Annotated in this window: 49 protein-coding genes and 1 tRNA gene (1 of these 50 cut by a window edge); 35 read left to right on the top strand and 15 right to left on the bottom strand. The window is 46.8% G+C overall.

Features of this window, described 5'->3' with window-relative positions; translation table 11 throughout:
• The first annotated feature begins 114 nt into the window (after window positions 1-114).
• Complete coding sequence (locus IEY13_RS23020; RefSeq protein ID WP_188956659.1) at window positions 115-465, top strand: winged helix-turn-helix transcriptional regulator; 351 nt, start codon at window positions 115-117, stop codon at window positions 463-465.
• A gap of 90 nt (window positions 466-555) precedes the next feature.
• Window positions 556-629: transfer RNA gene (locus IEY13_RS23015), tRNA-Ile, on the top strand.
• A 204-nt stretch (window positions 630-833) separates the two neighbouring features.
• Here the strand turns inward: IEY13_RS23015 and IEY13_RS23010 are convergent.
• From IEY13_RS23010 to dcm, 5 genes are all read right to left on the bottom strand, one after another.
• Entirely contained in the window at window positions 834-1,268 is a 435-nt protein-coding gene (locus IEY13_RS23010) for a hypothetical protein (protein WP_188956656.1), read from the bottom strand.
• Between the two features lie 226 nt (window positions 1,269-1,494).
• On the bottom strand, window positions 1,495-2,193 hold the full coding sequence (locus IEY13_RS23005; protein WP_229687974.1) for a LytR/AlgR family response regulator transcription factor: 699 nt from the start codon (window positions 2,191-2,193) through the stop codon (window positions 1,495-1,497).
• A 5-nt stretch (window positions 2,194-2,198) separates the two neighbouring features.
• On the bottom strand, window positions 2,199-3,596 hold the full coding sequence (locus tag IEY13_RS23000) for a sensor histidine kinase (protein WP_188956655.1): 1,398 nt from the start codon (window positions 3,594-3,596) through the stop codon (window positions 2,199-2,201).
• A gap of 116 nt (window positions 3,597-3,712) precedes the next feature.
• The gene (locus tag IEY13_RS22995) at window positions 3,713-4,705 is read right to left on the bottom strand and encodes a hypothetical protein (protein ID WP_188956653.1); all 993 of its coding nucleotides are present in this window, start codon (window positions 4,703-4,705) and stop codon (window positions 3,713-3,715) included.
• Window positions 4,706-4,785: 80 nt separating this feature from the next.
• A complete protein-coding gene (gene dcm, locus IEY13_RS22990) occupies window positions 4,786-6,030 on the bottom strand; it encodes a DNA (cytosine-5-)-methyltransferase (protein WP_188956651.1) in 1,245 nt (414 codons plus the stop codon).
• Window positions 6,031-6,285: 255 nt separating this feature from the next.
• On the opposite strand from dcm, the gene IEY13_RS30215 reads away from it, so the two are divergent.
• The 6 genes from IEY13_RS30215 (at window position 6,286) to IEY13_RS22960 (ending at window position 11,155) form a co-directional block, all read left to right on the top strand.
• A complete protein-coding gene (locus IEY13_RS30215; protein WP_229687973.1) occupies window positions 6,286-7,059 on the top strand; it encodes a hypothetical protein in 774 nt (257 codons plus the stop codon).
• 54 nt (window positions 7,060-7,113) lie between these two features.
• A complete protein-coding gene (locus IEY13_RS22980; RefSeq protein ID WP_188956649.1) occupies window positions 7,114-7,761 on the top strand; it encodes a hypothetical protein in 648 nt (215 codons plus the stop codon).
• 115 nt (window positions 7,762-7,876) lie between these two features.
• Window positions 7,877-9,187, top strand: a complete 1,311-nt coding sequence (locus IEY13_RS22975) for a DUF2268 domain-containing putative Zn-dependent protease (protein WP_188956647.1) — start codon at window positions 7,877-7,879, stop codon at window positions 9,185-9,187.
• Between the two features lie 85 nt (window positions 9,188-9,272).
• Window positions 9,273-9,872, top strand: coding sequence for a hypothetical protein (locus tag IEY13_RS22970; RefSeq protein WP_188956645.1), 600 nt, complete (start codon window positions 9,273-9,275; stop codon window positions 9,870-9,872).
• A gap of 89 nt (window positions 9,873-9,961) precedes the next feature.
• Complete coding sequence (locus IEY13_RS22965) at window positions 9,962-10,492, top strand: hypothetical protein (protein ID WP_188956643.1); 531 nt, start codon at window positions 9,962-9,964, stop codon at window positions 10,490-10,492.
• A 57-nt stretch (window positions 10,493-10,549) separates the two neighbouring features.
• Window positions 10,550-11,155 (top strand): hypothetical protein, encoded by a 606-nt coding sequence (locus IEY13_RS22960; RefSeq protein WP_188956641.1) that lies wholly within the window; start codon window positions 10,550-10,552, stop codon window positions 11,153-11,155.
• 55 nt (window positions 11,156-11,210) lie between these two features.
• On the opposite strand, the gene IEY13_RS22955 is transcribed toward IEY13_RS22960, so the two are convergent.
• Window positions 11,211-11,645, bottom strand: a complete 435-nt coding sequence (locus tag IEY13_RS22955; protein ID WP_188956639.1) for a hypothetical protein — start codon at window positions 11,643-11,645, stop codon at window positions 11,211-11,213.
• Window positions 11,646-12,186: 541 nt separating this feature from the next.
• On the opposite strand from IEY13_RS22955, the gene IEY13_RS22950 reads away from it, so the two are divergent.
• Entirely contained in the window at window positions 12,187-13,152 is a 966-nt protein-coding gene (locus IEY13_RS22950) for an SPFH domain-containing protein (RefSeq protein WP_229687972.1), read from the top strand.
• 101 nt (window positions 13,153-13,253) lie between these two features.
• Here IEY13_RS22950 and IEY13_RS22945 read toward each other — a convergent pair whose 3' ends face one another.
• Window positions 13,254-13,688, bottom strand: a complete 435-nt coding sequence (locus tag IEY13_RS22945) for a hypothetical protein (protein ID WP_188956637.1) — start codon at window positions 13,686-13,688, stop codon at window positions 13,254-13,256.
• A gap of 341 nt (window positions 13,689-14,029) precedes the next feature.
• On the opposite strand from IEY13_RS22945, the gene IEY13_RS22940 reads away from it, so the two are divergent.
• Window positions 14,030-14,557: a dihydrofolate reductase family protein gene (locus tag IEY13_RS22940; RefSeq protein WP_188956635.1), complete on the top strand. Its 528-nt coding sequence runs from the start codon at window positions 14,030-14,032 to the stop codon at window positions 14,555-14,557.
• Between the two features lie 74 nt (window positions 14,558-14,631).
• Here the strand turns inward: IEY13_RS22940 and IEY13_RS22935 are convergent, their stop codons facing one another.
• Window positions 14,632-15,066, bottom strand: coding sequence for a hypothetical protein (locus IEY13_RS22935; protein ID WP_188956633.1), 435 nt, complete (start codon window positions 15,064-15,066; stop codon window positions 14,632-14,634).
• Window positions 15,067-15,278: 212 nt separating this feature from the next.
• On the opposite strand from IEY13_RS22935, the gene IEY13_RS22930 reads away from it, so the two are divergent.
• Complete coding sequence (locus IEY13_RS22930) at window positions 15,279-17,231, top strand: C2 family cysteine protease (RefSeq protein ID WP_188956631.1); 1,953 nt, start codon at window positions 15,279-15,281, stop codon at window positions 17,229-17,231.
• A 111-nt stretch (window positions 17,232-17,342) separates the two neighbouring features.
• Here the strand turns inward: IEY13_RS22930 and IEY13_RS22925 are convergent, their stop codons facing one another.
• Window positions 17,343-17,777 (bottom strand): hypothetical protein, encoded by a 435-nt coding sequence (locus IEY13_RS22925; protein ID WP_188956629.1) that lies wholly within the window; start codon window positions 17,775-17,777, stop codon window positions 17,343-17,345.
• Window positions 17,778-18,010: 233 nt separating this feature from the next.
• Here IEY13_RS22925 and IEY13_RS22920 point away from each other — a divergent pair, with 233 nt between their 5' ends.
• Window positions 18,011-18,694, top strand: coding sequence for a hypothetical protein (locus tag IEY13_RS22920; RefSeq protein ID WP_188956627.1), 684 nt, complete (start codon window positions 18,011-18,013; stop codon window positions 18,692-18,694).
• A 108-nt stretch (window positions 18,695-18,802) separates the two neighbouring features.
• Here the strand turns inward: IEY13_RS22920 and IEY13_RS22915 are convergent, their stop codons facing one another.
• Entirely contained in the window at window positions 18,803-19,237 is a 435-nt protein-coding gene (locus tag IEY13_RS22915; RefSeq protein ID WP_188956625.1) for a hypothetical protein, read from the bottom strand.
• Window positions 19,238-19,485: 248 nt separating this feature from the next.
• Here IEY13_RS22915 and IEY13_RS22910 point away from each other — a divergent pair, with 248 nt between their 5' ends.
• Both IEY13_RS22910 and IEY13_RS22905 read left to right on the top strand, forming a co-directional pair.
• Complete coding sequence (locus tag IEY13_RS22910) at window positions 19,486-20,220, top strand: hypothetical protein (protein ID WP_188956623.1); 735 nt, start codon at window positions 19,486-19,488, stop codon at window positions 20,218-20,220.
• 47 nt (window positions 20,221-20,267) lie between these two features.
• The gene (locus IEY13_RS22905) at window positions 20,268-20,843 is read left to right on the top strand and encodes a hypothetical protein (RefSeq protein ID WP_188956621.1); all 576 of its coding nucleotides are present in this window, start codon (window positions 20,268-20,270) and stop codon (window positions 20,841-20,843) included.
• Between the two features lie 108 nt (window positions 20,844-20,951).
• Here the strand turns inward: IEY13_RS22905 and IEY13_RS22900 are convergent, their stop codons facing one another.
• The 3 genes from IEY13_RS22900 to IEY13_RS22890 form a co-directional block, all read right to left on the bottom strand.
• Window positions 20,952-21,323, bottom strand: a complete 372-nt coding sequence (locus tag IEY13_RS22900) for a hypothetical protein (RefSeq protein WP_188956619.1) — start codon at window positions 21,321-21,323, stop codon at window positions 20,952-20,954.
• The gene (locus IEY13_RS22895) at window positions 21,308-22,003 is read right to left on the bottom strand and encodes a hypothetical protein (RefSeq protein ID WP_188956617.1); all 696 of its coding nucleotides are present in this window, start codon (window positions 22,001-22,003) and stop codon (window positions 21,308-21,310) included. The genes IEY13_RS22900 and IEY13_RS22895 overlap by 16 nt, the downstream gene beginning before the upstream one ends.
• Window positions 22,004-22,434: 431 nt before the next feature.
• Window positions 22,435-22,749 (bottom strand): ComEC/Rec2 family competence protein, encoded by a 315-nt coding sequence (locus tag IEY13_RS22890; RefSeq protein WP_188956615.1) that lies wholly within the window; start codon window positions 22,747-22,749, stop codon window positions 22,435-22,437.
• A gap of 259 nt (window positions 22,750-23,008) precedes the next feature.
• Between IEY13_RS22890 and IEY13_RS22885 the strand changes: the two genes are divergently transcribed.
• The 9 genes from IEY13_RS22885 (at window position 23,009) to IEY13_RS22845 (ending at window position 28,491) form a co-directional block, all read left to right on the top strand.
• Complete coding sequence (locus IEY13_RS22885; RefSeq protein ID WP_188956612.1) at window positions 23,009-23,329, top strand: hypothetical protein; 321 nt, start codon at window positions 23,009-23,011, stop codon at window positions 23,327-23,329.
• A 44-nt stretch (window positions 23,330-23,373) separates the two neighbouring features.
• Entirely contained in the window at window positions 23,374-23,694 is a 321-nt protein-coding gene (locus tag IEY13_RS22880) for a hypothetical protein (RefSeq protein ID WP_188956610.1), read from the top strand.
• A 371-nt stretch (window positions 23,695-24,065) separates the two neighbouring features.
• A complete protein-coding gene (locus tag IEY13_RS22875; protein ID WP_188956608.1) occupies window positions 24,066-25,055 on the top strand; it encodes a helix-turn-helix domain-containing protein in 990 nt (329 codons plus the stop codon).
• A 45-nt stretch (window positions 25,056-25,100) separates the two neighbouring features.
• Window positions 25,101-25,418: a LytTR family DNA-binding domain-containing protein gene (locus tag IEY13_RS22870; protein ID WP_262891985.1), complete on the top strand. Its 318-nt coding sequence runs from the start codon at window positions 25,101-25,103 to the stop codon at window positions 25,416-25,418.
• 455 nt (window positions 25,419-25,873) lie between these two features.
• Window positions 25,874-26,443 (top strand): hypothetical protein, encoded by a 570-nt coding sequence (locus IEY13_RS22865; protein WP_188956604.1) that lies wholly within the window; start codon window positions 25,874-25,876, stop codon window positions 26,441-26,443.
• Complete coding sequence (locus IEY13_RS22860; RefSeq protein WP_229687971.1) at window positions 26,440-26,877, top strand: DUF5675 family protein; 438 nt, start codon at window positions 26,440-26,442, stop codon at window positions 26,875-26,877. The genes IEY13_RS22865 and IEY13_RS22860 overlap by 4 nt, the downstream gene beginning before the upstream one ends.
• Before the next feature lie 6 nt (window positions 26,878-26,883).
• Window positions 26,884-27,111, top strand: a complete 228-nt coding sequence (locus IEY13_RS22855) for a hypothetical protein (RefSeq protein WP_229687970.1) — start codon at window positions 26,884-26,886, stop codon at window positions 27,109-27,111.
• Window positions 27,112-27,460: 349 nt separating this feature from the next.
• Window positions 27,461-27,862, top strand: coding sequence for a response regulator (locus IEY13_RS22850; protein WP_188956601.1), 402 nt, complete (start codon window positions 27,461-27,463; stop codon window positions 27,860-27,862).
• Between the two features lie 182 nt (window positions 27,863-28,044).
• Window positions 28,045-28,491: a response regulator gene (locus IEY13_RS22845; RefSeq protein ID WP_188956598.1), complete on the top strand. Its 447-nt coding sequence runs from the start codon at window positions 28,045-28,047 to the stop codon at window positions 28,489-28,491.
• 51 nt (window positions 28,492-28,542) lie between these two features.
• Here IEY13_RS22845 and IEY13_RS22840 read toward each other — a convergent pair whose 3' ends face one another.
• Window positions 28,543-28,980: a very short patch repair endonuclease gene (locus tag IEY13_RS22840; protein WP_188956596.1), complete on the bottom strand. Its 438-nt coding sequence runs from the start codon at window positions 28,978-28,980 to the stop codon at window positions 28,543-28,545.
• Window positions 28,981-29,112: 132 nt separating this feature from the next.
• Here IEY13_RS22840 and IEY13_RS22835 point away from each other — a divergent pair, with 132 nt between their 5' ends.
• Window positions 29,113-29,673 carry a hypothetical protein gene (locus IEY13_RS22835; RefSeq protein ID WP_188956594.1) on the top strand — a complete coding sequence of 187 codons (561 nt, stop codon included), beginning with the start codon at window positions 29,113-29,115 and terminating at the stop codon, window positions 29,671-29,673.
• Between the two features lie 80 nt (window positions 29,674-29,753).
• The gene (locus IEY13_RS22830) at window positions 29,754-30,155 is read left to right on the top strand and encodes a hypothetical protein (RefSeq protein WP_188956592.1); all 402 of its coding nucleotides are present in this window, start codon (window positions 29,754-29,756) and stop codon (window positions 30,153-30,155) included.
• Here IEY13_RS22830 and IEY13_RS22825 read toward each other — a convergent pair.
• The gene (locus tag IEY13_RS22825) at window positions 30,152-30,859 is read right to left on the bottom strand and encodes a hypothetical protein (RefSeq protein WP_188956590.1); all 708 of its coding nucleotides are present in this window, start codon (window positions 30,857-30,859) and stop codon (window positions 30,152-30,154) included. The two genes, IEY13_RS22830 and IEY13_RS22825, sit on opposite strands and share 4 nt — an antisense overlap.
• A gap of 225 nt (window positions 30,860-31,084) precedes the next feature.
• On the opposite strand from IEY13_RS22825, the gene IEY13_RS22820 reads away from it, so the two are divergent.
• The 10 genes from IEY13_RS22820 to IEY13_RS22775 form a co-directional block, all read left to right on the top strand.
• Window positions 31,085-33,961: an endo-acting ulvan lysase-like protein gene (locus tag IEY13_RS22820; RefSeq protein WP_188956588.1), complete on the top strand. Its 2,877-nt coding sequence runs from the start codon at window positions 31,085-31,087 to the stop codon at window positions 33,959-33,961.
• Entirely contained in the window at window positions 33,961-35,148 is a 1,188-nt protein-coding gene (locus tag IEY13_RS22815) for a glycoside hydrolase family 88 protein (protein WP_188956586.1), read from the top strand. Before IEY13_RS22820 ends, IEY13_RS22815 begins: the two co-directional genes overlap by 1 nt.
• 29 nt (window positions 35,149-35,177) lie before the next feature.
• On the top strand, window positions 35,178-36,446 hold the full coding sequence (locus IEY13_RS22810; protein ID WP_188956584.1) for a sugar MFS transporter: 1,269 nt from the start codon (window positions 35,178-35,180) through the stop codon (window positions 36,444-36,446).
• Window positions 36,447-36,554: 108 nt separating this feature from the next.
• Window positions 36,555-40,637: a two-component regulator propeller domain-containing protein gene (locus IEY13_RS22805; protein ID WP_188956582.1), complete on the top strand. Its 4,083-nt coding sequence runs from the start codon at window positions 36,555-36,557 to the stop codon at window positions 40,635-40,637.
• Window positions 40,638-40,769: 132 nt separating this feature from the next.
• Window positions 40,770-43,946, top strand: coding sequence for a SusC/RagA family TonB-linked outer membrane protein (locus IEY13_RS22800; RefSeq protein ID WP_188956580.1), 3,177 nt, complete (start codon window positions 40,770-40,772; stop codon window positions 43,944-43,946).
• 19 nt (window positions 43,947-43,965) lie between these two features.
• On the top strand, window positions 43,966-45,804 hold the full coding sequence (locus tag IEY13_RS22795) for a RagB/SusD family nutrient uptake outer membrane protein (RefSeq protein WP_188956578.1): 1,839 nt from the start codon (window positions 43,966-43,968) through the stop codon (window positions 45,802-45,804).
• A gap of 33 nt (window positions 45,805-45,837) precedes the next feature.
• Window positions 45,838-47,265, top strand: a complete 1,428-nt coding sequence (locus IEY13_RS22790; protein WP_188956576.1) for a glycosyl hydrolase family 28 protein — start codon at window positions 45,838-45,840, stop codon at window positions 47,263-47,265.
• A gap of 53 nt (window positions 47,266-47,318) precedes the next feature.
• Window positions 47,319-49,085: a glycoside hydrolase family 97 protein gene (locus IEY13_RS22785; protein ID WP_188956574.1), complete on the top strand. Its 1,767-nt coding sequence runs from the start codon at window positions 47,319-47,321 to the stop codon at window positions 49,083-49,085.
• A gap of 127 nt (window positions 49,086-49,212) precedes the next feature.
• Window positions 49,213-55,800, top strand: coding sequence for a cellulose binding domain-containing protein (locus IEY13_RS22780; protein ID WP_188956572.1), 6,588 nt, complete (start codon window positions 49,213-49,215; stop codon window positions 55,798-55,800).
• A 37-nt stretch (window positions 55,801-55,837) separates the two neighbouring features.
• A protein-coding gene (locus IEY13_RS22775; protein WP_188956570.1) for an RICIN domain-containing protein crosses the window boundary here: on the top strand, window positions 55,838-57,671 show its 5' portion. It continues 107 nt past the right edge of the window; only the first 1,834 of its 1,941 coding nucleotides appear in the window; the start codon lies at window positions 55,838-55,840; its stop codon lies off the right edge, out of view.

Raw genomic sequence — 57,671 nt, 5'->3', positions numbered from 1 at the left:
AAAGTAAAACAGGTACCTTTACAAAGTGCCGGCCTTCCCGTTAGGGAAGTGCTTCCCCAATGGGAAGCGGGCTGTTTTCACCAATAACATTCCTCTTTTTATAAAGATATACGCATGATATGTAAAGAAGCGCACTTGCGGCAATGCCGCGGTTACCTGCTGGCCATACAGGATACGTTGCAACTACTAAGCGGTAAATGGAAAGTGAGTATTATGGCCTGCCTGGGCTACGGTAAAAAGCGCTTTAGCGATTTGCAGCGCGAGCTGGAAGGCATAGGGCCTAAAATGCTGTCGAAACAGCTGTATGAACTGGAAATAAACGGTCTGGTTGAGCGTACAGAGTGCGATTCGCGGCCACAAACTATGGAGTATCAGATTACCGAATACGGCCAGAGCCTGCAGCCACTGATACATCAGATGGCCGTTTGGGGTGGTCAGCACCGGCGCCGTATTATGCATCAATAATTTTTTTTACGCAATTGCACTTTATTAGCATCTGTTTTATATTTTTGCAATCCCCTACGGGGAAACCAGCAACTGAAAAGAAGTTGGTAAGGGCCTATAGCTCAGTTGGTTAGAGCACCTGACTCATAATCAGGGGGTCCCAGGATCATGCCCTGGTGGGCCCACAAAAGCCGCTACATTGTAGCGGCTTTTCCTTTGCAGGTAACGCGGGCTTTACTGATACTTCCTCTGTGCCTGGTATGCTGCGGGAGAATATACCGGGGCTATTGGTGAATCGTTTTCGTTACCTCATTACGCAGAATAGCCCCTGCTAACACAAAAAGACCCTCCCTGTAGAGAAGGTCTGCCGTTTTTTATTTTAACTGTTATTACTTCACATACTTCTTAAATACACTAACCTCGCCCTGCAGGCTCACCTGTACAATCACTTTCTCATTTTCTTTTTTCAACGATACAAAATAAGAAACACCTTCTGTGTTATGGTCCATTTCAATAACCTCTGTAGCGGTGTAGTCTGTATACTTGTTTTCAATGGCAGTAAGGGAGCGTAAAGGCAGTTTTTTATAGCTGATGATGCGGCTTACAGCTATCTGTTCTCCGTCTGCGCTATAAAAAGCCTGCATGCGTGTGCCGTCCAGCACAAAGCTGATGCTTATCATTTCTCCCAGGGCTTTATAGTGTATGTTTTCTGCGGCAGGGTAGGCGGCTTTAAATACATTCAGTGTTTTGTCGTTTACATCGTTTGCTAAAGCAGAAGTAGCAAGTGTAATAATAGTGATGGCAGCGATGATGAACTTTTTCATAATTGTAGTTTTTTATAATGATGTTGTTTTTGCGTTTACATACCATATAGGGCCAACGCGGTGCCAGTTCAAATTGTTGATGATAATTAGTTGGTAATCAGCTGTGTCTTGATTGTCGGGCAAAGCAGTGCCTGCGCGAAAGCGGACACTTTCTGTACGGATGTGTATCAGCGTAGTGTTTTGCCCCGCCCATTTTAAAAGGCTTCTATAATAACGTGTGCTTACCCTATTGGCTACTGCCCAATTGCTCCAGTACATCGGCATACTTAGCGCCAATAGGTACTACATGCGCACCTACACATACCTGCACTTTGTCAAACCGGCTTATTTTATCGGTTGCTATAATGTAGGTGCGATGGATGCGGATAAACTTCCGGGCGGGCAGCATGGCCTGCATGTCACTGATAGAAACACGGGTACTCAGTAAAGTGTCATTGGTAAGGTGTATGCGGGTGTAGTTGCCTGCCGCTTCTATAAAAAGAATATCAGCCAGCTGCACCTTCACCTGCTCGTAGCCATCTTTCACAAAAATGTAGGCAGATTCTGTTTCTGTTTCCGACCGGTTTCTTAAATGAAACAGTTCATGCGCTTTATTGCACGCTTTTAAAAATCGTGCAAGTGAGAAAGGTTTCAGCAGGTAATCAATGGCATCCAGTTCAAAGCTTTTTACGGCGTGTTCCGAATAGGCGGTGGTAAATATTACCATAGGTGGGTTTGGCAGGCTATGTAAAAAGTCTATTCCGTTAATGTCTGGCATTTTAATATCCAGAAACAACAAGTCTACCTTGTGTTGTTGTATATAATTCAGCGCTTCAAACGCATTGGTAAAAACGGCGCTCAGCTCAATAAAGGGTACTTTGGTTGCCAGGTTTTTAACAATGTCAAGTGCTATCGGCTCGTCGTCAATGGCTATGGCAGTCATCATTTCAATCAGGCGTTTGTGGTTAATTGAAGGGTCAGGTGTACAAAAAACTCCTTGCCGTTTTCTCTTATCATCAATTCGTGCTTACCCGGATACAGTAGCTGCAAACGTTGCTTTACATTCTCCAGCCCAATACCGCTTTGTCCTTTTTCCGGATCGTTATCGGGTTTCAGGTGTATGCTGTTGTGTACATCAAAATACAGCGTTTCTCCTTTCGTTTGCGCGGTTATCTTAATGTGCGAAGGATGCCGCAGACTAATACCATGCTTAAAAGCATTCTCCACAAAAGGAATCAGCAGCATGGGTGTTATCTGTAAATCCTGACTTACTTCTTCTATGCGCGTTTCAATACTAATATCCGGCGAAGTGGCTGTGCGTAGTTCCTGCAGCATAATGTAGTTCTTCAGATATTCCAGGTCGTTGGTAAGCGGAATAATATCCTGAATGTTCTCCTGTAGCATCAGGCGCATCATGTCGCCCAGCTTCTGTATCCCTTCTCCGGTGCGTTCTGCATTCTCCTGTAAAGCAGTGCCATACAGCGTATTCAGTGCGTTGAACAGAAAGTGTGGGTTAATCTGCGATTTCAGAAAATGCAGATGCGCGTCAGATTTGCCCAGCTCTGTTTTCAGTGTGTATATCTCTGCCTGTGTATGCTCGTTCCTTTTTTTATAAACACTCCAGGCGCAGGGTATTACTATCACCAGCTGACTAATAGTATTGCCTACCATGCCTATAGAAATGGTGGCTTCATTTATCTGGTAGGTGTAAGGCAATTGAATGCCAGAATAAAAGTGGTGCTGCTCAAAAAGGTGAAGCATTAGCAGCATCACGGGAATAGATAACGGCACCACTACTACCATTACACCGGCATAGCGCAGCAGTCGGTATTTTTTATTCCATATGCCGGGCAATAGCCCGTGTACTGCGTACAGGTAAACAAGTATCATGGGAAGCGGTACCGCAAATACATAGGTGCGTATAGCATGGTTGGCCGCCAGCATCCAGCAGCACGAAATGGCGAGCATCCATATGGCAAATAGTAATATGGCATCGTACATCAACAGGTTTTCGGGTACCTTTTTGTTGCGGTTAAAGTAAATAAGCAGCAGCTTAACGGAAAGCAATGTTGCCATGTAGGTGGGTACAGCGCCTGTAAGTGTGGCAATAGTAATAAGGGCTAGTATAAGAAAAGCAGGCCCGGCAGAGGTTTTGCCGTTTTTTTCCACAGTAGGGGCCAGGTGAAAGTAAAGCACCAGATACAGCACCAACGTTAGCAGGTGTGAAAATAGTACAGATCTCAGCGGAAAATCATCTATGCAGGTGGCAATAAAAGAAACGACAATGCTGCCGATGGCAATCCAGAATTCGAGGTTTGCAGCCTGTTTACTGTTAATGTGTTTGTCCATTGTTCTATAAGGTGTTGTTTGGTAACACAATGGTACAAAGCAGTAGCATGCCTTAATTTAAAATGGTTTAAAACCGCCGGAAAATGTGACGAAATGGGTTCCTGGGTAAAACACTGCTAATCTGAGAAAGCAGTTTTCAGGGTATCCCATGCGTCTGCCTTTTTCTCTTTATAAGCTTTCAACAGGCTGAAGAGACTCGCGTCTATGGAAGAAAAACTCATTTCAGAATGCCGTGTTAAAGAGGTGCTTGCGGGCGCTTTTTTATCAGCTGCTTTCGATAGGTGTGCGCTTAATGAAATATAAACCCATTCCGATGGTTTAAATTTTTCAGGATAGGTTAACAGGTCTGCGGCGGATAGTTTGATGGTATCGCCTCCGTAATCTGGTTTAACTAATATCACCTGTACGGTGGGAATAGAATACCGGGAGATGTAGCTGAAAAATTTCAATCCTGCCGCGTTAAGGCCATAACCTTTTTCCCGACTGGGAAATTTGTGCTTTATTTCTAATATACCAATATCGCCTGAAGGTGTTTGTATAAAAGCGTCTATATCCAGTGTAACTCCTTTTCCGCTACAGCAATAAGCAAACACCCGGCTAACAGCTGCTTCTTTTAAAAGCCCCCGTTGTTCCAGAAACCTACAAGCTTTACGTCGTCTTTCTGTCAGATCCGCCTCTAGCTGTTGTTTCTCCGATGCCTTCCGTTCGGGTATTATACGTTTTCGCAGCTTTCCGGCGAATGGGGGGCGCATCCCTTTTCTAAAGCTGACCTCATAGAATGACTTTTGTGACTCTTCAAAATAGATTACAGATACAGGTGTGTGCTGGTCGTTTTCACTCAGCCGGTCAAGCACAATAAAATCCAGGGATGTAAGGTCGGATTGTGGGCCGGCAACGAGGCGGTAGATGTGATAGTGGCCAGCGAGCTCTTTTGCCCAGTAACCAGTGGCTATTTTGTCTGGCTCATTCTGGAGAATGTCTTCTTTAAAGGCGGCTTCGGAGCATAGCCCCTCTACCCGTGTATGTTTATCATACTCAAAAATGCTGTATAGCGACTCGCTGTTGTTGAAATCTATCTTGTAGATAGCTTCGCACAGGGTGTTTTCCATACGAAGTGATTTTTATAAATATAACCATTCAAATGGCTTATTGGAAAAATATCCGGCGAAGTCGGGATGAAAGCGGGGCGTTATTTAGCCGTTTTCAGTGTTTTTACCACCTCCGCACCAATAGCACCAATCAGTGGCATCACCACAGAATTGCCAAATTGCTTATACGCCTGATTCATAGATACCTTATCACATATAAAGTTATCGGGGTAGCCCAGTAGCCTGGCCGATTCCCGTATGGTAAGCCTTCTGGGGTTCATTCCTTCCTGTGGAATCAGTATTTCCGATCCGTCTTTATAATAGCGGGCACTCATGGTACGGCTGATGCCGTTCATATCTACCAGGCCAAACCCAAATCCATTGCCCTTCTCCTTATGCTTTTGTGCATATTCTCTCAGGTATTTCCACAGCTGATCGGTAAGAGTGTATTTGGGGTCTATCTCTGTTTCCAGAATGTCCTTTATTTTCCGGTCCGGATCGGGCAGTTCAGGAAATTGAAATTTTTCCTTGTTCTTAAACACTTTCGTGTCAAAGCCCACCATAAAAGTTCTTTCCCGGTGCTGCGGTACAAAGTGTTTGCCGTTGAGTACTTTGGAGTGAAAGGAATAACCCAGGTCCAGCAGTGTTTCTTTAATTACCTTAAAGGTGTTGCCTTTATCGTGCGATACCAGGTTTTTTACATTCTCCAGAAAAAACGCTTTTGGCCGCTTATTTTCAATAATCTCTGCTACATGAAAAAACAGGTTGCCCTGCCGCTCATCTTCAAAACCATGCTTGCGGCCCAGACTGTTTTTCTTGGATACGCCTGCAATGGAAAACGGCTGACAGGGGAAGCCGCCACACAATACATCAAACCCGTCCGGAATCCATTGTTTGGTTTCATCTTTGGTAATATCGCCAAACGGTATCTCACCATAGTTGGCATAATAAGTTTGTTGCGCCATCTTATCCCATTCAGAGGAAAACACACATTCTCCTTTCAGGTTCTGCATGGCCATTCTAAAGCCGCCAATGCCTGCAAACAGGTCTATAAACTGAAAGCGAAACCTGCCAGGCTTCTCAAAAGGTATCTGTGGTTCAAAGCGAACTATTTGCTTTAATACTTCTTCCGTTATGCGTATTTGGTGGTCAGGCTGTCCATAGGCGGCAATCAGTTCCCTGGCATATTCAACAGCAGCCTTTTTAAGTTTTTTATCCTCGTTCCTTAAATAATGGCTTATTACTGCTGCAGGAACATTGTCTGGCCCGAATATGTGCTTGTGTATATTCTTAAACAGCACTGCTGTTTCCGGAGCTGACAACGTGTTTTTCGCTTCACCGATCATTGGGGAACTTGATTTTTCTGACTGATTTTGGTAAAAATACAAAAGGTGATGACTTGTAAAGGCCAATTCTGAGATTTGTGTATATTCAATTACTTCTGCTGATTTTTCCCCGCAGGGGGCAATAACGGCAGAGACGGGCAATCCCCGGCTAAACCTGACCCTATTGCTGATAGAGGGTGCTGTGCCGGTTGCATCAGTTGTGTGCCAGGAGGAATTTTTTTTTCAGGTTAATCATTAAATAGAGGGGGCGCTTGTATGCCGATAGTTAGAAGTTCTCAACAGAGTAATGAAACGCTGGAAGGGTTTTATAAGCAACTTGAAAGTGAAAGTACAACTGCTGCTACTAAAAGTATAGGCGCTGATATGCTTGCTTTTATTGCCATGATAAATAAAACGTTCGTAAGTACAATGATGTATGGAGTTACTTCTCACAACGTGTTGTGTATTCAGGTGGATGACGCAGAAGAGAGTGACTGGCTTATTTTAGTGAACGGTATAGGATATAACAGGTATTTGATTGAGTATAAACTGCCGCCAGGTATAAAGTCCTGCCATAATGTAACTGTTAAAGGAGATGTGCATTCTCTGGAAGAAGCCCGGTCGTTTTTGATTGTTGCCATGAATGAAAGTGAAGGGTGGCTGCTGTGTAAAGAACTGCAAAGGCTTTATAATAAGCTATGGAGCGGCACAAGGGCGAAGCAGGCGTTCTCTCTGTGGCTTGAGTTTGAAGAGGTGGCGCCGGGTAGCTGGAATGTTGAAAACGAGTTCTGTAATATTCAAATAAGGTTGGAAGACGGCCGGCGCTACGGATTAAATGTTTGGACATATAGGTTTCTCGAAACAGCCATTCAGGAGGATGCTTCTTCCGGAAGAAATCTGAATGGGTTATACATTGTTCCACCGGATTTGTTTGTAAAAGAGCTTACGAGAGATTGTGTTGAAAGTGCTGTCCGGGATTTGCTGGATAAAGGGGATTTGGAGAGTGTTTTGAATCCCGGTGTTTACAGCAAATCCAGGGAGCCATTTTAACAAACTGCTAAGGTTACCTGTAAGGTGCAAAGAGGATTAATCATAAATATATTTATGAAAAAAGCTCTAACCACAACTGTGCTGTTTACAGCCCTTTTTCTTTTCGGTTGCGACCCTGCCGCAACCTTTACCAAACCCCAGCCGGAAGGCGGAAGTGAATTGACTTCCTTCCCGGAACGTTTACAGGGTAAGTACATGGCGGCCGACCAGGCATCTGTATTAGCCATTACAGATAAACTGATGATAAGAAACTACGACTACGATTTTAAACAACACAAGGATAGTATTGGTAAAGATTTCCGGCTGGAGGGAGATACGCTTCTTAACCTGGCAGATGGCACAAAAGAGGTAGTGCTGTTAAAAGGTGACTCCATTGTGGAGCATGTTAACTGGGCCGACACTCTGTTTCACATTCAGGAAAATAATGTGTTGAAGAAGTTTAAAGGCCATTATTTTCTGAATAGCCGTTACAGCGATACGGCCTGGACAGTACGGAAAGTATGGCTGCATAAAGGTGAGTTAACCGTGGCGGGTATCACTAATCAGGATGAGGTTCAAAAGCTGAAAGAAATTACAGAAACAACTGCAGATACCATCTCTACCAACTTCAGCCTCACCAGACGGCAGTTTAAGCAGTTTGTAAAACAAGAGGGATTTGGAAGCGGGGAAACGTTCCGTCGCATTGCCGGTGCTGATAAATAGAGGTGCTTTGGCGAATCCATTCCGGGGGTTCGCCTTTTATTTGTGTATCTCATTTTTCCGGATGTTTGAGATAGCGTATTTTCAGGTAATTCAACGCAAACAACCTATCGATAATATGCAAGTTGGGAAACTAAAAACCTGCTTACTGCTTATGTGCCTGCCTTTTTCACTTGTTGCCTTTGGGCAGAAACAGGTGTTTGTTGCAGCCGATATCAACAATTTCTGGAATGCTTACAGTAAAATAAATGCCACTTCAGATAGTGCGCAGCGGCATAACCTGTTAAGGGAGCTATATCTTAATAAGGCTTCTGAGGGATTAAAAAGTTTAATAGAAGTAAGGAATTATACAGCGCAGGAGTTTGTTGCTGCTATCACTGCCTGGCCCGCATTCTGGAAATCTATAAAGCCTGCTACACTTAACGTCAGGGCGCTTTATCCGGCAATTGAGGCAGATATCAATAAGCTCAGGCAGGCTTATCCTGAATTAAAGCCTTCAACAATTTATTTCTCCGTGGGTGCTTTCAGAACAAACGGCACTATTCAGAAGAACAAGGTTTTAATTGGTAGCGAGATGTCTCTGGCTGATAGTACAACAGTGTTAGATGAATTGCCAGAATGGCGTAAGGCCTTTTATAAAGAGTATAACCCCAAAGCCAATCTGGCCTTATTGTGCACGCATGAATATGTGCATACTCAGCAAAAGCCGCTGGTGGAAAATTTACTTTCCAGTTGTTTGTATGAAGGAGTGGCCGAGTTTGTGTCCTGCTTTGCTACAGGAAAAAAGTCTGCAAGCCCCGCCATTGAATATGGAAAGGCAAATCAGCAGCGGGTGGTAAATCTGTATGTGCAGGATTTGTTCACCATGAATAATGATTACAACTGGCTATGGGGCGAGAACAGAAATGAACTAAAAGTGCGCGATCTGGGATACTATATCGGCTATGAAATATGCGAACGCTATTATCAATCTTCTGGCGATGGTAAAAAAGCCATTCGCGAGCTGATAGAACTGGATTACACCAATGAGGCGGAAGTGGAGAGAATAGTAGATGCAGCAGGCTTGTTGCCAAAGAAGCTGGAAGTTTTGTATCGGGATTATGAAAACAGCCGCCCAACGGTTACTGCCATAACGCCCTTTAAAAATGGTGATAAGTCGGTAAAGCCTGGCCTCACTTCAATCACAGTTACTTTTTCGGAGCCACTCAATGGCTATAATACCGGTATTGATTTTGGTCCTCTTGGCGAAAGCTATTGCCCCAAAATCACCAGAAACCGTACATGGTCAGCAGATGGAAAGTCATGGACTTTTGAGGCTGAACTGAAACCCGGTCAGCGGTATCAGTTTGTGTTGTCCAATAATTTCAGAAAGCAGAACGGTGTACGCATGAAGTCATATCTGATTGATTTTACAACGGCTGACAATTAAGTTATCAATAATGAATATCCAGGCTATCCGTACTATTATTGAGTTCTATAGAAACCAGAAGAAGGAAACTGAATTAAAATCGTATATGCCCTTTCCCGATTATTCCCGTTATTACAAATCTGACAATGTTTTTACGAATGAGTTTTATTCGAATCTTATCAGAACAATTAACTGGACGGAAAAAATAATAAAGGGGCTTGATACGGAAGAAAAAATTAATTATTCGCGTGTTCTTCGTTCTGTAAACCCGGATTACGAAGGTGTTCCGTTTTATCGGTATGATGAAGCGCTTAGCAGTTACGCATCAACCCCCGGCCTTTCTTTTGATTATCTTAAAGTGCTGGATAAGGCATTGAAGCCAAGGGAGGATAGCAGTTTTGTTTATCGTGATATAAATCTGCTGGGGCAGATATTGGAGTTTTATATAGATGTGACGACGCATGATGGCGCGCCTGCAGCTGAAACTGATGGCTTTATTGATGAGTCAGATATTCCTCCAATTGACACATGGTTTTATCTGACCAGAACAAAATTGTATTGCTGGATTCCAAAAATGTTTATACGTACAATAGAAAACGCCTGCGAAGTGGAAATACTGGACAGTTATCGATGGGTAAAGGACGAGTATCCTGCTTTGCAGATGCAGGTTGAAGAAGGGTTGAAAGCGATGCACCCAGGCTTCTAAAAAACATCATGTTCGGACTGTTAAAAACTCCCCCTTCCTGCTGTGTATAAAAACGCGCCGGCAGGGAAAGCATAAATTGAGTATATTGAATGATGGCATACGATACCGGCAGGGGGAAGGCCCCTTTATATAGAAAAGAGAATAAAACCGCCTATGGGTTTAAGGGTAACAGAGGCGATGACTATTGCAATTCCCGCCATACCAAACAAACGCGGCAGGATACATTGAATGAGGTGTCCAGGCTTGGTATGAAAGGGAAGGTGGAAAGAGGCAGAGATTATACACCACTTTTCCGCTTCCTGTTATCCAAAGTAGGCAAAGATTGGGATGAGGTACATTCTGAAGCTGTGAGCCGGTTAGATAAGAAGGCGCCTATCTTCTGGATGGTAGCCATACACGAAGCAGAAAAAAGAGAGTTGGTTTGTATGAGCGAATCGGCTTATTGGTCCGGATTATATGTGGATGAAAACAATATTCTGCAAAAGGTGAATCCTGAATTAACAATACACGATATTTATCCGTATTGTGCCTGTTGCACGCACACCTTCAATGGTGAGCTGGTTACCAATAAGTATGATGATGGCAAGGTTAAATTGAGTCGTAGCATTCAGGCTTTGTAATTTTTGAATAACTCACTTTGTCCGATGATCAATCTGTTTTCTTACAACTGATATTCCATGAAAAAAACACTCTTATGGTTATCTGTATTTACAATCTCTTTTGTGCTACATTCCTACGGCCAGCAGAATTACACAAAGGTTACGGTAGATAAACAAATGAAAGATACTTTTTCTTTCGCCAGCCAATGGGATTATGGTGATGAGGTTTTCAAGGATGAAAAAACCGGAAAACTCACACGCTGTTGCGGGGATACACTTAAGCCGGAAGATACCGCACATCTTTTCTATACAGCCCGGTGTTATACCAACGTACAGGGTGGCTATTCTATCAGCTACTGCTATGCAAGCAGAGAGAAAGAGGATTTGGTGCTGAAGCTGGAAGATGGGTTGCCAGCCTATGGAAGCCAGTTCTTTTTTTACGTTCGTGGAGATAGTTTTTATTTTCAACCGAAGATTATTTACCCGTTATATAACCCCGCTCAAAAAGTTTCGTATCAGGTAACCAAACAGGCGCTTACCTTAAATACCAGCAATGCCACACCCGGCGATATTATTATGGGTTATGTAGATGCGGAGTTTGTTGAGAAAATAACAGTACCGGGGCGTACTACCAAAAGGAATACTTACTATTTAAAGGGCTATATCAGAACGGCATTTAAATAAAAAAGAAAAGCCTTCCGCAACCGGAAGGCCTTTACAATATGCATCAAATCACGGCTTACTTAGCTGATTTTTTAAAAGTACTCACTTCTCCACCAGCACTTACTTTAACAATCACTTTCTGGCTATCGTTTACAAAAGAAACATAATAAGCGTTGTCTTCGTTTTTGTACTCCATTTCAATTACCTCAGTAGCAGTATAGCCACAAAATTTGTTTCCCAGTACTTTTATAGCTTTTAAAGGCAGTAGCTTGTATGCTATCACACGGCTAACAGCTACCTGCTCGCCTTCTTCATTATAAAAGGCCTGCATGCTGGTATTGTTCAGTACAAAAGTGATGCTTACCAGTTCACCCACAGTTTTGTAATGTACTTTTTCTGCACCGGGGTAAGCGGCTTTAAACAGGTTCAGTGTTTTATCGTTAACGTCCGCTGCATAGGCAGAAGTAACTAAAGTAATAACGGTAATGGCGGCGATGATGAACTTTTTCATAACAGTAACTTTATAATGTTTTTATTTTTTGCGTTTACGTAATAGATAAGTCCAACGAAGTGCCAAACCAATATTGTACTTGTAACGCATTGATTATTAATGTATACGTGTGCGGCGTGCCATACGTAAAGTGTTCGGAAGTGAACACTTTCTGTACGGTAGCAGTGCAGTAAAGCGTATTTTATTTGTTGAGGCTGTTTTTTCCACTCTTCCACATGCCGCTGCCATTCACCTGTCAAAACAACCACTCATCGTTACTACCATTACCACTTATCCGCCTTTGCGTATCTTTACATCCTCAAATCAAACAGGAGCCAGTCTCCACGTCAAATGAATCTTTTTATTACGCGTTCAGCGTTTTGGGCCAACTGAAGGCCAGCCATCTGCAGTCAACACTGCTTTATTCAGCCGCTTATACAGTTTAAACGCTAGGGTAGCTATCCTGTATACCTATACGTATCGGGTAGTTGCTGTAATCAGTATGCCTGTGCGTATCACTGTTAAGTCTTACCATTTATTCCAACTATAAAACCATGTAACAATGAAAAGATCATTACTTATGATGCTCGCATTTGCTATCGTTAACATTGCGCTGCTGTACGTCCATTTATGGCTGTTCAGAACCAGCATACCCGCTTTATGCCTTATCAGCATTGTAGCGCATCTGGTATTATTGATTATATTTCCTTACCGTAAACTTAAAACTGACAATAAAATGCACACAACAAAAACCCTTTTGGCGGTTGGCCTGCTGGCTACGCTGTACAGCTGTAACCCGGTAAAACCTAACTACGAAGGTGTATTAATGAAAAACTATGGTCGTAACGGTAAAGAAGACTTTACTGCCGTTACCGGTTCGCAAGGTATATTAGGCCCCGGTACAGAGTTGTATCAGGTACCTATGTTTGAACAAAAGGCTGATCCGTCGGAAGTGCTGATTACTGCAAAGGATGCCGGTGTGTTTACTGTAGACCCTTCGCTTACATATCAGGCTGTACGTGGTAAAGGTGTTGATATCATCTTCAACTTTAAACACGTAGGTATTAAAAATGAAGACCAGATAATGGATAACATTGAAGGTGCGGTGTTAAACAACCTGGTAACAAATGCTTACCGCGAAGAAGCCCGCAACTTTGCTACGGATAGCCTTATGAACAACCTGGCCAGCTTTGAAACAGCGGTAGAAAACCGTTTAAAGCTGGAGTTTGAAAAGAAAGGCTTTACCCTGTTATCGTTAACCAGCGGCTTAAAACCACCTGCCTCTATGGCCGAAGCTATTGAGCGTCGTAACAACATGAAGCAGGAGGCAGAACGCGCCAAAAACGAATTGCTGGTTGCGCAGATTGCCCTGGAGAAAGCAAAGCTGGAAGCAGAAGCCAACCGCGTACGTGCAGCCGGTTTGGATAGCAGAATTCTGCAGCAGCAATGGATTGAGGCCATCCGCAACACCACCAATAAAGTGATTATTACAGATGGTAAAACACCAGTGATACTGGGGCAGCAATAAAAGCAATCTCTCAATAGTACTCCCGCAACTAACGGGTAGCCATAAAATACAAAAGCCTTCCACTGCGGAAGGCTTTTGCTATTAAGGTAGTTTGTTTACAACTATTTTGCTGACTTCTTAAATACACTCACTTCTCCATTCATGCTTACCTGCGCAATTACCTTCTGGCTATCATTTACCAGCGATACATAATAAGAAGTGCCTTCTGTGCTATGGTCCATTTCAATTACTTCAGTAGCGGTATAACCGTTGAATTTATTTTCCAGCGTAGTTACTGCACGTAAAGGCAGCTTTTTATAATCTATCACACGGCTAACAGCTACCTGCTCACCTTCTGCATTGTAAAAAGCCTGCATGCTGGTGCCTTCCAGTTGAAAGGTGATACTTACCAGTTCGCCCACAGCTTTGTAATGTACTTTCTCTGCACCGGGATAAGCGGCTTTAAAAAGATTCATGGCTTTGTCGTTGGTATCTGCTGCAATAGCAGAAGTAGCTAAAGTAATAACGGTGATAGCGGCGATGATGAACTTTTTCATAATAGTAATTTTATAATGTTTTTGTTTTTGCGTTTACGTAGTATATAAGTCCAACGGAATGCCAACCCGGTATGCCAGTGGTAACAGGTTGATTATCAGTTTCGCTTAGGTCTGGCTCTTATGTGTCCGCTGTCCGGAAGCGAACACTTTCTGTACGCTATTAATGCAGCGTACACTTTATTAGTAGCAGCACGTTCTGTAATATTACAGCCGTCAAAAAAAAAATATCAGCAGCATATAGTAGCATAAGGCTGTAGGTAAAAGTATTGCTGCGGTAATCAATCTGTAGTTAAATTGGCGGCTCTATTTACGCGTTTGCAATAACCAGTTAACTAAAATGTATGAGCAGAAAATTAGTAGTATACATCGCCACAAGTGTAGATGGCTATATTGCCAAACCTAACGACGACCTTGGCTTTTTATCCATAGTAGAACAGCCTGGTGAAGATTATGGCTATGCGGAGTTCATCAAAACCATCGATACGGTAATAGTGGGCAGAAGAACCTACGACTGGGTTATGGCCCATGTACCTGAATTTTCTCACGCCGATAAAAACACTTACGTTATTACCAGAACTGCCAGGCCCGATGCCGGTAACACTAAATTCTATACAGGTGATATAAAAGAATTGGTTACCCGCCTTAAAAACGAACCCGGCAAAAACATCTTCTGCGATGGCGGAGCGGAAGTGATTCATACGTTGCTACAGGAAAATATGATTGATGAGATGGTCATCTCTCTTATACCCATACTGGTGGGCGATGGCATAAAGCTTTTTAAAGATGGCCGCCCTGAGCAGGTGCTACAGTTTGTTTCGGTAAAGCATTTTGAGAAGGGATTGGTGCAGTTGTATTACAAGCGACCGTAAATAGCGCAGCAGCGCAAAATAAAAAAGCCTTCCACTAACGGAAGGCTTTGGTTTATACGAAGAACTAACTGGTCTTACTTAGCTGACTTTTTAAACACACTCACTTCTCCGCTCACACTTACCTGCGCAATTACTTTCTGGCTGTCGTTCACCAGCGATACGTAATAAGAACTGCCCTCTGTGCTGTGGTCCATTTCAATTACTTCTGTAGCAGCGTATCCTTTAAACTTGTTTTCCAGCGCAACAATAGCGCGTGCAGGCAGGTTTTTATATGCTATAGAGCGGCTAACAGCTATCTGCTCACCCGCTGCGTTATAAAAAGCCTGCATATTGGTGCCATCCAGTACAAAGCTTACGCTAAACAGCTCACCCACTGCTTTGTAGTGTACTTTCTCAGCACCAGGATAAGCTGCTTTAAACAGGTTCATGGTTTTATCGTTGGTATCAGCAGCAAATGCGGTAGTAGCTAAAGTAATAACGGTGATGGCGGCGATGATAAACTTTTTCATAAATAGTAATTTTATAATGTTTTTTGTTTTTGCGTTTACGTAATATATAAGTCCAACAGAATGCCAACCCGCTGTGCCAGTGGTAACAGGTTGATTGTCAGTATTTCAAGGGGTTGGCGGTATTTGCCCGACTGTTCGTAAGCGAACACTTTCTGTACGCTGGTGTATCAGTGAGGCATTTGTTGTAAATTAAAGTGCTTAAACAAACCTGTATGAAATCTGCCAATGCTGCAAAAAATAACCGCCAGACTGCCGATGCGCAAAACGGAGCCAAAACATCCCGGCATCCCGTGCAATTGCTGCAAAGCCGGCATGTGGGTAATCCTTTTCAGTTTTTTACCGGGGTTCTGGTTTCACAACCAGGATACAATCCGCTTCAGCTATTAGCTCATACTGCCCGTAACCGCATTGTGCAGCAGGTTGCAGAAGCGTCCACAACCGCAGTTGCGCCGGTGCAACGTGTGCTGGCTGATGTTGGTGTGTTCCAATCCGATACTGAAATAATAGAAACAGGAAGCGCAGAAGCTTATCTGATAAAATATGCTGCTATCAGAGAAGCCGCAGTTTTTTATAATAGTACCTGTGAGGCCAGGGAGGTGATGGACCGGTTGCATCAGCTGGAAAATCTGCAGACAAAAGTGAACGGGTGTATGCGGGATATTACGGAGGGCGCGTATCCTGAAACGGACCCTGCGCATGAACACCAAAAGCATCTGAACACACTATCTAAAGCCATAAAGCAGGAGAAGACAGATGTTGTGCGGGATAAAACCACAGAGAAAAATATACTTGCCAGAACGGATGGTGTTATAAAGGAAGGCACCAGGTGGGAGGTGTTAAAAGACGAATGGATAGATGCGTCGTCTTTAATAAAAGGTACCAAAACAGTCAGGTACACCATTTTGTCAGAAGATGACACGCATTACTTTATCCGCTTAAAAGGGGTTGACGCAAAGGCGCGGATGCTTAAAGGCGATGTGTTGGATGATCAATATAAAGTCAGCGAAGCGCCACTGTATCCCCGTGGATCACCTGTAAAAGAAGATGTGCTGCAAACCAATCTGGGCGATTGCTATCTGCAGGCTGCATTGGCAGGGCTTGCTGCCAAAGATCCCGTCTTTATCAAAGGGATGTTGTTTGATAATGGGCCAGAGGTAGTTGTGCGTTTGTTCAGGTTGCCCGAAAGGTCGCCACAGTATCTCCGCGTGCCGCGCTCCACGGCTAAAGATAGCGAAGGAAACGACTTGTATAATAACAGTGCGCTGTGGGTAAAAATGATACAGAAGGCGTATGCTGCCGGCAATTTTGCCGGTAATCTGAGTGGTAAACGACAGTTTTTTTCTATTAAAGATATTGAGGGAGATATGATAGGGTATACTATGGGAGTGCTCACCGGCAAAGAGGTGGCGTCGCACAAGGCCAGTGGTGCCAGCCTGCAGGATGTGCCCGATATGGATAATGGTACGCCATGGGCGTTTGATATAGGTGATATGTGGGATGTGATACAGGAGCTTTCCGGTTTTCCTGAAGAGGAGGAGCAGCAGGAGAAATGTGCATCTGCTTTAGGTATACTTACGCCGATATTTGGCGAAACGTTTGCGCTTATTAAAGAATGGGCGGGATTTGTGGAAGAGGGGGATAACAGAGCAAAGCTGGAGGAATGCAAAAAGGTGGAGGATTTTGCCAAGTTTTTTGAAGACAAAGAATTGAATGAAGAGATAAAGCAAAGAATAACCGGCTGGGTAACGGAGTCGGGCTTGTACAGAGGCGCTGTAGGTACCGGTATATACTCTCAGGGACAGATGGCGGTACTTGTTAAGTTAGAAGAGGCGCTGCGTACCGGTAAGCTGGTATCTACCGCTACTGAAAAAGAACTGTCAGACGATTCATCGGAGGGAAGCGGCCATAGCGGAGAGCCCAAATATAAAGGGTTGGTGGGCGGACATGCATATTCTGTTCTGGACCTGAGGATGAATAAGACCCGCGACCCTCAATCGGATGAAGCGGGTAATATACATTGGGTGCAACTGAGAAACCCATGGGGAGAATATGGACGTACTTATAACGAACATTGGGAAGCGCAGGCCATTGAAGAAGGCGGAGGTGTTTTTTGGATAGAGTTGTCTGATATGGCTGATAACTTTCAGGATTTTGAAATTGTGTAAACGCCTCGTGGAGCCGGAATTGATACAGCGCCTTTTTATATAAGGAGCTTCTTCACAACAGAAACGCCTTCCCTTGTGGAAGGCGTTTCTGTTGTGATATACTTCTAAACATTATTTCACTGACTTCTTAAACACACTCACTTCTCCGCTCACACTCACCTGTGCAATTACTTTCTGGCTATCGTTTACCAGCGATACATAATAAGAAGTGCCTTCTGTGCTGTGGTCCATTTCAATTACTTCTGTGGCGGTATAACCTTTGAATTTGTTTTCGATTGTAGTTGTTGCGCGTAAAGGCAGGCGCTTATAATCTGTTACGCGGCTAACAGCTATCTGCTCACCCTCTGCGTTATAGAAGGCCTGCATATTAGTGCCATCCAGCACAAAGCTTACGCTAACCAGTTCGCCTACTGCTTTGTAGCGTACTTTTTCTGCACCAGGATAAGCTGCTTTAAACAGGTTCATGGCTTTGTCGTTGGTGTCAGCTGCAAAAGCAGAAGTAGCTAAAGTGATAACGGTGATGGCGGCGATGATGAACTTTTTCATAATAGTAAGGTTATAATTTTTTTTGTTTTTGCGTTTACGTAGTATATAAGTCCAACGGAATGCCAACCCGGTATGCCAGTGGTAACAGGTTGATTATCAGTTTCGCTTAGGTCTGGCTTTTATGTGCCCGCTGTCCGGAAGCGAACACTTTCTGTACGCTAACAATGCAGCGAACACTTTATTAGTAATTGCTTGTGTTGTATTATTACAGTATCAGAGAAATAAATATTGAAATGCTGTCGAACAGAGCTTACAAATATCTAAGCACCATTAAGAGGGATAAAAATTACATAGTAGACGATCGCAGCAAGGTTGTGAAATACATGGAAGGGCAAGGCATACCTGTTTTTGAGGCGGTGGTGAATTACCAAATGAAGTATTCCGGCCTTAAGCTAGGTGTTTATGGAAAGCCCCGGGAGATGTTTAAGGCATGGCTGTTTTCGGCGAAAGAAATTTTGAAGAACGCACCTATAGATTGTTTTGAAGTAAATGGACGGCATTATTTTGATTTCGGCGATTATGAAGCTGCTCCTGTGAGTTTTGTGCTGGCAGAAGATGGCGAAGTCTGTATATATGATGAATTGCGTGATGCGGTGAATTGTCTGTATTCTTCTTTCGAAAAATTGATAGAGGGTTATGCATTGCATGATTTACTGCGCAGAGATCAGCAATATGAGCATCCTTACTACTATAATCTTATTAATGAGAAGGCGTTTGCAACACAAACGAGCCAGTATTTCCGGTATTCGAGAGCCAGTGATGCATATAATGAATGGGTGTCCATGAATGGTATTTTCATTCAAAAAAGCAAATGGTTGAGCGACTCAGGGTTGAGTTTTTTACATTTTTACGGAGGCAATCAAGTTACCTGCGAAGCCTTGATTCAGAAAATGAAGGACGAGGGTATCGTGGATTGAGCTTTGTTAATAACAACGCTCAATTGTCATAGAGGTCATCAGAACGCTGGACGCAAATAAAAAAGCCTTCCTGAAAGGAAGGCCCGGATTATAAATAATTGATTCCTGTTACTTAGCTGCTTTTTTAAACACGCTCACTTCTCCACTCACACTCACCTGTGCAATTACTTTCTGGCTATCGTTTACCAGCGATACGTAATAAGAAGTGCCTTCTGTGCTGTGGTCCATTTCAATTACTTCTGTGGCGGTATAACCTTTGAATTTGTTTTCGAGTGTAGTTGTTGCGCGTAAAGGCAGGCGCTTATAATCTGTTACGCGGCTAACAGCTATCTGCTCACCCTCTGTGTTATAGAAGGCCTGCATATTAGTGCCGTCCAGCACAAAGCTTACACTAACCAGTTCTCCTACTGCTTTATAATGTACTTTCTCTGCGCCAGGATAAGCTGCTTTAAACAGGTTAATGGTTTTGTCGTTGGTATCAGCTGCAAAAGCAGAAGTAGCTAAAGTGATAACGGTGATGGCGGCGATGATGAACTTTTTCATAATAGTAAGTTTATAATGTTTTTTTGTTTTTGCGTTTACGTAATAGATAAGTCCAATGGAGTGCCAATCCGCTATGCCAGTTGTAATGTTTTGATAATCAATATTTGTTCTGTGGTGGGGCTGTAGCTAAAGTGTGCGGAACCGTACACTTTATGTCCGCTGGTGAAGCAGTGTGCGGCTTCAGACGATAGTTTTATATTTGTTATCGGATTAACCCGATAGTATAACTCTAAAACAGTCCGGCTTTCATGTTAAGTGCCATTTTATACCCCCGCTACAGCGTACTGATAATAGCAGTTGCCCTTTTTGCGGCAACTTCCTGCCAGCAAAACAGCCATATAAATGCTGCTAAAGCTAAAAGTAATACCCCTGCTGTTACAGCACCTGCCAATGCTGAACAAGCGGATACATCTTCGGATGATGCGCCACTTGCACATTTTAAACACGAGGCTTTTAATGAGGATATAGACGACTTGCCACCCGCTATAGCGCAGTTTGTGCCGGGGGGCTATACCGCTATAGATACAGCCACGGGCGATCTGAACCTTGATTCCTGGCCGGATATGATACTGGTATTAAAAAAGAATGGGGAAGACACTACATCCGATGTGTCGGAGCATCCTGAAAAACGTCCGCTGTTAATTCTTACCGGCAAGGCAGACAATACCTGGCAGATAGCTGCCCGCAACGATAATGTGGTTTTATGTATCGACTGCGGTGGCGCCATGGGTGATCCGTTTATGAAGGTGGTAATAAAGAACGGGTATTTTTCTATAGAGCATTACGGTGGCAGCGCCTGGCGCTGGGGGCGGGTAACCACCTTCCGCTATGCTCCGGCTGATGCTTACTGGTATTTATACAAGGAGGGCTCTGAAAGTTTTCATGCAACAACAGACCCCAATAAGGTAACCACTACAATAAAGACCACTAAAGATTTCGGGAAGGTGCGGTTTGATGAGTATGATACCTATAAGGAGGATTAAAAAAGATGTGATTTTTCATTAACTTCAATCTGTTTAAAAATACTCCCTTGAAGAAAACAACCCTGCTCCTTATTGTACTAATGTGGTTTGCGTTGTATCTGGTACAATTCTCGTGGCTGTTTATGCTGCTGGCTCTTTTTATGCTTACAATTGTTGAAATAGTAAAAACAGTAAGAGAACGTAGGCAGCTTTCCAAACAGCGCTTATTGTCTTTATTTTCAATAACTACTCTTTTTTTGCTTACGATGTTCGATTGGAATGTAAGCAGGTGGATTGAACAGGCAGATCGTGCAATATTCAATGCTAAAAGGCAGGAGGTAGTGGAGCAGATAAAAAGCGGGCAATTGAAGCCGGCGTCCAAAGGCTATTTCCGGTTACCCTATTCTTTCCCTTGCCTTTCATCCGGCGGTAATTTAGTTTGGATAACCAGAAGTGAAAATAACCAATATGTTACAGTGCGCTTTGATACTAAGAATATGTTTAGCTCTTACTCAGCAAATATACAATTGGTATATACTAATGATCCGGAGGTTGCAGCAAATCTGGAAGGTCTAACTGAGCTTTATCCCGTTAATAATTGGAAAGTGCGTAGTAATTGGTATAGAACGTATAGTAATTATTAGCGTTGTTACAAGTGGCGGATATTTACGGCTAGTGGGCCTTCTCCAGGTATTTCAACAAAGCATTACCCAGTTGCTTTTCATCAGGTAAGTGCATATAGTTGGTTTTTTCTATTTTAAAGAGGCTTTCACAGCCTGTCTTAATAAAAAGTTCCTGGCTTCAGGGTTTTGAGCAATGTCTGAAGCAACAAAGCTACTCAGCTTGTTAATGGAAAGGTAATCTTTGTCAATTCGTGTTAATTCATATTGTTTGTAAATCTCTTCGCCTTCAGGAGTGTTGTTGTTTGTAAGAAATAAGAAGGTGGTAAGAATAAGCTTGCCGTCAACAATCTCTCCGGTAAAATAGCCTGCACGTTCCTGGTATATAGAAAAGGGGATTAGAAGAGACCCTTTAAAACGGATGGCCTTAACTGACATTTTAAAACTATAATATAAATGAATGTTCAGACTGGCCGCCGGTAGCCCATCTAAACGTTCTGCCAAGCGCTGTAGTGCATGAGATTGTATATATATACGGGAAGCTCTTCTCCCTTTGGTAAAAACAGGTTTTCCGGCGTTATAGAAACAAAGTTAATTGTGTTTCCGCATTTATAATCAGCAAAGCCAATCCGGTAAGCAATGCGGTTGTGGTCGCCGAGAGTAACCCATATGGTTTCCGTTTTAAGGGCGTGCATCAAAATAACATAACCTACGCCACCTTCGCCCTCTTTATGTAATCTTAGTTGCTGGGTTGCGCCGTAAAGGGTGTGCTGCAGGTTGCTGTCAATAACACATATGGTGTGCGTGTTCCTGTATAGTTTATCCAATGCTTCTGTAAAGGAGGGCACTTTAGGATAGTTCTTAAAATGCTCTAATGCACTGCATACCTTGTCTGCGTTGGCAAAGCTATCACACGTCAACTGCCCTGTATAGCTCATAAGAGTAAGGTGAATAAGAAAACATTCCTGTAAATTCAACTCTGTGACATCACCAATGCTAACTGAAACCGGATTGTTTTCCACCAGACTTCTTAGTATAGAACCCCATGATTTTAGCATGGCGGGTGCAATGTTATGCTCCTCCGCTGCTCTTATACGTATGGCTGTGCCCCTGTAGCCGAACATTTTCTGCCACTCCGATTCTGGTATGCAGCTGCAAAGCTCTGCGCCAATTGCATCCTGCAAAAATGTTGTAAGGTTTTGTATAAAAGTATTCCGGTATCTGGCTAGATCTTCTTTTTGCCTCCGGTTATCAATGGCTTTTTTCCTGCTTTAGGCATAGATCGCTAATTTCTATGCAAAAAGTTATACCGCCAAGGCTTGAACAAAATGAACAAAAGTTATTTCTGCTCGATCGCCTTCCGTTATACACGTAAGAATACCTTTTACAAGTTGGTGAAGCGCTTTCTGTTTAATAATATATTGCTGTTTTTACTCTATATTCAGCCTGTTAAAGCTTTTTTAGGTAAGTAATAGCTAAGAAGTTCTATTTTATTTTGTATAGCCTGAGAGCTGTCGTAATCAAAGGTGAATTTTCTTGAATTGGGTGTAGTAAGGTTTGTAAACCTTAAAGGCACTTTTTACTAACTAATTTACTATTAATCTTTTCATGGTTTTTAAGCTTGGAAAACTTTGTCTCCTGGTGTGTAGGAATTTATAAGAGTGCTAAATGTATCTAGCTTGCCACTAATAGCAGCAGTTCTCTTTATATGTTCTAAAAACTCTTGCGAACCATGAGCGATGCTGGTGCAGTGTATGTTATATCCGTTTTCGTGGAAGGTTTTGAGAACTTCAAAATGTGGATGCTTATATTTAGCATTTACGCCTGCTGATGCGATCGCATGCCGTTTATCCGCTTTTAATATTTGCTCCCAGAATGGGGCGTGGTAGTTTTTATAAGAACCATGATGTGGAAGTTGTACAACGGACAATTTTTTATTTGTAAAGTTAAGGACTAGCCCGCGTCTTTTTTATTAAATGCTTTCCTCACTGCGCGCGGTAGTCTTACAATCGGTTTTTATTACAAAATGCCTGTAAAAAGGGGATCTCCTCGACAGGATAAAAACATTCAATTGTATGCATACCATATTAAAACACCTCACCCCATAGCAAAATTTCGATCTGCGATTACTTATCGACAGGCTCGTAGCGTATTTCCCAATCTCCAAAACTGTCTGTTATAACTGGAAAATGGCAAGCATAGCAAGCTATAATAGCGGATGCAGCTGGCAAATTCAGGAGCAGCAAACACTCTCTTTAAGCCTTATTATTGTTCCTGATGAGGGTGCTGACTATCCAGGGGCGGAAATTATCAAAGTAATCCAAAATCTGGCAAAGCCAGATTTCAAAGCCAGGTGCATAATATATAAGCCTGTTTTAGATAATCCGCTAGGCACCAGCGGCGATGCGTTTGTTTTGAAAGCGCTGGAATCTGGTGAAGTAGTCTATCGTAAACACAAGGCACCTGCTGCCAGTGAGGGGGTGAGCAGCCATAATCAGCCCGTTTGCTAACTATGTATCGTTTAAATCCGTTAAATACCGCTTCGTAATCCGCTATGAACATTCAAAACATACCCGATGAATTACTGGAAGAGCTGTGTCTGGAGGTGCGGTTTTTCTTTTTAAACTACCCTTATAAGCAGTGCAGAAAATTGCTGTGGCAGTTCTACACGGCTTCGGTATATCACAGTGCTGATAGTAGTAGCGGACAGGAAAATAGTAACAGGCTTTTTATGTATGAGCGTATAGAAGAGTTTTTGCGACTGCTGAATGCACTGGATAAAAAGATGCAGGGGTTTGAGCCGGTTGAAGGCTCGTGCGAACGTAAAAGAGGCTCTGATAAAACCAGGCGTAAGGCGCAATCAGCAAAAGCATAACACGGCTCAGAAAAAATATTTCTGAATCAACAGTTGATGTGAAGTACGCATTTCCGCCCCCTATAAAAGGTATGCAAAAGCTGTAACAGCACTGGCAGGGCATTTCAGCCTCATCCCTAACGATATTTGCAGTACTGCCTGTTTTAAGACATTAATATTTTCACTTCTGCATATGTGTTGCTTTTTCAGTTAAATGATATTGTTATATAAGAAGCCTGCCAACCCGTTGGTAAATACCTGTGGATATTTTAACGTTTCTTTTCAATAAGAACCGTTGTTTCTCCGTTTTAGGTGGCAAATATTTGACTTCTATCATTGTTATATAATGATATTTGTTTCAGAACAATTGCCCAACCATAAAAACGTACCCAATGACATTTCTGCCTATCGGTAAACCCGAAGAAGATGTTGCTATTGTTAATCAGCTGCCACAACAGTATGCCTATGCAACGCACCAGCTAAAAGGTGCAGCAGTCCGTAGTATTGTATGGAAAGAAGGCGCTGTAATGATCCAGTCTGCATCAATAGGTGCTGTTACCTTTCATCTGTACCAGATTTATGTAAAAGAGCATCAGTTGTTAACAGTGTCGGTGCCGGAAGCTATTACTGCACTGTGGTTGGTGATGAAGGGTAATGCACTGGTATATACAGAAGGGGTAGGGCAGCACAAATTTCACGAGGGGGAGTGTTTGCTGGCGCATAGCCCGGCCACAACGGAACACTACATGCGATTAGCCCCTGGCATGTATCAGTTTGCCTGTATTACTTTAACGCAGCAGCAGGTGCAACACCTGGCTACGGTAAACGCTCAATTGGCTCATTTCAGTGCCTGTGTGTCGTCCGGCGAAAGGCGTTCTGTAATGCAGCTTACAGTTTCGGGCTTGCCGGGGAGAGATGCATTGCTGAGTCGGTTAATTGCTATTGATTACCATAACCCCGGTAGTTGTGTACGGGCACTTTCCCTGGCAGATAGCCTGTTAAATGGATATGTACTACGCTTGCGGCAGTTAATGCGCAGCAGGAAAATGAATAACGGCATGGTGCCACTGGCTACAGAAATACAGACTTATATTCATAAGCACTTTCATAAACACCTTACTACTGGCGTGCTGGCTGAACATTTTGGTGTAAGCGATTTTACTATATATACTGCTTTTTTTAGTATTACTAACCAAACAGTAAAGCAGTATATAATAGAGCAGCAGTTGTTGAAAGCCTGTGACTATCTGAGGCGTAAAGGTGCTTCGGTTAAATGCTGTGCCTGTGAAATAGGGATGAGTGAAACCTGCCTGCTCAGGTATTATAAACGCCGTTTTGGCTGTGCGCCATCTGCATTGAGACGGCGCAAGCTGTTTGCCTGATCCGTCTGCTTAGTTATTCATTATATAAATCTAAAACCTGGAATCATGCCGCGCCTCTACCTACCGCAGTACCCACGCTATGTATGCGTTGAACAAAGTAATATTATGCTAATAGAGGGAGGGAAAATATACTCCACTGTTATAACTACTACCGAAAGTATTCTCATTCGAAAACCGCTTACACAACTGCATCAGACGGTAGGGTATGTTCAGTTTTGCCGCGTGCATACTGCCTATGTAGTTTCTCTTGATCATATTGTATTCTTTACAGCGGAGCTTATAAACCTCGGCAGTCGCGAGGTGCCTATCGGAAGAACATACCGCGAGGCATTTTATAAGCGCATCACCTTCCTGGGTGAGTAAACGTATATTTATTTAATGTATGTCTGCCATTTTGCGGGTCGGTTTTGCCTTCACCATTCCTTCGGTGTGGGTTCGCCACGGGTTCGCTTCCCCTTCGCCTGGGCAGTTGCTATAGAATTTTTTCCGGGGTGACAGCGTGGCGGTATGCGGCAGGTATGCTCTGAAACCCTTGCTGCAGGCCGTAACTGACATAGAACGCAGTCTGCATAAGGGTTTGAGGCCTGTCTCATGTCGTTTGCCTACACGAAACTGTCGTTTGCATACTCCAAACTGTCGTTTGCCTACTTCGCGTTCAAAACACCCTCTCCCCAATAGTATCATTGCTATGTCAACCGCCGGTAACCGGGGCCGACGCTGAAAGCTGAGTTGGGAGAAGCGTCCCCAACAAGGCTTTACCCGGATAGCGGTGGTGGCAAATGGAAACACAAATTGAATAACGTGTAAAAAGAATTACAATGGCAGAGTCAAAAAATAATATAGTCACCTTCGGTTTAAGTGGTCTGGTGGGCGATCTGTTAGTGTTCACCAAAAGGGCGGGTAAAACCATCGTTTCCCGCAAGCCGGATAAATCATCCGTGCCACCTACCCCACTTCAGATATCCGTTCGCGAACGCTTCAGAGAAGCCGTTCAATACGCAAAGTCCATCCTCAGCATACCTGCCGCAAAAGCCATGTATGAGGAAATGACCAAACCCGGCCAGAGTGCGTTTAACCTGGCCATGGCCGATGTGTGGAAGGCGCCACAGATTTTTGATGTGGTGGTAACGCAATACACGGGCCTGGTAGGCAGTACAGTAACGGTAGATACGGTAGATCGCTATAAGGTGGTATCCGTAGAGGTGTCCATTTTTACGGAGCAGGATGTGCTGATTGAAAAAGGCATGGCGGTAATGCAGGAGAATGGGCGCGATTGGGTGTATACGGCAACAGTAGTAAATAACAATCCGGATGGCTGCATAGTAAGGGCGCTGGCTAAAGACCGACCCGGTAACGAAGCCAATCTGGAAAGACTGGTGCAGTTATGATAACACTACAACTACAGCGTATGTATTATCCGCGCGGCACCAATGGTATACTCAGAATGCATGGCGATATTGTTTGCTATACCATTGAACTGCCCTGGCTGGATAACCGCACCAACGCATCGTGCGTGCCCGAAGGTCGCTACCGGCTGCTGCAAAGGCAGAGCCCGAAGTTCAGTAATCACCTGTGGTTACAGGATGTGCCTGGCCGCGAGTTGATTCTGATACACCCTGCCAACAATGCTGCCCGCGAATTAAAAGGCTGTATTGCGCCCGTAAGCGCTTTAACAGGTAAGGGTGAGGGCGAAAGTAGCAGAAGGGCCATGAGTAAGCTGATGCGGTTGCTGCAACCTGCCTTTGAGCTGGAACAGGAAGTGTGGCTGCAGATTGAGTCACTGCCTGTAGGCATCACCCCATTATTTAAAAACTATAATTAACAAACCATGACACAGAAACAAATAGATCAGTTGAGTCTTAAACAAAGAGCAAAACAGGAAACCCCACCCTTCTTTGAAAAGCTGCGCAATATGGGGCTGGCGTTAACCGCTGCCAGTGCTGTAATTATTGCCTCGCCGGTGGTGTTGCCGGCAGGTGTAATAACAGCTGCGGGTTACCTGGCGGTGGCAGGCAGTGTGGCCGCGGCTATTAGTCAGATTACTGTAAAAGGGTAACCAATAATAAAACCGCTGCCCCGTAAGGCGGCGGTTTTCATAAGTTCTTTGACATATTGGAAAAAATTAAGCACCAGTTAATGCAGGCAGCGTGCCCGGGGCGTTTATTATAAACAGAGGGTGCATCATATAATGATGTGCCCTCTTATTTTATAGCCGTTAAAACGAACATTAGGGGGCGCAGCTTTGTTATGCATGTTTTTTTAACAATCCGGGGCAACCGCTAAAGAAATCTTAATAAGTAAGGGATGATTCGTTTTAAGCATCGTATTTGCTAATACCGGGTTGAAAAAGGCCCGCTAACCTCTATTATGCCGGCTGTATTCTTTCATAACAAAAAGGAGGTGTGATGATAAGAATCATGTTAGTGGAGGATGACAAAGACGACCAGTTCTTTTTTAAAACCGCAGTGGATGAAATTCATCCGGAGATTGTGGTGCATGTAGTGGAAAGTGGTCACGCGGCTATTCTGGAAATGCTGGATACTCCGCCGGATATCATTATATCCGATTACAACATGCCCGTTATGAATGCGCATGAGCTGTGGCTGGAAGTATCCAGAACAAAGCCTGATATCCCATTTATTACCATGTCGGCTAATGCCAATCTGAAAGTGGCAGACAACTTTCGCCCTACGTATCTATTTGAAAAGCCCGACTCGTATGATGGCTTAAAGGCTTTACTGGGCAGGCTTATTCTCGGCGATCTGGCTGAGAGTAGTTATCCGCATCTGGTACTCAGATTCCGCTAACGTTTACAACTAACGGCGCACAGTGGTGCCGGGATAATTTGCCGGCATAGCTGTGCAGGTCCGTTAACATTTATTGTGTATTACCTTAAGTTATTTTTTACAATTTTTACAGCTCATCATCTGGTTTTGGCATCCTGTTGGTGTTTAAATTAAATACCTATTGATTTAAACACCGTTAGTGTATGAAAAAAGTGAACGTGATAATATTAGACGATGATGCAGATGACAGGATGTTGTTGCAGGAAGCGCTGGATCCTGGTCATTTTAACATAGTAGCCAGCTGTTCTTCTGGCCTTGATTTACTGTCGTTTCTGGCGGAAAACCCTTGTCCGGATATGATTATTGCCGACTTCTATCTCCCCGGTATGAACTCGCTGGATGTTTTACGTCGCATACGGCTAAGGTGTGCTGAGCCCTCTTTCCTGTATGTGGTGCTGAGTGGCGCAAATGTGGAGCAGGATCCGCTGATTCATGAGAATCTGCACCTGTTTGATGCCGTTATGGAGAAGCCGGACGAGTACAAAAAGCTGATTAGTCTCAATGCTGATCTTATCAGTATTGCACGTAGCAGAGGGAAGATACAGGATGAGGCTTCCGGCGAAATGCAGGGCATGGCAGCTACCGGATAACGAAACTGTTTGAATAAGTGCTTTGCAGCAACCCTCTCTGCATAGTGCCGGTTATTTGTTTTGTAATTGCTTACTGCCTAATATACTCAAAACAAGTCTGGCCAGCGTATCATCCAGTACCGCCTTCTTCAGCTCACATTCCCAGATGGTAATTATTTTCCACCCCATTGCTGCCAGCAGCGTTTCTGCTTTCTGATCGTTGGTAATGTTGGTGTTAATTTTATTCAGCCACCATTCTGTACGTGTTTTGGGTACCACATAGTACTTGCAGTGGGCATGCCCATGCCAGAAGCAGCCATGAATAAAAACAACCGTTTTGTATTTAGGCAGCACCAGATCTGGCTTGCCAGGCAGCGATTTATCGTGCAGCCGGAACCGGAACCCCCGCGCATGCAAAAAACGGCGCACCAGTATTTCGGGTTTGGTATCCTTACCCTTAATCTGGCTCATGTTATAGCTGCGCGTTTCCTTATTGTGTACGTCTGCCATGCTGCCGTTTGGTAGAAAAGTATCTTATTTCATGCCGGAATTGGAATGCACCTCAAATTTATTGGCTTATCAGCATCTGTGTATATTTGATTTGTCAAGGCTATAAATGATCTGCCCCTAAACTCTTTAAGAATGAAGCAGTTAAAAATAAAACCCGTTTTCTGGATAGTGTGTGCTATTGGATTGTTGGCTGCCTGGCTGGAATGGAAGCCGGTGCATGTAGTTGATTTTGGTCTGGAAACCTGGTTGAGATTACTGTCAATGGGATTGCTTTATCTGCTGGCAATAGTGGTACTTTTCCTGAATGTTAGAAGATATGTGAACAAAGAAGGCAAGCGTTCTTTTTTGCCGTTCTGCGCGGCCATTGGATTTATTGGGCTGGTGTGGGGGCATAGGTTGCTGTTGGCAGGGCTGGATGGTTTACCAAACGCCTATGTGGCAGTAAATCTGGAAATTGGTGCGGGTGATGGTGGCCTTTCGCTTGTTTTTAAAGAGGGCAATTGGGTAAAGGTGTTACAGCAAAACACCCCTGCGTTTGCTGAATCATGGGGTACCTATGAACAGCATGGAGATACGTTAATTATACAGGCCGACACGGGATTTCATCTGGGAAGGAGCGCTGTAATGGAAAAAAGCCAACTACGGTTTATTGATTCGGGTGTAGTGTTTTCTCTGGCAGCCGATAAGCCATAAGCTTGAATAGCGCATAAGAGGACCTGTAAACAAAACTGCCGCTTATCCGTTTATATACAATAGTATCCAAAAAACACCTGATGGCTTATACACACTTAGCGTTCCTGCACCCGGAACAAACGATTGCCGCCTTAGACATCAAAAAACGTATTGACGATCGCTTTGCCCGTATGCCCGGTAGTAATAAACCCATAGCGGCACTTACCGGTGACAACCTGATAGTAACTTTCGACGATGGCTATAGCTTTCACATCCACTTTTCGGCTGACTTACATGTAAGCATTGAAGCCAGCGAAATTGCCGATCAGTTTACAACAGATTGGGCTGGGGAAGCACTGGATAAAGAAGCCTTGCGCAAGAGTACTCAGCGTATTGAGTTCTACGGCGATCATGACCCTGAGATGAATTACTTTAACGACAGTCTGTTTCTGTTAGAAGAAATAGATGCAGCAGGGAAGGTAATAATTGTGCAAACGCATTAATCTGTCTGAACACCGTTAAGTAATGTTTCATTTATTGCTTCGCGGAAAGTATTGGAATATACAATACGGTCATCACGCCCAAATACAAGCCGGCAATCGGTGGTAAATGAACCCTGAAGGCGGGAGGATTTGGCTATAATAATTTCTCCCGGCCTCAGATAGATACTGGGTTGTCCTGTTCCGCACCCCTCCATGCGTTGTTGAACAGCAACCCATTCACCCTGTCTGTTCCTGCATTCGAGGCGCATAAAAATTATGTCAAAACTTCTACCTATCCACACTATAGAGTCACAGATGTTCCGGAGGGTTACCAAACGTGCATTGTAGTGCTGGGCGGCAGCATTATTAAAGCTTCCATCTTCGGCAGCGTATTCGGTGGGTAAATCTGTAGTAATGCTGGTGTCTACAAGAATTTGTAGTTTATTAACTGAGTAATTGCGGGTAGCGGGAAGCACTTTTGGCCATTGCGGTATAGGGGTTCTGCCCCGGAGAAATTGCTTTCCAATGGCAATGGTGTCCTTCACTGGTCCAAAATAATAGATAGGGTAACCGGCAGGGGCCGTGCGTGCTTCACGGGGCAGTTCCGTGGTATAGGTGGTGTCTATCAGTACAAAATCACTTTTTTCGTAAATGCATACCTGTTTATTTCTGCCGGAGCAGAAAAGCAGGCAGAAAAGTGGGAAAAGGGATAATAACGTTCGCATACACATTGGATGCAATGCCACCGGGAATTCATAAAGAAACCGGGCTTTCTTTGAGCTCCGGCAGAAATAAGGCCATCATCCGCCCATCTGAACAATAACACCCTCATAATTGGTAAAAAACTCCCTCACCCCTCCATAAACCCCGATCTATTTTTGCCATAGCAGGCGCTTCCAACAGGGGCAGACCAATTCCTCTCCCGTAGCTCCGGCTGATTAAATGCCATTATGAATCAGACTATTCTGCTTTTCCGGCTGCTTGCCTTTTCGGTTAAAACTGTATTGCTGCCGCTGGGTAGCCTGCTGGCAGTTGCCACGGCGCAGCCGATACAATTACCAGCAGACTTTTCGCAGCAACACCCCCGTCTGGAGGTGACCAACACACAACTTCCCCGGCTAAAAGCGTGGACACTGCAAAACGAAACCGCCCGCAAAACGGTAAGCCGCATGCGGGAAAGCATAGATAATTACGTAACTCGCTGCCAGGCAGACAGTAGCTGGATGCTCAGCCGCCTGCAGATGTACTGGAAAACCCGGCATACAGAGGTGTATATAAAAGGGGGTGTTTTTGACCATGCCGAAGGCGAAGCCCCGGTGCCTACTGTACGCTTTCCTGGTGCACGCGACCATATTACCCCGTACGGGGCGCCCAAACCGGAAGATCTGCTGCCGTATGCAGACGACCCGCGGGGTGTTTACCTGGTAAACCGCTCCAAACCCGGTGCGCCCATGGAGTGGGTGGAAGTGGCCAAAACCGGTCGTGCCATTGAATCTGTTAACACCCAGCTGATGGGCTTTGCGCATACCGCTGCCTGGCTGTACCGCCTGACAGACGATGACAAATACGCCCGCTTTGCATTCGGGCTGTTTGATACCTATATGACCGGTATGCACTACCGCGAAACGCCGCATGACCTTACCCACGGCCACCACGAAACTATTGCCGGGCTGGCCACCTTTGAGGTAATACAGGAGGCAGCACTGCTCACCAGCCTCACCGGTATTTACGATCTGCTGTACCAATACCTGCAACAGCGGTCACCCCGGCAAATAGAGGTGTACACCGCTGTGTTTAAAAAGTGGGCAGAGGTGCAGATTAACCACGGTGTAGCCTTTAATAACTGGAACCTGATAGAAGCACGCAACGTGCTGAATATTGCCGCAGTGCTGGAAGATAACCGCGCTTACCCCGATGGTAAGGGCCGCCAGTACTATATCAGCAACATCTTAAATACCGATTCTGAACGCCAGTGGAGCCTGTATAAGCTGCTACAGCAAGGCTACGATTCCACCACCGGTATCTGGAACGAATGCCCCGGCTATTCTCTGAATGTGCTGGCTGATTTTACCGGTGTGGTACAGCGTTTTGATAAACAGTTTCAGCACGATCTGCTGCCGGATATGCCCGTGCTGGAAAAAGCAGTACCTGCCGCAGCGCAGTACCTGTTTCCCAATGGTTTTTTCTCTGCCTTTGGCGATTCGCATTATGGCAGGCTTTCCCTTACCCCGGCCCGGCAGTTGCTAGCCAATGCACAGCTGCACCGCAAGCCGCAACAGATAGCAGCCTTTAGCCGCTACCTCAAAACACTGGAAGCATTTAACCGGCACACAGGCGAAGCAGCAACTCCGGAAAAGAAAGAAGGCATAGCCGCTACACTGTTGGTAGAAGAACCTGTAACTGCCACAACAGATACCACACAACCCGGCAGTATTACAGCCTATGTTACTCCGGTATTCAGCGCGCCCAAAGTAAGCTACCTGGCCTTGCGCAACGGCTTTGATCCGGTAAACGGGTTAATGGCAGCACTATCCGGCTCTAAAGGCAATCACATGCACGCAGGCGGTATTTCTATGGAACTGTTTGGTAAGGGCATGGTGCTGGCACCCGAAGCAGGTATAGGCACCAGTTATTTTCAGCCAGACTATGGCGAGTACTATTCGCAGTTTCCGGCGCATAATACCGTAGCGGTAGATGGTATCTCTGCCTATCCGGTTATGAAAAGCAATCATGGTTTTGAGTTGCTGCACAGTTATCCCGCCTCCGGTGTAAAAGCAGGCTTTTTTCCGCTGGTAAGTTTTGCCAGTGTGGCCTTTCTGGAACCGGAAACACAGGCCCGGCAGAACAGGTTACTCGGCATTGTCAGAACCAGCGATACAACCGGGTATTACATAGATGTGTTCCGCTCTGCCCGGCAGGATGGAAAAGATAAAATGCACGATTATTTCTATCACAGCATGGGCCAGCAGCTAACCGTACTGGATAGTGCAGGTGCACCGCTGAACCTGCAACCCACAGAGCGGCTAACGTTTGCTGGTGGTCACTTATCGGCCTATGATTATTTCTGGGATAAAAAATCGGTAGTTACGGATAAGGATATTCAGGCACAGTTTCAATTGACGATGCCCAATGGCCCGGAATTACAGATGCATATGTGGATGAAGGGAGAACCCAACCGGGAAGTATTTGCCGTAAAAGCGCCGCCCTCTAAAGCCATTGATCGTATGGGGCTTCCGCAGAGCGTAGCTACCCTGCCATTACCCACTATTATAGCCCGGCAAACAGGAGCGGCCTGGAACAAACCTTTTACCGTAGTACTGGAACCTGCTACAGCAGGCATACCTAAAGATATTACCGCCATCCAAAGCTTTACACCGCAAACCAGCAGCGTCGCAGTAACAGGCTTAACTATTAACACCCGCAACGGCAGCACCCAATGGGTGTTCTGCGGGGCAGACAGTACCGCCACCGCCAGTTATCAGCAACGCTGGAGCAATGGCGTATATGGTGTAATAAGCGAGCAGGGTAATCAATTGCAGTACCTGTTTATGGGCAGCGGCAGCAGCATAGGCAGCGGTGCCTACAGCATTACCGCAAAACAAAACAATACCGCCGCCGCCTTATGCAAACAAAGCGATGGCTGGTATTTTGCCGCAGATAAGCCCGTGGTATTAACCCTGCCATTAAACAGCGTAACCGGTAACCGCTTAAAACTAACAGCAGACAATACCACCCGTGAGTACACCGGTAAAACCCTGCGCACCAATGGTGGTATACGCGTGGCTTTTACGCTGCCTGCAGTCACTTATTCTAAAATACAATTCTGATGCGCATAACAACGATTGCTTTGCTGGGTATCCTCTGTTTGCAGGCGTGTACCATGGCAAAAAAGTTTTCTTCTGAACCGGCCTTGAATTATAGTGTGCAGCAGGTTACGGTTGCTGCCGGTCAGCTGCATGGGTACGACAGTATTCCCCGCAGTATTGCTGCCGGTGCCAGCCGCTGGAGCCTGGTGGATTATAAGGATTGGACTTCCGGCTTCTGGTCCGGCCTGCTCTGGTATGTATACGAATACACCAGAGATACCACCTGGCGTAACAAAGCAGATAGTTTCAGCCGTACCCTTACGCCATTGGCTTACAACAAAGCCTTCGATCATGATATTGGTTTTCAGTTGTATTGCAGCATGGGCAATGGCCTGCGCCTTACGGGCGATACCAGCTATAAACGCATACTGCTGGCCGCGGCCGATACATTGGCTACGTTGTACAATCCGCAGGTGGGTACCATTTTATCCTGGCCGCGCAATGTGCAAATGCTGGGCGGGCACAACACTATTATCGATAACATGATTAACCTGGAACTGCTGTTCTGGGCCGCAAAAAATGGAAGCCCTCATTGTTACAATATAGCCGTACAGCACGCCAATACTACTATGCAGCACCATTTCAGGCCAGATTACTCCGCGTATCATGTAGTGGTATACGATACAGTAACCGGTAAGGTGCTGCGCAAACAAACGCATCAGGGTTATGCCGATAGCAGTATGTGGGCGCGCGGCCAATCCTGGGCTATATACGGCTACACACTTTGCTACCGCGAAACCCGCAAGCCGGAATACCTGGCCTTTGCGCAGCAGGTAGCCAATGTGTACTTACAAAGGCTGGGTGATGAACAGATTCCTTACTGGGATTTTGATGACGTTGCTATACCCAATGCTCCGCGCGATGCCTCGGCCGCAGCCGTAACAGCATCTGCCTTGCTGGAGCTGAGTACCCTGGTAACAGATTCGGCCACAGGCCAGCATTACCGGCAGAAAGCCACTGCTATGCTGGCGGAACTATCTACCAAACGCTGGCAGTCTGGTAAACGCAACTGTGCACTTTTATTACACAGTACGGGGAATAAACCGAATGGCAGTGAGATAGATGCTTCGATAGTGTATGCCGACTACTACTACCTGGAAGCGTTGCTGCGTTTACAAAAGTTGCAGCAGGGTAAACCCTTATTCTAACCGGCAAGCGCCTCAGTTAAAAAATTGATATGATAGAAAAGCCTGCTTTTACAGAGAAGAAATTTATTGTCACCTTCCTGTTTGTTACCTCCCTGTTTTTGTTATGGGGTGTGGCGCATTCCATCAGCGATGTGCTGAATAAACACTTTCAGAACGTGCTGCATTTGTCAAAATCGCAATCCGGCCTTATTCAGTTTTCCGTGTTTGGGGCGTACTTTTTTATGAGTATACCAGCCGGGCTGTTTATGAAACGTTTTGGCTATAAAAACGGTGTAATACTGGGCCTGCTGTTGTTTGCGCTGGGTGCGTTTATGTTTGTGCCAGCGGCAGACAGGGTATCCTTTCCGTTTTTCCGCCTGGCTTTGTTTGTGCTGGGCTGCGGCATGGCTACACTGGAAACAGTGGCCCATCCGTTTGTGGCAGCCCTGGGCCACCAGGGTACCAGCGACCGGCGTATCAATTTTTCCCAATCGTTCAACGCCCTGGGTACCATGATTGGTCCCGCACTGGGCAGTAGTCTGTTACTGGCTGGCAGCGGCGCTGCGGGCGATCTGGCTTCCGTTAAAACATTATACACCGGCATTGGCATAGTGCTGCTGGCAGTGGTAGTGGCTTTTGCTTTTGTAAAAGTACCCGCGGTTACCAGCGCACACGGTGCGGAAGAAGCTGGTGATAAAGAGGTGACCGCACAGAAAGCCGCAACCGCTGGCAATGCCGCCGCCGCGCAGGCTGCTGCGCCGGCTAAAAAGCTGTTTCAGTACCGGCATTTTGTATGGGCGGTGATAGCGCAGTTTTTTAACGTAGCCGCACAGGCCGGTACCTGGGGGTTCTTTATCAACTACGGGCATGATGTAATGGGCTTTACCGATGCCAGTGCCGCCAACTATATGATTGTGTTTATGGCTATGATGGCCCTGGGGCGTATAGCAGGTACATCGCTGATGAAGTTTGTGGCGCCCCATAAAATGCTGGCTGCTTTTGCTTTTGGCAGCATGGTTATGTGTTGCATGGTGGCGCAGGGCTGGGGCTGGTTTTCGTTCAGCGCCCTGCTGATGATAAATTTCTTCTTCAGCATTATGTTTCCTACCATCTTCAGCCTGGGTTTAAAAAGCCTGGGTGCACATACGCAACAGGCTTCTTCCTTTATTTCCATGGGCGTGGTAGGTGGCGCCTTTTTCCCGTTTGTAATGGGGCTGGTAGCCAATCACGATGTGGCAAAAGCCTATTACCTGCCGGTGGTATGTTACTTTATTATCTTTTTGTTTGGCGCATGTTTATATAGGGTAAAGGAATTGTAGTAAAACCTGTAATTTACCGCAGCCATACTTCACTATTATTTGCCGGTTACCATGTATCAGCTACTGCCATATCAGCTTTTCCGTTTTCTGCCAAAAGTCGTTGCCGTTATGGCCGCACTGTTATATGCAGTAACAGCCGCTACGGCACCTTTGCCGCCGGTATCGTTTCTGGATAATGAGCAGGGTTTATCTAACAACACGGTGCGCAGTATTTTTCAGGATCATAAGGGGTTTATATGGCTGGGCACGTTTGATGGACTAAACCGGTACGATGGTTATAACTGCCGGGTGTACCGCAATAAGTCGGGCGACACACAATCGCTGGTACATAATATTATTCTTGCTGTTACGGAAGACAGTGCGCATAATATATGGGTTGGCACCCGGCAGGGCGTAAGCCGCCTATCGCCATTATGGAACCGGTTTAACACCGTATACCTGCGCGGTAATAAAACCCAGCCACTGAAAGCCGTGGTAAAAGAAGTGCGGGCCGATAAAAACAACAACATATTCCTGGCCACAGAAGGTATGGGGCTACTGGTATGCGCCCGCTCCGGCCTGGAAGCGCAGCCTGTTACGTTAATGCAGGCAGGTCGGCCGGTTACGGGTTACACAGTAAAATCGGTACGTATAGATGCTGCCGGTAACGTATGGGCACTGATTCACAAATACGGGCTGGCGCGCTATAGCTATGCGGCGCAGCAGCTGGTACTGGTAAACGCCTCGCATACCAATGCCGCCTGTATGGAAATGCAGGGCAGCAACCTGGTAATAGCAGATGGCTATGCCTTGTACGGCTACAACCCCGCTATGCCGGAGCCTTCGGTTATGTTCAGCTTTCAGCAGCAACTGCCCGAGGCCGGAAGCATTGTTTCTTTTTCGATAGATGAAGAAGGGCGTTACTGGATGGGTACGGTGCTGGGCAACCTGCTGGCCTGGAAGCCCGGTGAGCAGCATGCCATGCTGATGAGCAGAAACGAAGGGCCGGGTGCGTTAAGTAAAATGGGCTTACATGCTTTGTTTGTGGACAGACAGGGCCGCAAATGGATAGGCACTGCTACCAGTGGCGCAGCTATTATAGACCCGCAGAAGGGCCGTTTTCAAACGCTTACGCAGGAGCCGGGTAACAGCAACTCCCTGGCCGATAAAGTGGTATCTGCCTTATACGAAGCCGAAGATGGAATCCTGTATATTGGTACCGACGGTGGAGGCGTATCTATATGGAACCGCCAGCACAACACTTTTGTTACGTTAAGCAATCAGCCTGGTAATGCGCATTCCCTTTCTGACAATGCCGTTACCGCTATTAAAGCAGATAACACGCAGCATATATGGATAGCTACCTTCCGGCACGGCCTTAACCGCTACACACCGGCTACGGGTAAAATAGATAAATACCTGTTACAGAACCCCGGATACAATATGAACGACCGGGTAGCGTATTCGGTACTGGAAGATCGTGGTCGCCGCCTATGGGTATCTACCCTGCGCCAGAACAGCGTGTTTGGTGCTTTGTACAGCCTCAATGCCACCACCGATAAGTTTGAAGTGTTTGATGCTTCCCTGTCAGATCTGTTTACGTTGTACGAAGATGGCAACGGCGTGTTATGGGGCGGTAACCTGAACCAGCTGGTAAAGATTGACCGGGTGAATAAAAAGCACACCTTTTATAACATTGGCTATGCTGTGCGGAGTATTTATGAAGATAAAGGCGGTAATCTGTGGCTGGGTACAGAAGGCGGTGGCCTGCAATTGTTTGACAGAATGCGCCAGCGTGTTACCGCACGCTACTCCACCGCCGAAGGACTGAGCAGTGATGTGGTGCTTACCATACTGGAAGATGGCAACGGTTATTTATGGCTCAGTACTTTTAACGGACTTACGCGTTTTGACCGTAACAAACATACCTGCCGCAACTACTACCAGGCAGATGGTTTGCAGAGCAATCAGTTTCATTACAACAGTGGCCTGGCACTCCGCAACGGGCAGCTGGCCTTTGGTGGTATTAAAGGGTTAAACCTGTTTAGCCCCGAAGCCATACGCGCCAACCATGCCATGCCGCCTTTGCAACTGACAGATGTAATTATTAATAACATACCCGTTGCAGAAGATACTTCTTTTGTAAAACAACTGGCCGGTGGCAGCATTGCCGCTATTACGGTGCCTTACAGCAAAGCCGTGCTGGCTTTTAGTTACACCGCATTGGAATACAGTGTACCGGGCAAAATATCCTACGCCTATTATATGGAAGGGTGGGATAGAAGCTGGAACCAGGCAGGCAATATGCGCACTGCTGCTTACACCCACCTGGATGAAGGCAGTTATGTGTTTCGCGTTAAAAGCACCAATGGCGAGGGGGAATGGAATGCGCAGGAAATTGCCATACGCATAACCGTGTTACCGCCCTGGTACCGCAGTTGGTGGGCTTACCTGTTATATGGTGTTTGCCTTATTGCCGCTATTTATTTGTTCATCAGTTATAAAACCCGCCAGGGTCGGCTGCATTATGAAGTAAAAGTGGCGCAGCTGCAAACCCGCGAGGCACAGCTGACTGCACAGAAGGAAAAAGAAGTGCATGAAAAGCGGCTTACCTTTTTCACCAACCTGTCGCACGAGTTTCGTACACCCCTTACGCTGATTATTGATCCCGTAAAAGAAATGATTGAGCAGGAGAAAGAGCCGGCGTTAAAGGAAAGCCTGCATATGGTGTTCCGCAACGCCCGGCGGCTGCTGAGCCTGGTAGATCAGTTGCTGCTTTTCCGCAAAGCAGAAGCCGAGGCCGACACCCTGCATCTGACCATGCTGAATGCGGTAGAGTTATGTAGCGAGGTATACTACAGCTTTATACAGCAGGCACGGATAAAAAAACTGGATTACCGCTTTGAATGTGCAGAGCAGGAAATTGCGTTGTGTGCCGACCGCGAAAAGCTGGAAATCATTGTATTCAACCTGCTATCCAACGCCATTAAGTTTACACCCAACGGCGGCGGGGTAGTGCTGAAGCTGGAAGCTACCGACACGCAGGTAATGATACAGGTAAACGATAGCGGTGCCGGTATACCCGAAGGCACAGGGGACAAACTGTTCAACCGCTTTTACCAGGTAAAAGACAGTGCCACTGCCGGTAAAACCGGTTTTGGTATAGGCCTGTTTCTGGTAAAGCATTTTACCGGCCTGCATCATGGCCAGGTAAGCTACCAAAGCCAGCTGAACGGTGGCACCACGTTTACGCTGGCCCTGTTAAAAGGTACTGCCCATTTTGGGGAACAGGAAATCAGCGCTGCTACGGAAACCACAGCGCCCGCCGCCCTGCCCGAACCGGAAGCGCCCGAAATAGCTGCCGACAAAGGCAGGGAACTCACCACACTGATTACCGAAAAGCCTACGCTGCTGATGGTAGATGATGATGACGACCTGCGCAGCTATGTGAGCAAAGTATTCAGTAATGAGTTTACTGTACTACAGGCCGTGAATGCGCAGGAGGGCCTTGCCCTTGCGCAGCAATACCTGCCCGATTTAATTATCAGCGATATTACCATGGCCGGCACCGATGGCGTGGATTTGTGTAAACAGGTAAAAGAGAATACATCCTTATCGCACATACCGGTAATTCTGCTTACCGCCAGCACCGCTTCTGAAACCCGCCTGCGGGGCATTGAAGCCGGGGCAGATGATTATATTACCAAGCCGTTTGAAAAAGAGTTGCTGAAAGCGCGGGTAGTAAGCCTGCTGAAAAAACGCAACTCGCTGCAACAGTATTTCTATAACGAAATTACCCTGCAACAGAACGATGGAAAGGTATCCGTAGAGTATCGCGAGTTTCTGGATAAGTGTATCCGCATAGTGGAAGATCATCTGGACGATGAAACCTTTTCTATCAAAACCCTCAGTACAGAAATGGGGATGAGCCGGTCCAGCCTGTACCGGAAGGTAAACTCCGTATCGGGGCAGAGCATTATCGGGTTTATCCGGTTTATCCGTTTGCGCAAAGCTGCCGAACTGATGATTACCACCGAAAACAATGTAACCGAAATAGCAGCCGTTACCGGCTTTAACGATATCAAATATTTCCGCACGCATTTTTCTAAACTGTTTGGCATGAACCCGTCGGAATACATTCAGCGTTTCCGGAAGCCCTTTCATAATAATCTGCAACTGAATAAAAATATCCGCAAGCCAGATCAGGGGTGATTGGACATTTATCCCCCCTTTTTTGGTTTAAAAAACCACCCCCTCAGGTAAATCCCCCCTCTACTTTTGAGGTGTTCAACAACTTCGATTGCGATGTCGTTCACTTCTTTTCCATCTTCAACAAATTGCTGTATGAGAACAATCAGATTGTTTTTATTGCCCTTACTGGCAGTGCTGCTGGGCAGCCTGTGTACCTGGGCCCAAACCCGCACCCTGAAGGGAAGGGTTACCGATGCGGGTGCCGATACCGCACTGGCTAATGTGGCCATTAAAGTAGAAGGAGCCGCTACCGGCACTGCTACCGATGCGCAGGGCCGTTTTACTATTCAGCTACCCGCAGGTGGTAAACTGGTGGTAAGCCATATTGGTTACACCACGCTTACGGTAACGCCCGATGCCTCCGGCACCGTAGCCATTCAGTTAGAAAAAGCAAACGCTGCCGACCTGGGCGATGTGGTGGTGGTAGGTTATGGCGCCCGTAAAAAAGCCACCCTTACCGGTTCTATTGTGCAGGTAGGCGAGGAAGTGTTTAAAGACCGCCCGGTAGCCAATGCCGGCCTGGCCTTGCAGGGTTTTATACCCGGCCTGCAGATTACCCGCACCTCTACCCGCCCCGGTAATGAAGGGCTGGGTATTGTAATGCGTGGCGCCTCTTCCATTTCCGGGGTGGACCCGCTGATTATTGTAGACGGTGTGCCGCTGATTGGCACCTGGGAGTTTAACCAGATTAACCCCAACGATATTGAAACCGTTACGGCGTTAAAAGATGCCTCTGCCGCTATTTATGGCGCACGTGCGCAGGGTGGTGTTATACTGGTAACTACCAAAAGAGGTAAGGGAGGTAAAATGGTAGTAAGCTATAACTCCAACTTTAACCTCAATAGCATTGGCATTACCGTACCCTGGGCTTCTATGTCGCAATGGGCGGGCCTGTACCTGCAAACCTCTACTTCTGATAAAAGGGATGTGGCCGGTAACCCGATAGAATGGTTTCCGCAGTGGACCAAAGAAAACCTGATAAAGATGGCGGCAGATTCCTCGTTTGATTATACCGACCCTGCCGGTATTGTACACCACTACGCCAACAACAACTGGCAGGATGCCTTATATGGCTCCGCGTGGAGCAATCAGCAAAACCTGTCTGTCCGTGGCTCCAATGGCAAAACCGCCTATATGTTTTCGCTGGGCTATTCCGATAACAAATCCCTGCTGAAAACAGCCTATGATGGCGAGAAGAAATACACCGCGCGCTTTAACTACGATTATAATATCAGCGATCGCGTGCGGTTAGAAACTGGTGTATCGTTCGACAACCGCACGGTGCAAAGCCCGCGTAATGGAATAGGTAACGGTTTTTTTGATGCACCTATATTTCCCGTATACAACAAGCTGGGCCAGTACTACGATGATTATGGGTACAGAAACCCTGTGGCCTTTACCAAATCTGGCGGTACTGCTAAAAACAGAGAAGGTATTATAAGGCTGAACGCAAAACTGATAGCAGAAGTAGCCAAAGGCTTAAAGCTTACCGGTAACGCAGCAGTGGTAAAGCGCGACGGCTGGAACACGGCGTACAACCAAACCTTTAACCTGTGGAACTGGCTGGGTACCAAAGTGAACTCGGTACAATACGCCCCACCTAATAACCCCAACATTTCAGAAACAGTGGGCAACACGGTATATCAAACCTATAGCGCCCAGGCAGATTATATAAAAACCATTGCACAGCATCACAACATGGCGGTAATGGCCGGCACCTCTGCCGAGTTGTCTGAAACCAGAAGCCTCAACGCTTCGCGTTCTCAGTTACAGTACGAAGGTTTGTATGATATCAACACCGCTATATCGCCCACCACGGCTTCCTTTACCGGATTAAACTCCGGCGGGGCCAGCCACTGGGGCCTGGTATCTTACTTTACCCGTGTTAACTACGATTACAAGAGAAAGTACCTGCTGGAGTTTCTCGGTCGCCGCGATGGCTCCTCCCGTTTTGATGTAAGCAACCGCTGGAGCAATTTCTACGGCGTATCAGGCGGATGGCGCATTACCGAAGAGAAGTTTATGGAGCGTGCCACCTGGCTGAACGAATTAAAACTGAAAGCCGGATATGGTGAAACAGGCGGACAAGCCAGCCTGGGCAACTACGATTATCTGGCGTTGATAGGCACCGGCACTGCGTTGTTTGGTTCTACTCCGGCGTTACAGCCCACCGGTTACCTGAATGGTATTACCACTAACCAGCGTACCTGGGAAAGAATGGTGAAGAAGAACATAGCCCTGGAGTTTGGTACCCTGCATAACCGGTTAAGCGGTGTGTTTGAAATGTTTGAGAACAAAAACGTAGGTATGCTGATACGAGTGGTATACCCTACCACACTGGGTGGCCCGGCACCTACCACCAACAGCGGTACCCTGCGTACCCGTGGGTGGGAACTGACGCTGAACTGGAAAGACAAAGTGGGTGAGGTGCAGTACAACGTAGGCTTTAACCTGTTTAATGCAAAAAATACGGTTTTATCCTACGCCGGTGCCAACACCTGGGCCGAGGGTAAGTATACTACCCCGCGCGAAGGCTACCCATTAAACAGCCTGTATGTATATAAAACCGATGGCTATTTTACCACACAGCAGGAAGCCAACGACTATTTTGCCAGATACGGTTCAACCGGCCGTGTAGCTACTTACAGTGGTGGTGCCGGTGCTACCAACGTGCTGCGCCCCGGCGACCTGAAGGTGGTTGACCTGGATGGAGATAATAAAATTACCGCTACCGGCACCGGTGCCAAAGGCAGTGGCGACCTGTATTTCTATGGTGATGCCGACCCGCATTATCAGTTTGGTGTTAACCTGGGTGCACAATGGCGTGGGTTTGATTTCAGTGCGTTTATACAGGGTGTATACAAGTGGAACATACTGCGTACAGGTAATGGCCGTGCGCCTTTCTTCCGCAACTATCTTAACGTAAACACTACGTATATAGGTAAAACATGGACACCGGATAACACAGGTGCGCCTTTCCCACGCCTTTCTTTTGATGCCAACGTAAACAACTGGAACTGGCAGTTTAACGATGTAAATGTGCAGAACCTGCGCTATGCCCGCCTGAAGATGCTGGTGATAGGTTATACACTGCCCCGTTCCATATCGTCACGCATAAAATCAGAAAGGGCCAGAGTATTCTTTTCCGGGAACGATTTGTTTGAGCTGACCTCTGTGCGCGATGGTTTTGATCCGGAACGTGGAGAAAGCAGCGATAACAGTTATCCCTTTTTCAGAACCTGGTCGTTCGGTGTAAATCTCACTTTTTAGATTCTTTAAAACGATGGTTATGCCTGCAATAAAAGCATTGAATATAGTCACAGCAGCGGCGTTTGCAGTACTGTTTGCGTCCTGCACCAAAACCTTTCTGGATCTGAATCCGCTGGATCAGCCTACAGAAGCCGTGTATTTTAAAACGCCTGAGCAGTTTAAAGCTGCGGCCAATGATTTTTATAACAAAATGATTGGCTTTCGCCCGGTAAGCGGCAGTAATATTTATAACTGGATGGATTGGGGCAGCGACCTGCTGAACCCCGGTTACGGATGGCCCTCGCTGCTGAACGCAGCAGATATGTACTGGAACAACCCTTATGCGTATATACGCGGCAATAATATTCTGATAGCCAAAGTAGCACAGTACCCCGGAGATTATGCAGGTATTAAACAGTATGTGTCTGCCGCTTATTTCTTCCGCGCCTGGCATCACTTTTTTCTGCTGAAGCGTTTTGGCGGTGTGCCTGTTGATACAGTAGTGGCCGATGTAAACAGCACCCTGCTTACTGCACCGCGCAACAGCCGCTATGAGGTTACAAAGCAGATACTGTCTGATCTGGATGTGGCTATAGATGGCCTGCCACTGGAGGCAGCTATTGCTGCCGGCGATAAAGGGCAGGTAAGTAAACAGGCGGCCATGGCGTTTAAAGCAAGAGTGCTGCTGTATGAGGGTACTTACGAAAAATATGTAGGCAAGACTACCGATGGTGATGGCGTTTCGTCCGGTGCAGGCAGCAATGGATATGATGCCGGTAATGTTACAAAATACCTTACAGAGGCAGCAGCACTGAGTCAGCAGGTGATGAGCTATGGCGATTACTCGCTGTTCTCCGGTGTAGACTCCCTCAGTTACCGCTACCTGTTTATACTGGAAGATGCGGCTTCTAACCCGAAGGGACTTACCAAAGCGGCCAACAAAGAATACATTCTTTCCAGCAAGTACGACTATACCCTGTTAACGGGCAATGCCAACCTTACACATACCGGTGGCGGTGGTATATCCCGCAAGCTGATGGATATGTTTTTGTGTAAAGACGGATTACCTTATAGTGTATCGCCACTGGCAAAGGGTTATGCGTTAATGACCGATGAGTTTGAAAACCGCGAGTCGCGCATGACCTGTATAACCGGCGCACCCCGCCAGAAGTACTGGGGTTTCAGCTCGGCCTACGGAGCCAACTATACACTGGCCAATTATTTAACCGTAGCCAACTGGCCTTCTTACATCAACGTATCGTATCCCGATTTAAGCAATGGTGGCAGCGGCTACGGCAGCCGTAAATGGAGCAGTGAGCATCCGGGCCGGAATGATTATCAGGAATCGTACGACTATCCGCAGATACGCCTGGCAGAAGTATATCTCATTTATGCGGAAGCCAAATGCGAGTTGGGCAACGGTACTATTTCAGATGCAGACTTAAACAGTTCTATCAACAAGATAAGAGCGCGTGCGGGGGCTGCACCGCTTACCAACGCACTGATAGCACCTTACCCCTCCCTTACCATGCTGGGCGAAATACGCCGCGAGCGTACGCTGGAACTGTTAAGCGAGAATACCCGCTTTACCGATCTGTTCCGCTGGGGCATTGCCGAGCAGGAGCTGAACCAGACACCCAAAGGCATGATAGTGCAGTACAACGGGCAGCCTACGGAGATAGCTACGTTTACCAACCCCTATACCAAACTGCCATCGTACAAACCCGGTACCTATGCGTTTGGGGTAGATGCGGCAACAGGGGCGGTAATACTCAGCGGCCCTCCGGCGGTGCCTATGACAAAGAAGAATTATCTCACCTCCATTCCGCAGGATCAGATAACCCTGAACCCACGGCTGCTGCAAAACCCGCAGTATTAATGGCAGGTGTTCACGCTAATAACAGATGAGAGTATGAATGGAAGGAAATGGCTTTGTGTAGTAACCTTATTAACCGCATGCTGCTGCGCACGGGCGCAGCAGCTGGTTACCTGGCCCGCCCCGGCGGCCGTAATCTACTCCATGCACAATGATGATTATACCGTGCGGGTACGCAAGCCCGGTGGTAAGTGGCAGGACCTGTTTGAGTACAAGGTAAAAGTAGATCTGGATAAAGTGCAGGAAGCCTCGATGGTGCATTTTGATATGGAAGGCCCGGTAGAAGTAATGGTACGTAAGAACAATGAAAATGTACAGAGCGTAAAAATACGGCCAGAGGTATATGGTATACAACCTAAGCTGCTAGGCAATGTGGCTACGTTTGTATTAACGGAGCCGCATAAAATATCCGTAGAGTTTAACGGCGATAAGTTGCATAACCTGCACCTGTTTGCCGGTGCGCCGGAAAAAGACAAACCGCTGCCGGGGGATACGAATGTGGTGTACTTTGGCCCCGGCCTGCACATACCTGCCGATACGGTAAAAAAGGCTTTTGTAATCCCACCGGGTAAAACCGTATATATAGATGGCAGTGCCATTGTGCGTGGCCAGCTGGTTTGCGACAGTGTAAGTAATGTATGCATCCGTGGCCGTGGTATTATAGATCAGGCGCAGGAAGGTATATCTGTTACCCACTCCGGTTACGTAACTATTGAAGGCATTACCTTCATCAACCCTAAACACTATACCATTAACGGTGGCGCTTCGCACCACCTCACCATCCGGAACATACAATCTTTCAGCTGCCAGGGCTGGAGTGATGGAATTGACCTGATGAGTTGTTCGGATGTGGTAATTGATGACGTGTTTATGCGCAATTCGGATGATTGCATAGCCATATACGGCCACCGCTGGAAATATTATGGCAATGCCCGTAACTACACCGTTACGAATGCTACCCTCTGGGCCGATGTGGCGCACCCTATTAACATAGGCCTGCACGGCAATACCGCGGGCGAGGGCGATACGCTGGAGAACATGCTGTTTAAAAACATTCACATACTGGAGCAGGATGAAGACGACCCGGATTATGAAGGCTGTATAGCCATAACCTGTGGCGACCATAATCTGGTACAGAACATTCGTTTTGAAGAGGTGCGTGTGGATGATTTTCAGGAAGGGCAGCTGCTGAATATACGCGTGGTATATAATGCCAAGTACAACACCGGCCCCGGCCGCGGCGTACGGGATATTACGTTTAAAAACCTGCAATACAACGGGGCCAACAACACCTACCCGTTAATTAAAGGGCTGGATGCCACGCACAAGGTAGAACGTATTACATTCGAGGGGTTGCGCATTAACGGTAAGCCCATACGGAGTGCTGCCGAAGCCAATATAATAACCGGCCCCTTTGTTGAGCATATTGTATTTAAAACTGAAAACGAAAGCGCCGGAAAATGAGCATACAATCAGGTTGTCTAAAACGAATATTATACTGTTTGCCGGTAATACTGATGAGCATTGCCCTGAGGGCCGCGCCGCTTACACAGGTACAGGTAACCTCTCCCGATAACAATACGGTGTTAGAAGTATCCACCGCAGAGGGCGGCCGTTTGATGTACCGCGTAGTATACCGCCAGCAGCCAGCCACCCGCTGGTCGCCCCTGGGGTTACAGGTAAACAATGCATCGTTGCATGCGCATACAGCCATACAGAAAGTGGCATACCGCAATATCTATGAGCGTACTTACTGGCCACTGGGCGAAAGCGACACGCTGGTAAACCATTGCCGGGAAGCTACCCTGCAATGCAGCAGCAGTGGCATAAACTGGAAAGTAATAGCCCGTGCTTACAACGGAAGCATTGCCTTTCGCTACGAGGTAAAGGGTACAGGTTCCATACAGAAGGAATATACCAGCTTTTACTTTGCAGCACCCTATACCTTGTACCAATACAATCAGGAATCGGTATTTACCCCTACGGCACTGGATACTTTTAGCATGACCTGCGACCTGCCCGCCACTTTTGCCGGTAAGCAGGGGTATATACATATTGGCGAGGCAGAAAATACCAGTTATACCAAAGCCGAACTGAAAAGGAGTGAAGTGGCAGATGCCGTATCTGTGTTTTTTGCACGTGACACCGCCGTACGTTTTACAAAGCAGTTGCTTACCCCCTGGCGTACCATCAGTATAGCAGAACAGGCGATTGACCTGCACCGTTGCAGTCAGTTAAACGTAGTGCTGTGTGCAGATACGAAGAATAAAGTACCCGCCTGGGTAAAACCCGGTAAACTGATACGCGCGCAGCTGACCACACAGAGCGGACTGGAATGTATTGATTTTGCAGCCGCCCATCACTTTCAGTATGTTATGTACGATGCGGGATGGTACGGCGCTGAGTTCAGAAGCACCTCTAACCCCACGCAGGTAATACCGGCTATTGATATGCCTAAGGTAATAGCCTACGGCAAGCAAAAAGGCATAGGCGTTATTCTGTATGTAAACTATGTAGGCCTGCGCCGGTGGCTGGATACACTGCTGCCTTTGTACAAGCAATGGGGCGTGGCAGGTATGAAGTTTGGTTTTGTAGACGGGCTAACACAGGAAGGCTTAACCTGGTTATCTGCTGCTATGCAAAAGGTATACAACCACGGCTTGCTGCTGAACATACACGATAACTATAAACCTACCGGCCTAAGCAGGCGTTACCCGCAACTGCTTACGCAGGAAGGCATCAGGGGAGATGAAAACTGCCCGGATGCTTTTCACAACACGCTGCTGCCTTTTACCCGTTACCTGGCTGGCCCGGCAGATTTTACTTACTGCTATCCTAACGCTACCAATAGCTATAGCAAACAGATTAAAGTAAGCAAGGCCCAGCAACTGGCGCTTACGGTAGTATACTTTAGTCCGCTACAGGCCATTTTCTGGTACGGTAAACCGCTGGAGTATACCAACGAAGGGGAGATTGCTTTTTTTACGCATGTGCCTACCGTGTGGAATGAAACCCATTACCTGGCAGGTGAGCCCGGTAAGTATATATCAGTTGCCCGCCGCAACGGTGATACCTGGTTTATAGGCAACGCTGCCGGTTTGGAGGATTGGAACACCACGCTGCCGTTACATTTTCTACAGCCCGGAATCAGTTATACTGCTACCGCCTGGGAAGATGATGGAAAAGGAAGTATACAGCAAAGACAATTTGCCGTGAAAAAAGGCGATATGCTGCCCGTGGCCCTGAAAGCCAAAGGTGGACAAGCCATTATGATACAGAAATGATGATATAAAAAGGGGGAGGCGTTAAAAACCTCCCCTTTATTTGGATGTTTTTACCCCCGCCCCTGACTGCTGCCCGTACTATTTTGCCTTCGTTATTCCGATTGCTTTTATATAACTATTGCCATTTATGAAACAAAAACTGCCCGGGGGCATTATGCCTCCGTACTGCTATCTGCTTTCTCTGTTCCTTACCCTTTTTATAACGCCACTGCTACTGCCTGCTGAAACACAGGCGCAGCGCTTTCAGCACCCAGGTGTACCTTTTACCACCGACGATTTAAATAAGCTGAAACAAAACATTACGCAGGAGCCCTGGCTATCAGCCTATACCGCTTTTAAAAACAACGGTTCTTCCAGTCTGGTATACGCCGCTAAAGGTCCGTTTGCCTCTGTAAGCCGCGCCCCTGATCTGAATAACAACGCCTGGAAAAACGATATGGTGGCCATACACAACCTGGCCATGATGTGGGTGTTTACCGGCGACTCAGCCTATGCACGTAAAGCCACCAACCTGCTGGATAGCTGGGCCGTTACCAATACGGTTTGGGGCGGCAGTGAATCGATGCTGGATATTGGCGACTATGCCCAATACTGGGCCACCGGTGCGGATATATTGAAAAGCACCTTTCCCGGATGGACGGCTTTGAATACAGCACACGTGAATAATTACTTTGCCAACGTGCTGTACCCCACATCTTACGTGCCTCATCCACTGCGCGACCAGAACAAAGGCGCTATTCAATTAAAGATTGCCCTGGGGGCCGCTGCTTTTCTGGACGATGCTACAAAGTTTAACCAGGCCATTGAGGTATACCGTATGGATGCGGGCGGCGGATTACGCAACTCCCTGCCCAATGGGGAAGTAGGCGATGCCGGCCGTGATGACCACTGGCGCGTACAGGCCGCTGCGCTGGCATGGGGCGCAGAGGTAGCTTATAAGCAGGGCATTGATATGTTTGCAGAACTGGATAACCGGTTACTGAGCATTGCTGAATTGTACCACCAGTTTTCTTTTGACGGAGACTCCATGACGTTTGTGCCTTTTGGTGGCTACGCCTCGTACTGGACTAACTGGGGCATACGGCCGGGCATTATTACCGGCGATATGACCAATATTATTAAAGCGGCTTACCATCTGCGAAAAGGTATGGCCACGCCGCATACCGATAGAATGCGTGCGGCCCTTGGCGGTGCGGGTGGTAATTTTCTGTTCCTGAAATCGGCCGATACGGCTACTGCTGTGGTTTTGCCTCCGGTAATATATCCCGGCGATAATGTACAACCCGTAACGCACTTAACCAATATGGATATTGGCAATGCAGGTATGGCCGGAAGTGCTGTATACAGCAACGGTGTATGGACGGTTAGAGGGGCAGGCACCTCGTTAAGTAATGCTTTCAATTATACTTTTCAGAAGATGGCCGGTAATTCCGCAGTGGTAATGAAAGTGGAGGACATGAGTGAGGCTGCCGGTGGCTGTGGTATTATGGTGCGGCAGTCGCTGGCGCCTGGTGCTGCTTACTGGAATATACACCTGAATGGTGCAGGAGGGGTCGGCCGCCACTGGCAGCCGAAAGCACCATGGTGGATGAAGATGGAGCGTGTAGGCAACCGTATTTTCGGTTACCACTCGCACGATGGAGTGAGCTGGACCAACCTGCTTTGTTTTTACGAGCCCGCCAATTACACCGACAGTTTGTTTTATGGCTTTTACACCATCTCTAATAACGTATCTGCACTCAATACTGCTACCTTTTCTAACGTGGCATTCAGTGCAGCCGCACCAACTGGTGCGCCACAGATTACCAGTACCACAGCAGCAGGCGTACAGGTGGGGGCAGCATTTAACTACACCATAGCTGCCAGCAACACGCCGGTTAGCTATAGTGCAACTGGTTTACCTGCCGGGTTAAGTATTAACACTGCAACGGGCGTAATTTCAGGTATACCCACCACGCTGGGTACTACTGCCGTAACGCTGTATGCCACCAACGCTGCCGGTACAGGTACGGCTACACTGGTATTACGGGTAACTGCTGATACAGCGCCTGCGGCACCCGCAGGGTTTACTGCCACAGCCACCAACGCAGGTGCTATTCTGCTTGGCTGGTCAGCCTCCAACAATGCCACCGGCTACCAGATAAAACGGGCATTAACCAGTGGAGGGCCTTACACCACTATTGCATCCGGTATTACCACTACTTCCTTTACAGACAAACATCCTGTACCGGAAGTGCTGAACTACTACGTGGTAACAGCTATGGCAGATACACTGGAAAGTGGAATGTCCAATGAGGCAAGTGCTGCGGTACCTCCCGCTATACCTGGTAAACCCATAGTTACTGCTGTTAACGGCCAACTGCACCTGAGCTGGGCGCCGGGAGAGGGTGCTGTAACCTACAGTGTTAAACGCAGTACAGTTACAGGTGGCCCGTATACCACACTGGCCAGTGTTACCGGCACTACTTATACTGATGCTGCTGTTAACAACGGTATACCTTACTACTATGTAATTGTATCTGTTGGTACATCTTTACAGAGTGGTAACTCGCCTGAAGGATTTGGTGTACCCGGTGCAGGTACTTATACCTGGGTAAATGCAGCTGCCAGCACCAGCTGGAGTGATAGCGCCAATTGGGTAGAAGGCGTAGCGCCTGCCAGCCCGGCCGTTATTACATTTACATCCACAGAAGATTCTGTACTGAATAACAATGTGAACGGTATAGCTACCCTGAGAATAGTATTTGATACCACGGCCAGCAGCTATACCATTACCGGTAATACTATCACTGCTGCCAATGAAATTATCAATCAGTCATCACGCGCGCAGGCGCTGAACACACCACTGGTGCTGAGTGGTGAGCTGGCAGTAAATGCCAGAAGCCAGAACATAACCCTGAACGGAGGCATATCCGGTACCGGCAGCCTGAAAAATATAGGCCGGGGCATTGTGTATATAAAGGGGCTGAATACGTATACAGGCAACACCACCGTATGGGGCGATGGATCGGGTGGCATGTCGTACGGTGTGGGCATAGCGGGTGTGGGTACAGGTACCCCCGGTGTACCTACCGCTGGCCCGCTGGGTACCGGTAAGATTATTTTAGACGGCGGCACCCTGCACTCAGAATATGGCGATGTTACTTTATACAACGATATAGAAGTGCTGCCCGGAAAAAGAAGCTATGTATATGAAGGCACGTATGGCATAGCCCTTTACGGCCGCATAACCGGCAGCGGCACTTTATGGAATGATTGTAATACCTATGCAGGGCTGCATATGTTTGGTGACAACAGTGGTTTTGCCGGTTTGTTTGTAAATGCCCTGCGTAGTGGCAACAACCGGCTTCGATTTAATGTGCCACAATCGGGCAGTGCCAATGCCACCTGGAACCTGGATGCCAACGGCATAGATTGCCAGAGCCTCAACTTTGCTACCGGAACTATTCATTTTGGAGCGCTTACTGGCAGAGGCTATTTCCGTAACAATGCTGGTGGTGCGCCCGTAATGAGTGTGGGCGCTTTAAACACCAGCACCTGGTTTAGCGGAACTATCAACGGTACCATTGGCGTGGAAAAAGTGGGCTCGGGCAACTGGGAGTTGAGTGGCAACCACACGTATTCTTCCGCCACCCTCGTACGCAACGGGCGATTGCTGTTAAATAACAACGCAGCTACCGGGGCCTTTGTCAGTCCGATTACTGTTGTTGGCGGCGCGTTTGGTGGCACCGGCAGAACCACCGGAACGGTAACTATCGGTACCGGCAATGGCACAGGTGCCGCGTTAGAACCCGGCAACCTGGCCATAGGTACGCTTACTACTACCTCCACCTTAACACTATTGCCCGATGCTACCTGGAGAGCAGAGGTGAACCTGGCTACGCAACAGGCAGATAAAATGATTGCGGGCAATATGGTATTGAATAACCCGGCACTGGCTGTTACCCTAACCGCCGCCGGTACCTTGCCCCCAGGTACTTCTTTTGTACTGGCAGAAAATACAGGTGCTGCTGCGGTAAATGGAACGTTTAAGGATTTGCCTGAAATGGATACCCTTACCATAGGCGGCCATGTTTTCCGTATTACCTATAAAGGTGGCAATGGCAATGATATTGTACTGTTGGATGATCGTACCGTGCCGGTAACCATTACCAGTGCACTGGCCGATACCCTGCTGGTTGGCCGCGCTTATGAATACGCGGTTACTGCTATAAAGGCACCTTCGCATTTTACAGCGGTGGGTTTACCTGCCGGCCTGGTGCTGGATACTGTTACCGGCACTATCAGCGGCACACCTGTAACACCCGGTAACTATGCGGTTACCCTCACCGCTGCTAACGACAGCAGTACAGGCACTGCCGTGTTGCGGCTGGTTATAAAAAGCAATATAGTTACTGGTGTAATAGTAGCATCCGGTGATGCACGTAATGTGGTGGAATGGGAGTCTGTACTAAATCTGCAATACCAGGTAAAACGTAGTACCACACAAAGCGGCCCTTATACCCTGCTGGCTCAGGTAAGCAATAATTACTACACCGATACTGCGGTAACCAATGGCACAGTGTATTACTATGTGGTAGCTGCCGTAGAAGGTACTACGGCATATGGTAACAGTGCCGAAGCTGTTGCAACACCAGGGCCGGGCCAATGGAGTAAATATGCCTGGGAAGAACTAGCGGGCACCAGGCTGCGTGATGAGTGGGGAGCCAGGCATGCTACCCTGGCGGCTGCTGCAGTACGTGACAGTGGGTATACCGGGCAGGCCTTAAAGCTGAACGGTGCCGCAACTGCCTATGCCAGTTTGCCTGCGGATGTTATGAATGGGGTAACCAGCTTTACCATCAGCTCCTGGATAAAAATGGATGCACTGGCTACCTGGATGCGTTTATTTGATTTTGGCAGAGGCACCAACAACTACCTGTTTTTTACAGTGCAATCTGCGAGCGGTGTGGTAAGGTATGCTGCTAAAAACGGTGGAACAGAGCAGGGATTTAATTACAACTATGCTTTTCCTGTAAACACCTGGACGCATATAGCCATTACCTATACCGGTAATACCACGCGTTTGTTTATTAACGGTACACAGGTGGTTAGTTCCACCGCTATCAATATAAGCCCGGCTGCTATAGGGGCGATGACGCAGAATTATCTGGGTAAATCTCAATACACGGCAGATCCGATGTTCAGAGGTACCATTGATGAGTTCCGTATTTATAATCGTGCGTTGTCTGCTGCTGAAATAACAGCTGGCATGACGGCTACCCAAACGATAACCCTGACACAGCCCGCTGCCAGAACAGTTGGCGACAGTGACTTTACCATGCAGGCAACTGCTTCCTCTGGCTTGCCGCTTAGTTACAGCAGTGCAGATACCAATGTGGCGGTGATTGATGCACAAGGGCGCGTGCGAGTTACCGGCGCGGGCAATGTTACCTTGACTGTGCAACAGGCTGGGAATGCACGTTACAAACCTGCTACCGTCAGCCGTGTGTTAACGGTTAGGCCGTTGCAGCTGTCGCTGTTGTATAAAAATGGCGATAATGCACAAGCTACTAATAATAGCATACGCCCGTATTGGCGTATCGTGAATAATGATTCCACGTCTTTTGCCCTGAAGGAGTTGACTGTTCGCTACTGGATAACACCTGAGCATTATGCGGGTATACAAACCTTTATAGATTACGCAGCTTTAGGCAATGTGATTACCGCTAAGTATGTGCCTGTAGCCACGCCGCGCAAGCTGGCCTGCGGTTATGTGGAATATGGGTTTGATGCTGCCGCAGGGGTATTGCAGCCGGGTGCAGAAACCGGTGCTGTACAAACCAGAATAACCGGTACCAACTGGGCTGCTTTTAACGAGGTAAATGATTACTCTTACAAAGCCGCTGCGGGTTATAGTGCCAATGCGCATATTACAATGTACAGAAATGGAAGGCTGATAGCGGGCGTAGAGCCTGCAACAGAAGCGCCGGTTGCTGCGGTAAGTGCTTACACGCTTAGCAGTGGCAATGCCAATAACGCGATACAAACCTGGCTGCAATTGAACAACGAAGGCAATGTGCCGCTGGCTTATGGAGATATCACGGTAAGGTACTGGTTTAGCACAGGCGATAGTTTGCCTGTAAACTACTGGATAGATTATGCCAGCCTGGGTGTAAACAACATCAGCGGAAATATACAACGGATATTGCCGGAACGTGAAGGCGCAGATCATTATCTGGAACTGGCGGTGAACCCGGAAAAGGATGCTTTGCATCCTTACAGCAATACAGGTAATATTCAGTTGCGCATAGCCCGTAGCAATTGGGTTAACATACAGCCGGCTAATGATTATTCCTGGTTGCCGCAATCTGCTTTTGCACCCAACCCTCAAGTAACGGTATACTATAAAGGCACATTGATATGGGGTACTGAACCCCCTGCATTTGCAGTGCACACCGTGCAGCGAGTGTCAGGGGCAGGTGCATTGCCGGATACAGATGCCAGAATTAGCCTGTATCCTAATCCCGCAGCAGAGGTTTTGTATATACAGGTGCCGCAATTGCACAGCCGTGCACAGGTGAGGGTGACTACTGCTGATGGGCGTGTAATACTTACCCGGCCCCTAAAGCAGGCAAAAGAAGTATTGCAGGTGGGCCATTGGAACACTGGTATTTACCTGGTAACGGTGCAGAACGGTACACAGGTGATTACACAAAAAATACTGAAACAATAACCTTTCATATGCTATCTCTTCATTAAAAACACTTGTTATGAAAACGATTGCTCTTACTTTTTTAATGGGTGCTGTACTGGTGGTTTCGGCCACTGGCACAGCTGGCGCACAGGCTTTTGTGCACCCCGGATTATTACATACCGAAGCGGATTTTGCCAGAATGCGCACGAAAGTAAATGCCAATGCGCAACCCTGGAAAGGCAGCTGGGACGTGCTGACAGCAAACGGCCGGTCGCAGCTTACGTACGCGCACCTTGCGTTAGATACCGTACGCCGTGGAGGTACGGGGCAGAATTACACAAGGCTTTACAATGATATTGCCGCTGCCTACCAGACTGCCATACGCTGGAAGATAACCGGCGATGTGGACTATGCCAACAAGTCTATCGCCATTATGAATGACTGGTCATCCACACTCCGGTACATTACCGGTAATGCCGATCGCTTTCTGGCTGCCGGTATTTATGGTTATCAGTTTGCCAATGCAGCAGAAATTATGCGAACGTACAGCGGCTGGGCAGCGGCCGACTTTACCCGTTTTCAGAATATGATGCTGACGAAATTTTATCCGCTGAATGATAACTTTCTCCTGAACCACAACGATGCCTGTATTACTAACTACTGGGCTAACTGGGATTTATGCAATATGGCTTCTGTGCTGGCAATAGGTGTGTTGTGCGACCGGCGGGATTTATACAACCGTGCCATCAATTACTTTAAAACCGGTGCGGGCAATGGCTCTATTACCCATGCAGTTTGGTACCTGCACAACAGCACCCTGGGCCAGTGGCAGGAGAGTGGCCGCGACCAGGGCCATGCTACCCTGGGCATAGGCTTAATGGGGGCTTTTTGTGAGATGGCCTGGAACCAAGGCGATGATATGTATGGTTATGATAGTAACCGGTTTTTGAAAGGTGCAGAGTATGTGGCGCAATACAACACCGGCAACACGGTGCCGTATACTACGTATACCTGGGGTAATGGCCAGAACTGCGCCCAGATGCAGCAGACGGTAATTGCTGATGCAGGCCGTGGCAATATCCGCCCCGTATGGGAAATGGTATATCATCATTACGCTAACCGTATGGGGCTTTCGGTACCGGGCATGGCTGCCTATGCCGCCCTGCACAGACCGGAAGGTGGTGGTGGCAACTACGGCCCCAACAGTGGCGGGTTTGATCAGCTGGGCTTTGGCTCGCTCACTTTTGCGCGTGACCCTTTATCTGCTGCCGGCCCGGTAAATGGCGTATATAAAATATTTGCCCGCCACAGCGGACAAGCTATGGAGGTAGCGAACAATGGCAATGCCAATGGCGCTAACGTAAGGCAATGGCCTGCCAACGACTGCGCCTGCCAGCAATGGACACTCACCAACACCGGTAGCGGACAGTATACACTGGTAGGTGTGGGAAGTGGTAAAAACCTGGATGTGGCCAGCAGCAGCACAGCAGATGGTGCCAACGTGGCTATATGGCAGAGCACCGGCGGCAACAACCAGAAATTTACCTTCACGCTCGTAACCGGTGGCTTCTACCGCATTACGCCCGTAAACAGCGGTAAATGTGTAGATGTGGATGGAACCTCACTAACTAACGGCGCCAATATTTTTCAGTGGGCTTACCTGAATGGTAAAAACCAGCACTGGCAGCTGGTGCCTGTGGGTGGTGCTGCCGCAGCTGCTTCTGTATCATTACTTTCCAAAGCTGCTACAGACACTACCTTGTTACAACAGAAAGAGGTGGACTACACGTTTTACCCCAACCCGGCACGGGATCAGATTACTGTATTGCTGAAAACAACACCGGTTAACGAACCGGTAACAGGGTGGTTACAAAGTGTAAATGGGCAGATACTGCACAAGGCGCAGTGGA

This window comes from Filimonas zeae (assembly GCF_014641615.1).
Lineage (GTDB): Bacteria > Bacteroidota > Bacteroidia > Chitinophagales > Chitinophagaceae > Filimonas > Filimonas zeae.
Note: the sequence above shows the minus strand (reverse complement) of the source record. Positions and strands in the feature narration are given on the sequence as shown.

Bases quoted from the DNA above. Each gene is read 5' to 3' on its own strand.
- IEY13_RS23020 (WP_188956659.1), top strand. From the start codon at position 115: ATGATATGTAAAGAAGCGCACTTGCGGCAATGCCGCGGTTACCTGCTG.
- IEY13_RS23010 (WP_188956656.1), bottom strand. From the start codon at position 1,268: ATGAAAAAGTTCATCATCGCTGCCATCACTATTATTACACTTGCTACT.
- IEY13_RS23005 (WP_229687974.1), bottom strand. From the start codon at position 2,193: ATGATGACTGCCATAGCCATTGACGACGAGCCGATAGCACTTGACATT.
- IEY13_RS23000 (WP_188956655.1), bottom strand. From the start codon at position 3,596: ATGGACAAACACATTAACAGTAAACAGGCTGCAAACCTCGAATTCTGG.
- IEY13_RS22995 (WP_188956653.1), bottom strand. From the start codon at position 4,705: ATGGAAAACACCCTGTGCGAAGCTATCTACAAGATAGATTTCAACAAC.
- dcm (WP_188956651.1), bottom strand. From the start codon at position 6,030: ATGATCGGTGAAGCGAAAAACACGTTGTCAGCTCCGGAAACAGCAGTG.
- IEY13_RS30215 (WP_229687973.1), top strand. From the start codon at position 6,286: ATGCCGATAGTTAGAAGTTCTCAACAGAGTAATGAAACGCTGGAAGGG.
- IEY13_RS22980 (WP_188956649.1), top strand. From the start codon at position 7,114: ATGAAAAAAGCTCTAACCACAACTGTGCTGTTTACAGCCCTTTTTCTT.
- IEY13_RS22975 (WP_188956647.1), top strand. From the start codon at position 7,877: ATGCAAGTTGGGAAACTAAAAACCTGCTTACTGCTTATGTGCCTGCCT.
- IEY13_RS22970 (WP_188956645.1), top strand. From the start codon at position 9,273: ATGCCCTTTCCCGATTATTCCCGTTATTACAAATCTGACAATGTTTTT.
- IEY13_RS22965 (WP_188956643.1), top strand. From the start codon at position 9,962: ATGATGGCATACGATACCGGCAGGGGGAAGGCCCCTTTATATAGAAAA.
- IEY13_RS22960 (WP_188956641.1), top strand. From the start codon at position 10,550: ATGAAAAAAACACTCTTATGGTTATCTGTATTTACAATCTCTTTTGTG.
- IEY13_RS22955 (WP_188956639.1), bottom strand. From the start codon at position 11,645: ATGAAAAAGTTCATCATCGCCGCCATTACCGTTATTACTTTAGTTACT.
- IEY13_RS22950 (WP_229687972.1), top strand. From the start codon at position 12,187: ATGAAAAGATCATTACTTATGATGCTCGCATTTGCTATCGTTAACATT.
- IEY13_RS22945 (WP_188956637.1), bottom strand. From the start codon at position 13,688: ATGAAAAAGTTCATCATCGCCGCTATCACCGTTATTACTTTAGCTACT.
- IEY13_RS22940 (WP_188956635.1), top strand. From the start codon at position 14,030: ATGAGCAGAAAATTAGTAGTATACATCGCCACAAGTGTAGATGGCTAT.
- IEY13_RS22935 (WP_188956633.1), bottom strand. From the start codon at position 15,066: ATGAAAAAGTTTATCATCGCCGCCATCACCGTTATTACTTTAGCTACT.
- IEY13_RS22930 (WP_188956631.1), top strand. From the start codon at position 15,279: ATGAAATCTGCCAATGCTGCAAAAAATAACCGCCAGACTGCCGATGCG.
- IEY13_RS22925 (WP_188956629.1), bottom strand. From the start codon at position 17,777: ATGAAAAAGTTCATCATCGCCGCCATCACCGTTATCACTTTAGCTACT.
- IEY13_RS22920 (WP_188956627.1), top strand. From the start codon at position 18,011: ATGCTGTCGAACAGAGCTTACAAATATCTAAGCACCATTAAGAGGGAT.
- IEY13_RS22915 (WP_188956625.1), bottom strand. From the start codon at position 19,237: ATGAAAAAGTTCATCATCGCCGCCATCACCGTTATCACTTTAGCTACT.
- IEY13_RS22910 (WP_188956623.1), top strand. From the start codon at position 19,486: ATGTTAAGTGCCATTTTATACCCCCGCTACAGCGTACTGATAATAGCA.
- IEY13_RS22885 (WP_188956612.1), top strand. From the start codon at position 23,009: ATGGCAAGCATAGCAAGCTATAATAGCGGATGCAGCTGGCAAATTCAG.
- IEY13_RS22880 (WP_188956610.1), top strand. From the start codon at position 23,374: ATGAACATTCAAAACATACCCGATGAATTACTGGAAGAGCTGTGTCTG.
- IEY13_RS22875 (WP_188956608.1), top strand. From the start codon at position 24,066: ATGACATTTCTGCCTATCGGTAAACCCGAAGAAGATGTTGCTATTGTT.
- IEY13_RS22870 (WP_262891985.1), top strand. From the start codon at position 25,101: ATGCCGCGCCTCTACCTACCGCAGTACCCACGCTATGTATGCGTTGAA.
- IEY13_RS22865 (WP_188956604.1), top strand. From the start codon at position 25,874: ATGGCAGAGTCAAAAAATAATATAGTCACCTTCGGTTTAAGTGGTCTG.
- IEY13_RS22860 (WP_229687971.1), top strand. From the start codon at position 26,440: ATGATAACACTACAACTACAGCGTATGTATTATCCGCGCGGCACCAAT.
- IEY13_RS22855 (WP_229687970.1), top strand. From the start codon at position 26,884: ATGACACAGAAACAAATAGATCAGTTGAGTCTTAAACAAAGAGCAAAA.
- IEY13_RS22850 (WP_188956601.1), top strand. From the start codon at position 27,461: ATGATAAGAATCATGTTAGTGGAGGATGACAAAGACGACCAGTTCTTT.
- IEY13_RS22845 (WP_188956598.1), top strand. From the start codon at position 28,045: ATGAAAAAAGTGAACGTGATAATATTAGACGATGATGCAGATGACAGG.
- IEY13_RS22840 (WP_188956596.1), bottom strand. From the start codon at position 28,980: ATGGCAGACGTACACAATAAGGAAACGCGCAGCTATAACATGAGCCAG.
- IEY13_RS22835 (WP_188956594.1), top strand. From the start codon at position 29,113: ATGAAGCAGTTAAAAATAAAACCCGTTTTCTGGATAGTGTGTGCTATT.
- IEY13_RS22830 (WP_188956592.1), top strand. From the start codon at position 29,754: ATGGCTTATACACACTTAGCGTTCCTGCACCCGGAACAAACGATTGCC.
- IEY13_RS22825 (WP_188956590.1), bottom strand. From the start codon at position 30,859: ATGCGAACGTTATTATCCCTTTTCCCACTTTTCTGCCTGCTTTTCTGC.
- IEY13_RS22820 (WP_188956588.1), top strand. From the start codon at position 31,085: ATGAATCAGACTATTCTGCTTTTCCGGCTGCTTGCCTTTTCGGTTAAA.
- IEY13_RS22815 (WP_188956586.1), top strand. From the start codon at position 33,961: ATGCGCATAACAACGATTGCTTTGCTGGGTATCCTCTGTTTGCAGGCG.
- IEY13_RS22810 (WP_188956584.1), top strand. From the start codon at position 35,178: ATGATAGAAAAGCCTGCTTTTACAGAGAAGAAATTTATTGTCACCTTC.
- IEY13_RS22805 (WP_188956582.1), top strand. From the start codon at position 36,555: ATGGCCGCACTGTTATATGCAGTAACAGCCGCTACGGCACCTTTGCCG.
- IEY13_RS22800 (WP_188956580.1), top strand. From the start codon at position 40,770: ATGAGAACAATCAGATTGTTTTTATTGCCCTTACTGGCAGTGCTGCTG.
- IEY13_RS22795 (WP_188956578.1), top strand. From the start codon at position 43,966: ATGCCTGCAATAAAAGCATTGAATATAGTCACAGCAGCGGCGTTTGCA.
- IEY13_RS22790 (WP_188956576.1), top strand. From the start codon at position 45,838: ATGAATGGAAGGAAATGGCTTTGTGTAGTAACCTTATTAACCGCATGC.
- IEY13_RS22785 (WP_188956574.1), top strand. From the start codon at position 47,319: ATGAGCATTGCCCTGAGGGCCGCGCCGCTTACACAGGTACAGGTAACC.
- IEY13_RS22780 (WP_188956572.1), top strand. From the start codon at position 49,213: ATGAAACAAAAACTGCCCGGGGGCATTATGCCTCCGTACTGCTATCTG.